Source organism: Parajatrophihabitans canadensis (assembly GCF_053764775.1).
This window is the reverse complement of record NZ_CM132445.1, coordinates 3,429,260-3,486,742: the sequence shown is the minus strand read 5'-3', so window position 1 is coordinate 3,486,742 and position 57,483 is coordinate 3,429,260. Positions and strand designations below refer to the sequence as shown.

The 57,483-nt window shown below is 63.1% G+C and carries 54 protein-coding genes, 1 tRNA gene and 1 other RNA gene (2 of these 56 only partly in view); 23 read left to right on the top strand and 33 right to left on the bottom strand.

What is annotated here, in order from left to right; translation table 11 throughout:
- From ACSMXN_RS16865 to ACSMXN_RS16850, 4 genes are all read right to left on the bottom strand, one after another.
- On the bottom strand, positions 1-377 hold the 5' end (the start) of the coding sequence (locus ACSMXN_RS16865) for an ABC transporter ATP-binding protein (protein WP_022914743.1). 829 nt of this gene lie to the left of the window's left edge; 377 of the gene's 1,206 nt are visible here — the first part of the coding sequence; the start codon lies at positions 375-377; its stop codon lies off the left edge, out of view.
- A complete protein-coding gene (modB, locus tag ACSMXN_RS16860; protein WP_022914744.1) occupies positions 374-1,270 on the bottom strand; it encodes a molybdate ABC transporter permease subunit in 897 nt (298 codons plus the stop codon). The genes ACSMXN_RS16865 and modB overlap by 4 nt, the downstream gene beginning before the upstream one ends.
- A gap of 9 nt (positions 1,271-1,279) precedes the next feature.
- Positions 1,280-2,098 (bottom strand): molybdate ABC transporter substrate-binding protein, encoded by an 819-nt coding sequence (modA, locus tag ACSMXN_RS16855; protein WP_455407606.1) that lies wholly within the window; start codon positions 2,096-2,098, stop codon positions 1,280-1,282.
- Positions 2,099-2,284: 186 nt separating this feature from the next.
- A complete protein-coding gene (locus ACSMXN_RS16850) occupies positions 2,285-3,016 on the bottom strand; it encodes a GAF and ANTAR domain-containing protein (RefSeq protein ID WP_022914746.1) in 732 nt (243 codons plus the stop codon).
- 197 nt (positions 3,017-3,213) lie between these two features.
- On the opposite strand from ACSMXN_RS16850, the gene ACSMXN_RS16845 reads away from it, so the two are divergent.
- Positions 3,214-4,443 carry an alanine racemase gene (locus ACSMXN_RS16845; RefSeq protein ID WP_022914747.1) on the top strand — a complete coding sequence of 410 codons (1,230 nt, stop codon included), beginning with the start codon at positions 3,214-3,216 and terminating at the stop codon, positions 4,441-4,443.
- Positions 4,444-4,475: 32 nt separating this feature from the next.
- Here ACSMXN_RS16845 and ACSMXN_RS16840 read toward each other — a convergent pair whose 3' ends face one another.
- The 7 genes from ACSMXN_RS16840 to ACSMXN_RS16810 all read right to left on the bottom strand — a co-directional run bounded on the left by ACSMXN_RS16840 (position 4,476) and on the right by ACSMXN_RS16810 (position 10,531).
- Complete coding sequence (locus tag ACSMXN_RS16840; protein ID WP_022914748.1) at positions 4,476-5,678, bottom strand: thiolase family protein; 1,203 nt, start codon at positions 5,676-5,678, stop codon at positions 4,476-4,478.
- Between the two features lie 105 nt (positions 5,679-5,783).
- Complete coding sequence (locus ACSMXN_RS16835) at positions 5,784-6,185, bottom strand: OB-fold domain-containing protein (RefSeq protein WP_022914749.1); 402 nt, start codon at positions 6,183-6,185, stop codon at positions 5,784-5,786.
- Positions 6,186-6,253: 68 nt separating this feature from the next.
- Entirely contained in the window at positions 6,254-7,447 is a 1,194-nt protein-coding gene (locus ACSMXN_RS16830; RefSeq protein ID WP_022914750.1) for a thiolase family protein, read from the bottom strand.
- Positions 7,448-7,487: 40 nt separating this feature from the next.
- Entirely contained in the window at positions 7,488-8,000 is a 513-nt protein-coding gene (locus ACSMXN_RS16825) for a DoxX family protein (RefSeq protein ID WP_022914751.1), read from the bottom strand.
- 186 nt (positions 8,001-8,186) lie between these two features.
- Positions 8,187-9,422: a CoA transferase gene (locus tag ACSMXN_RS16820; protein WP_155958493.1), complete on the bottom strand. Its 1,236-nt coding sequence runs from the start codon at positions 9,420-9,422 to the stop codon at positions 8,187-8,189.
- Between the two features lie 43 nt (positions 9,423-9,465).
- Positions 9,466-9,921, bottom strand: coding sequence for an SRPBCC family protein (locus ACSMXN_RS16815; protein WP_022914753.1), 456 nt, complete (start codon positions 9,919-9,921; stop codon positions 9,466-9,468).
- Between the two features lie 139 nt (positions 9,922-10,060).
- Positions 10,061-10,531, bottom strand: a complete 471-nt coding sequence (locus ACSMXN_RS16810) for an NUDIX domain-containing protein (protein WP_022914754.1) — start codon at positions 10,529-10,531, stop codon at positions 10,061-10,063.
- A 136-nt stretch (positions 10,532-10,667) separates the two neighbouring features.
- On the opposite strand from ACSMXN_RS16810, the gene ACSMXN_RS16805 reads away from it, so the two are divergent.
- Entirely contained in the window at positions 10,668-11,504 is an 837-nt protein-coding gene (locus ACSMXN_RS16805) for an aldo/keto reductase (RefSeq protein ID WP_022914755.1), read from the top strand.
- Positions 11,505-11,596: 92 nt separating this feature from the next.
- Here ACSMXN_RS16805 and ACSMXN_RS16800 read toward each other — a convergent pair whose 3' ends face one another.
- Positions 11,597-12,490 (bottom strand): UbiA family prenyltransferase, encoded by an 894-nt coding sequence (locus ACSMXN_RS16800; RefSeq protein ID WP_022914756.1) that lies wholly within the window; start codon positions 12,488-12,490, stop codon positions 11,597-11,599.
- Positions 12,491-12,529: 39 nt separating this feature from the next.
- On the opposite strand from ACSMXN_RS16800, the gene ACSMXN_RS16795 reads away from it, so the two are divergent.
- Genes ACSMXN_RS16795 through ACSMXN_RS16785 form a run of 3 tightly spaced genes read left to right on the top strand, consistent with a single transcriptional unit; the run spans position 12,530 to position 15,162 of the window.
- On the top strand, positions 12,530-13,621 hold the full coding sequence (locus ACSMXN_RS16795; RefSeq protein WP_022914757.1) for a 3-oxoacyl-[acyl-carrier-protein] synthase III C-terminal domain-containing protein: 1,092 nt from the start codon (positions 12,530-12,532) through the stop codon (positions 13,619-13,621).
- Positions 13,622-13,627: 6 nt separating this feature from the next.
- Positions 13,628-14,143 (top strand): isoprenylcysteine carboxyl methyltransferase family protein, encoded by a 516-nt coding sequence (locus ACSMXN_RS16790; protein WP_022914758.1) that lies wholly within the window; start codon positions 13,628-13,630, stop codon positions 14,141-14,143.
- Positions 14,140-15,162, top strand: coding sequence for an NAD(P)/FAD-dependent oxidoreductase (locus ACSMXN_RS16785; protein ID WP_022914759.1), 1,023 nt, complete (start codon positions 14,140-14,142; stop codon positions 15,160-15,162). The genes ACSMXN_RS16790 and ACSMXN_RS16785 overlap by 4 nt, the downstream gene beginning before the upstream one ends.
- On the opposite strand, the gene ACSMXN_RS16780 is transcribed toward ACSMXN_RS16785, so the two are convergent.
- The 3 genes from ACSMXN_RS16780 to ACSMXN_RS16770 form a co-directional block, all read right to left on the bottom strand.
- Complete coding sequence (locus tag ACSMXN_RS16780; protein WP_051148992.1) at positions 15,159-16,556, bottom strand: CoA transferase; 1,398 nt, start codon at positions 16,554-16,556, stop codon at positions 15,159-15,161. The genes ACSMXN_RS16785 and ACSMXN_RS16780 overlap by 4 nt on opposite strands.
- A 60-nt stretch (positions 16,557-16,616) precedes the next feature.
- Complete coding sequence (locus tag ACSMXN_RS16775; protein ID WP_022914761.1) at positions 16,617-16,901, bottom strand: DUF427 domain-containing protein; 285 nt, start codon at positions 16,899-16,901, stop codon at positions 16,617-16,619.
- Between the two features lie 122 nt (positions 16,902-17,023).
- Positions 17,024-18,499, bottom strand: a complete 1,476-nt coding sequence (locus ACSMXN_RS16770; RefSeq protein WP_022914762.1) for a glutamate-cysteine ligase family protein — start codon at positions 18,497-18,499, stop codon at positions 17,024-17,026.
- A 174-nt stretch (positions 18,500-18,673) separates the two neighbouring features.
- Here ACSMXN_RS16770 and ACSMXN_RS16765 point away from each other — a divergent pair, with 174 nt between their 5' ends.
- Together ACSMXN_RS16765 and ACSMXN_RS16760 are read left to right on the top strand one after the other, a co-directional pair.
- The gene (locus ACSMXN_RS16765; RefSeq protein WP_022914763.1) at positions 18,674-19,762 is read left to right on the top strand and encodes a cation diffusion facilitator family transporter; all 1,089 of its coding nucleotides are present in this window, start codon (positions 18,674-18,676) and stop codon (positions 19,760-19,762) included.
- A gap of 93 nt (positions 19,763-19,855) precedes the next feature.
- Positions 19,856-21,469: a phytoene desaturase family protein gene (locus tag ACSMXN_RS16760; protein WP_022914764.1), complete on the top strand. Its 1,614-nt coding sequence runs from the start codon at positions 19,856-19,858 to the stop codon at positions 21,467-21,469.
- On the opposite strand, the gene ACSMXN_RS16755 is transcribed toward ACSMXN_RS16760, so the two are convergent.
- Positions 21,445-22,323, bottom strand: a complete 879-nt coding sequence (locus ACSMXN_RS16755; protein ID WP_022914765.1) for an NAD(P)-dependent oxidoreductase — start codon at positions 22,321-22,323, stop codon at positions 21,445-21,447. The two genes, ACSMXN_RS16760 and ACSMXN_RS16755, sit on opposite strands and share 25 nt — an antisense overlap.
- A gap of 216 nt (positions 22,324-22,539) precedes the next feature.
- Here ACSMXN_RS16755 and ACSMXN_RS16750 point away from each other — a divergent pair, with 216 nt between their 5' ends.
- Positions 22,540-23,319, top strand: coding sequence for an HAD-IIA family hydrolase (locus ACSMXN_RS16750; protein ID WP_027139793.1), 780 nt, complete (start codon positions 22,540-22,542; stop codon positions 23,317-23,319).
- Positions 23,320-23,388: 69 nt separating this feature from the next.
- Here ACSMXN_RS16750 and ACSMXN_RS16745 read toward each other — a convergent pair whose 3' ends face one another.
- The 4 genes from ACSMXN_RS16745 to purU form a co-directional block, all read right to left on the bottom strand.
- A complete protein-coding gene (locus ACSMXN_RS16745; protein ID WP_022914767.1) occupies positions 23,389-23,562 on the bottom strand; it encodes a CsbD family protein in 174 nt (57 codons plus the stop codon).
- Positions 23,563-23,866: 304 nt separating this feature from the next.
- Positions 23,867-26,140, bottom strand: a complete 2,274-nt coding sequence (locus ACSMXN_RS16740) for a GGDEF domain-containing phosphodiesterase (RefSeq protein ID WP_155958494.1) — start codon at positions 26,138-26,140, stop codon at positions 23,867-23,869.
- 49 nt (positions 26,141-26,189) lie between these two features.
- Complete coding sequence (locus ACSMXN_RS16735) at positions 26,190-28,718, bottom strand: GcvT family protein (protein ID WP_022914769.1); 2,529 nt, start codon at positions 28,716-28,718, stop codon at positions 26,190-26,192.
- Between the two features lie 134 nt (positions 28,719-28,852).
- On the bottom strand, positions 28,853-29,701 hold the full coding sequence (gene purU / locus ACSMXN_RS16730) for a formyltetrahydrofolate deformylase (RefSeq protein WP_022914770.1): 849 nt from the start codon (positions 29,699-29,701) through the stop codon (positions 28,853-28,855).
- Between the two features lie 169 nt (positions 29,702-29,870).
- Here purU and ACSMXN_RS16725 point away from each other — a divergent pair, with 169 nt between their 5' ends.
- Together ACSMXN_RS16725 and ACSMXN_RS16720 are read left to right on the top strand one after the other, a co-directional pair.
- Entirely contained in the window at positions 29,871-30,095 is a 225-nt protein-coding gene (locus ACSMXN_RS16725) for a DUF5302 domain-containing protein (RefSeq protein WP_022914771.1), read from the top strand.
- A gap of 126 nt (positions 30,096-30,221) precedes the next feature.
- A complete protein-coding gene (locus ACSMXN_RS16720) occupies positions 30,222-30,734 on the top strand; it encodes a DUF3145 domain-containing protein (RefSeq protein WP_022914772.1) in 513 nt (170 codons plus the stop codon).
- Positions 30,735-30,812: 78 nt separating this feature from the next.
- On the opposite strand, the gene ACSMXN_RS16715 is transcribed toward ACSMXN_RS16720, so the two are convergent.
- The 6 genes from ACSMXN_RS16715 to ACSMXN_RS16690 form a co-directional block, all read right to left on the bottom strand.
- Complete coding sequence (locus ACSMXN_RS16715; RefSeq protein WP_022914773.1) at positions 30,813-32,270, bottom strand: carboxyl transferase domain-containing protein; 1,458 nt, start codon at positions 32,268-32,270, stop codon at positions 30,813-30,815.
- 79 nt (positions 32,271-32,349) lie between these two features.
- Positions 32,350-33,603 (bottom strand): beta-ketoacyl-[acyl-carrier-protein] synthase II, encoded by a 1,254-nt coding sequence (locus ACSMXN_RS16710; RefSeq protein ID WP_022914774.1) that lies wholly within the window; start codon positions 33,601-33,603, stop codon positions 32,350-32,352.
- 95 nt (positions 33,604-33,698) lie between these two features.
- The gene (locus ACSMXN_RS16705; RefSeq protein ID WP_022914775.1) at positions 33,699-33,944 is read right to left on the bottom strand and encodes an acyl carrier protein; all 246 of its coding nucleotides are present in this window, start codon (positions 33,942-33,944) and stop codon (positions 33,699-33,701) included.
- A gap of 195 nt (positions 33,945-34,139) precedes the next feature.
- Positions 34,140-35,096 carry a beta-ketoacyl-ACP synthase III gene (locus ACSMXN_RS16700; RefSeq protein ID WP_035944411.1) on the bottom strand — a complete coding sequence of 319 codons (957 nt, stop codon included), beginning with the start codon at positions 35,094-35,096 and terminating at the stop codon, positions 34,140-34,142.
- 10 nt (positions 35,097-35,106) lie between these two features.
- A complete protein-coding gene (locus ACSMXN_RS16695) occupies positions 35,107-36,270 on the bottom strand; it encodes an acyltransferase domain-containing protein (protein ID WP_022914777.1) in 1,164 nt (387 codons plus the stop codon).
- Positions 36,271-36,451: 181 nt separating this feature from the next.
- Entirely contained in the window at positions 36,452-37,645 is a 1,194-nt protein-coding gene (locus ACSMXN_RS16690; RefSeq protein ID WP_022914778.1) for a helix-turn-helix domain-containing protein, read from the bottom strand.
- A 107-nt stretch (positions 37,646-37,752) separates the two neighbouring features.
- Between ACSMXN_RS16690 and ACSMXN_RS16685 the strand changes: the two genes are divergently transcribed.
- From ACSMXN_RS16685 to ACSMXN_RS16675, 3 genes are all read left to right on the top strand, one after another.
- Complete coding sequence (locus ACSMXN_RS16685) at positions 37,753-38,511, top strand: pirin family protein (protein ID WP_035944412.1); 759 nt, start codon at positions 37,753-37,755, stop codon at positions 38,509-38,511.
- 39 nt (positions 38,512-38,550) lie between these two features.
- Positions 38,551-39,432, top strand: coding sequence for an NAD-dependent protein deacetylase (locus ACSMXN_RS16680; protein WP_022914780.1), 882 nt, complete (start codon positions 38,551-38,553; stop codon positions 39,430-39,432).
- A gap of 122 nt (positions 39,433-39,554) precedes the next feature.
- Positions 39,555-40,505, top strand: a complete 951-nt coding sequence (locus ACSMXN_RS16675) for an aldo/keto reductase (protein ID WP_022914781.1) — start codon at positions 39,555-39,557, stop codon at positions 40,503-40,505.
- A 108-nt stretch (positions 40,506-40,613) separates the two neighbouring features.
- Here ACSMXN_RS16675 and aceE read toward each other — a convergent pair whose 3' ends face one another.
- The gene (aceE, locus tag ACSMXN_RS16670) at positions 40,614-43,364 is read right to left on the bottom strand and encodes a pyruvate dehydrogenase (acetyl-transferring), homodimeric type (RefSeq protein ID WP_022914782.1); all 2,751 of its coding nucleotides are present in this window, start codon (positions 43,362-43,364) and stop codon (positions 40,614-40,616) included.
- 275 nt (positions 43,365-43,639) lie between these two features.
- Between aceE and ACSMXN_RS16665 the strand changes: the two genes are divergently transcribed.
- Both ACSMXN_RS16665 and ACSMXN_RS16660 read left to right on the top strand, forming a co-directional pair.
- Positions 43,640-44,098 carry a DUF3052 domain-containing protein gene (locus ACSMXN_RS16665; protein ID WP_027139799.1) on the top strand — a complete coding sequence of 153 codons (459 nt, stop codon included), beginning with the start codon at positions 43,640-43,642 and terminating at the stop codon, positions 44,096-44,098.
- Positions 44,095-44,601, top strand: a complete 507-nt coding sequence (locus tag ACSMXN_RS16660) for a redoxin domain-containing protein (protein WP_022914784.1) — start codon at positions 44,095-44,097, stop codon at positions 44,599-44,601. Before ACSMXN_RS16665 ends, ACSMXN_RS16660 begins: the two co-directional genes overlap by 4 nt.
- A 61-nt stretch (positions 44,602-44,662) precedes the next feature.
- Here ACSMXN_RS16660 and ACSMXN_RS16655 read toward each other — a convergent pair whose 3' ends face one another.
- The gene (locus tag ACSMXN_RS16655; RefSeq protein ID WP_155958495.1) at positions 44,663-45,556 is read right to left on the bottom strand and encodes an SURF1 family protein; all 894 of its coding nucleotides are present in this window, start codon (positions 45,554-45,556) and stop codon (positions 44,663-44,665) included.
- Between the two features lie 110 nt (positions 45,557-45,666).
- Between ACSMXN_RS16655 and resB the strand changes: the two genes are divergently transcribed.
- Positions 45,667-47,226 (top strand): cytochrome c biogenesis protein ResB, encoded by a 1,560-nt coding sequence (gene resB / locus ACSMXN_RS16650; protein WP_081649281.1) that lies wholly within the window; start codon positions 45,667-45,669, stop codon positions 47,224-47,226.
- On the opposite strand, the gene ACSMXN_RS16645 is transcribed toward resB, so the two are convergent.
- Both ACSMXN_RS16645 and ACSMXN_RS16640 read right to left on the bottom strand, forming a co-directional pair.
- A tRNA-Val gene (locus ACSMXN_RS16645) sits at positions 47,186-47,258 on the bottom strand. The two genes, resB and ACSMXN_RS16645, sit on opposite strands and share 41 nt — an antisense overlap.
- Before the next feature lie 83 nt (positions 47,259-47,341).
- Complete coding sequence (locus tag ACSMXN_RS16640; RefSeq protein ID WP_022914786.1) at positions 47,342-48,037, bottom strand: alpha-ketoglutarate-dependent dioxygenase AlkB; 696 nt, start codon at positions 48,035-48,037, stop codon at positions 47,342-47,344.
- 83 nt (positions 48,038-48,120) lie between these two features.
- Here ACSMXN_RS16640 and ACSMXN_RS16635 point away from each other — a divergent pair, with 83 nt between their 5' ends.
- The 3 genes from ACSMXN_RS16635 (at position 48,121) to ACSMXN_RS16625 (ending at position 51,317) form a co-directional block, all read left to right on the top strand.
- A complete protein-coding gene (locus tag ACSMXN_RS16635; RefSeq protein ID WP_027139802.1) occupies positions 48,121-49,260 on the top strand; it encodes a Nif3-like dinuclear metal center hexameric protein in 1,140 nt (379 codons plus the stop codon).
- Between the two features lie 127 nt (positions 49,261-49,387).
- Positions 49,388-50,128 carry a CT398-like coiled coil hairpin domain-containing protein gene (locus tag ACSMXN_RS16630; RefSeq protein WP_022914788.1) on the top strand — a complete coding sequence of 247 codons (741 nt, stop codon included), beginning with the start codon at positions 49,388-49,390 and terminating at the stop codon, positions 50,126-50,128.
- A 4-nt stretch (positions 50,129-50,132) separates the two neighbouring features.
- Positions 50,133-51,317, top strand: a complete 1,185-nt coding sequence (locus tag ACSMXN_RS16625) for a bifunctional RNase H/acid phosphatase (RefSeq protein ID WP_022914789.1) — start codon at positions 50,133-50,135, stop codon at positions 51,315-51,317.
- 26 nt (positions 51,318-51,343) lie between these two features.
- Here the strand turns inward: ACSMXN_RS16625 and ACSMXN_RS16620 are convergent, their stop codons facing one another.
- Entirely contained in the window at positions 51,344-52,591 is a 1,248-nt protein-coding gene (locus tag ACSMXN_RS16620; protein WP_022914790.1) for an SLC13 family permease, read from the bottom strand.
- Positions 52,592-52,710: 119 nt separating this feature from the next.
- Here ACSMXN_RS16620 and rnpB point away from each other — a divergent pair.
- From rnpB to ACSMXN_RS16600, 4 genes are all read left to right on the top strand, one after another.
- An RNA gene (gene rnpB, locus ACSMXN_RS16615) (RNase P RNA component class A) lies at positions 52,711-53,109 on the top strand.
- A gap of 206 nt (positions 53,110-53,315) precedes the next feature.
- Complete coding sequence (locus ACSMXN_RS16610) at positions 53,316-53,513, top strand: hypothetical protein (RefSeq protein ID WP_022914791.1); 198 nt, start codon at positions 53,316-53,318, stop codon at positions 53,511-53,513.
- Positions 53,514-53,642: 129 nt separating this feature from the next.
- Entirely contained in the window at positions 53,643-54,056 is a 414-nt protein-coding gene (locus tag ACSMXN_RS16605; RefSeq protein WP_455407605.1) for a hypothetical protein, read from the top strand.
- A gap of 6 nt (positions 54,057-54,062) precedes the next feature.
- Positions 54,063-55,475, top strand: coding sequence for an RNB domain-containing ribonuclease (locus tag ACSMXN_RS16600; protein ID WP_022912668.1), 1,413 nt, complete (start codon positions 54,063-54,065; stop codon positions 55,473-55,475).
- Positions 55,476-55,540: 65 nt separating this feature from the next.
- Here the strand turns inward: ACSMXN_RS16600 and panB are convergent, their stop codons facing one another.
- Both panB and ACSMXN_RS16590 read right to left on the bottom strand, forming a co-directional pair.
- Positions 55,541-56,374 (bottom strand): 3-methyl-2-oxobutanoate hydroxymethyltransferase, encoded by an 834-nt coding sequence (panB, locus tag ACSMXN_RS16595; RefSeq protein WP_022912669.1) that lies wholly within the window; start codon positions 56,372-56,374, stop codon positions 55,541-55,543.
- A gap of 225 nt (positions 56,375-56,599) precedes the next feature.
- A protein-coding gene (locus ACSMXN_RS16590) for an NAD+ synthase (RefSeq protein WP_022912670.1) crosses the window boundary here: on the bottom strand, positions 56,600-57,483 show its 3' portion. Its footprint extends 874 nt past the window's final position; 884 of the gene's 1,758 nt are visible here — the last part of the coding sequence; its start codon lies beyond the right edge, outside the window; the stop codon is at positions 56,600-56,602.

Below are 57,483 nucleotides of genomic sequence, written 5' to 3'. Positions count from 1 at the left end.
TCCGACCGTGGCGCAAACGCAACGTTTCCCCGCACGGACAAGTGCGGAAAGAGTCGGTAGTTCTGAAACAGCAAGCCCACCGGTCGCTGCTCGGCCGGCAGAAATCGATCGGTGGCCGCGTCATCGAGTATCTGACCGTCAAGGCGGATGCTTCCCCACGACAACGAGGCGAGGCCTGCCAATGCGCGTAGCAGGGTCGTCTTCCCGGCACCGTTTGGTCCGAGAACACCTAGTATTTCTCCCGGTGCGACCGTGAACTCCACATCGAGGCGAAAGTCGTCGCGATCGATTACGGCGTGCACAGCCAGCCCGGTAGGGGCCTCAGCCGAGTGTCCTAGATCGGAAAGGTCCTCGGGGCCGCCTTCATCACCGATCATGGCGTCGAACCCGCCCGCAACCAGCGATCGCGTAGCGCCACGAGCACGACCACCGCCACCAACAGCAGCACGAGGCTCAGCGCGATCGCAGCTTCGGGGTCGGTCTCGAGCGCGTTATAGACAGCCAACGGCATCGTCTGCGTGGTGCCTGGATAGTTGCCTGCGAACGTGATGGTTGCGCCGAATTCGCCGAGCGCCCTCGCCCAACAGAGCACGGATCCGGCCGCCAGCGACGGCCCGATCAGCGGCAAGGTCACTCGGCGAAAGACGGTGAGCCTGGACGCGCCGAGCGTGGCCGCGGCTTCTTCCAGACCCCGATCACTAGAACGCAAGGCACCCTCGACGGTCACGATGAGAAATGGCATCGCTACGAAGGTCTCGGCAACGATGACGCCGGCGGTAGTGAAGGGCAGCGTGAAACCGAACCAATCGTCCAGATACCTGCCCAGCAGGCCGTTGCGCCCGAAGGCGAGCAGCAGGGCGAGCCCCCCGACCACGGGCGGCAAAATGAGCGGCAGCGTGACCATGGCTCTGAGCAGTCCGATGCCCGGAAACCGAAGACGAGCCAGCACCCACGCGAGCGGAACGCCCAACACCAGCGATGCAACAGTCGCAGCGGTCGCGCACTCTAGCGACAGCCGTAGCGCGGTCAGGACCTGGGTCTCGGACAGCAGCCTTCCCATGCCTCGCCAGGGCGCGCGCACGAGCAGTGAGACCAGCGGCAGGATCAAAAAGGCAAGCCCCAGCAGCGCCGGTAGCACGATCAGTACGGGTGCGCGATTGTCTGCTCGGATGGCGCGTTGCGCGCCGTCACCGCGCCGCCTGCGCGGGCCGAGCGATCCAGTGGCTGGACTGTTCGCCGCGGCCTGTCTGTCGGCCGGCGTGCCTTTCACCTCGATGGGTCAGGGCTTTTCGAAACCAGCGGCCGTCATCACACTCTGCCCGTCCGGAGACAGCACATAGGCCGTGAAGGCTTGTGCTCCGTTTGGGTTGCTGGCCTTGGTAAGCGCTGCGATGGGGTACTCGGTGGAGGCATTCACGTCGTCGGGGATTTCAACGCCCTTGACCTTGGTGCCTGCCGCTAGGACGTCCGTCACGTACACGACGCCCGCGTCCACCTCCTTGAGCTCTACCTTGGCCAGGGTGGATTTGACGTCAGGTTCGAGAGTTACTGGTTTTACGGTGATGTTGGCGTTCTTGAATACCATTGCAGCAGTTGAGCCGCACGGGACCTGTGGCTGGCACAGGGCAACCTTGACGCTGGACTTCGCCAAGTCCGCGACGGCCGCTATGTTGGCTGGATTGCTCGGCGGAACGGCGATCTCCATGACGTTCTTGACGAAGTTGGTCGATGTGGTGGCGCCGCCGGCCGCGCTCACCTGTGTCATGTTCTTGACCGCCGCTGACGCGAAGACGTCCGCCGGCGCGCCCTGAATGATCTGCTGAGCGAGGGTAGAACTGGCGCCGAAGTTCAACTTCACCGTGACGCCGGGGTGGGCAGCCTCGAACTGCTTTGCCAAGGTCGTGAAGGTCCCCTGTAGCGAGGCCGCGGCGAACACGACGACAGTGCCCGTTACCGCCGACGCTGACGAACTCGCACTCGAGGCGGCTGTCGAACTACCGGCTGCGGGCGCTGACGACTTGCTCGACGAACTGCAACCTGCGACGAGCAGGGCGGCGGTCGCGATGGTCGTGGCCATGACCAGGGATCTACGGGGCACGCGTTTCTCCAGGTGTTCGGCGGCGGTGTCAGAGGTCAGATCGTCACTACTGGTTACGCGACCTGACGGCTCCGCGAATGATCTCGACAGTCTATCCGCAGGCGCGGAATTTTAGACAGATCGGTTCCGCATCAGCGTCTCATCAATGCCTATCCGACCAGAAATGCGAGCTGGCGGGGCGCGCTCTCACGCCGGGCGTCGCTGTGGCCATTCGGGCAGGGCGCCCGTCAGGATCACATCTTCGGCGACATCGCGGATCTTGTGGTGCTGATGTTGGGAGAAGACCCGCAGCATGTCGAATGCCTCCTGCTCCTGAATGCGATACTCCGTCATCAGAATGCCGATCGCGATTCCGATCCTGCGGTTGGAGGTAACCGCGACTTCGAGATTCTGCGCCCGCTCCAGCGACGTCGCGGCTTCGATGCCGATCGTTGCGTGTTCGGCGAACATCGCGCCGATGTCGACCCGGTCGTCGGTGAAGAAATGTGGCTGCCGTGACGCCATGATGAGCGCGCCCATACTGCGGCCCCCGATGTCGAGTGAGTATCCGACGGCAGACAGAAATGGATCGTCTTCCTCCAGTACCTTCGCTCGATAGGCGGGCCACCGGAAGTCCGTGCGGATGTCCTCGACCCGGATCGTGGCGTGGCTTTGCAGGCACGACCAAGCGACGCCCTCGCGAACCTCGGACAGAATCTCGTTGAAACGTTCTGCCAGCACGAGCGTGGTCGAGGCATGCAACTTTGCCTGGCCCTGCGAGGTCATCGACCAGATCGCGGTCGAATCACAGGCGAGGACGGTCTGAGCAAGTTCGACTACCCGTCCGGTAGTCGACTTGAGATCGCCTTGCGTAGCCAATTCGCGAGCTATCCGCGCGAACACGTGGGCAGCATCGCGCGCAGCAGGCATGTCATCCATGGCTGTTGAGCCCTTTCAATGAATTCCTGCATCGGCCTGCTGCTAGACCAAAAAGGAACCTTAGGGAATCAGACGCCCGGAATCTAAGCTAGCGGTCCGCGGTGACGTGAGAATCACACCTCCGCCACCGAAATAAGCGTCCTAACCGGCTTAAGTCGAAGGCCACGCGCGTCGTGTTGATGTGATCTGCTGAGGGTATGTCGACCTTCACGACCGCAACCGCGACGACAACTACACCTGGCGACTGGCTTGTCGAGGCGGCGAGGCTGGCCCCAGACACGCCTTGCCTGATGATCTCGGAGGAGCGGACGAGGGCGAACGTCACGCGCGTCGCGGAGGAAAGCGCAGCGCACGGCAAGCGGCTGCGTCCACACACGAAGACGCACAAGATGATCGAGATCGCGAACATGCAGCTCGAAGCCGGGGCCGCTGGGCTTCAGGTTGCCAAACTCGGCGAGGCCGAGGTGATGGCCCGGACGGGGGTGGCTGACCTACTCGTGGCCTTCCCTGTCGTGGGGCAGCCGAAACTCGATCGGCTGATGGCGCTCGCCGCGCGCACATCGGTCAGCGTGTCACTTGATCGACTCGAAGTCGCTCAAGGCATCTCGGACGCGGTATCAAGGGTCGTAGGGGCGAGCGACGAAGTCGCCCAGGCGCGCGAGATCGATATCTTGCTCGAGATCGAGACCGGTCTACAGCGGGTTGGCGCGGAGCTCAGCGCTGTTCCGGGCCTCGCAAGCGACATCCGGCGGCTACCCGGTCTCAGGCTTGTCGGTGTCTTGACACACGAAGGGCATGTCCTGAAGCGGGCGACCAGCGACGATGAAAGGGCTGCGATGACTGATCAGGCGGCTGGGATCATGGTCCGAGCCGCCGAACAGCTCGAGGCGGCTGGCGTGCCTGATCCGCTTATCTCGATGGGATCAACGCCTACGTGGCGGTACCTGTTGGAGATACCGGAGGTGGCTGAGGTGCGACCAGGCGGTTACGTCTTCTATGACATGAACTCGGTAGCGGTGGGTGCGGCCTCGTCCAAGGATCTCGCAGCGGTCGTCGTCGCGACAGTTGTGTCGGTGTCAGCGAAGCGGGGCGAGTGTGTCCTGGACGCTGGTTCGAAGAGTCTTAGCATCGAAGGGCGGACGCTTGAGTTTCACGAGCGTGAGGGCACTGATCGCTCAGGCCGTGACGAGAGTTCGCAGCTTGTGAGCTTCGGTTACCTGCCCGAGCTGCAATCGCATGTCGTGCGGGTGAGCGAGGAGCACAGTGTCGTCGCCTGTTCGCAGAGCGTCCCCGCTATCGGCGAGCGGTTTGCCGTTGTTCCGAACCACATCTGTCCGGTCGTCAATCTCTTTGATGATGCGACCGTTTTGAGCACAGTCGGCGGACTGGTTTCGTGGCAGGTCGCGGCACGCGGCAAGGTGCGATAGCGGCTCGACCCTTTTGTCCGTACTCGACGTCGTTATCCCAGCGCTGACTTCTCCAGGATATGGACGCCGCAGGACGATCCGATACCGATCACGTGCGCCAATCCGACCTTTGCGCCCTCGATCTGTCGTTCACCGGCCTCGCCGCGCAAGTGATGGCAAATCTCCCACACGTTGGCGATCCCAGTGGCTGAGACGGGATGGCCTTTTGACTGCAGGCCTCCCGAAACGTTGACGGGAGTAGAGCCGTCGCGCCAAGTCGCGCCCGAGTTGAAGAAGTCGACTGCGCCGCCCTCTTCGCAAAGCCCCAGGTTGTCGTAGTGCACGAGCTCGGCGGTCGCGAAGCAGTCGTGTAGTTCGACCAGATCGAGCTCTCGCGGCCCGACCCCGGCCAGCTCGTAGGCGCGTTTGGATGCCGCCCGAGTCAGGCTGTTGACGTTGGGCAGCACCTGGCAGCCCTCTTCGTACGGGTCGCTGGTCAGAACCGAAGCCGAGATCTTGACTGCTCGCCGTTGTTGTTCCAGTGAAAGGGTCTTGAGCTTTGCATCGCTTACCACAACCGCCGCGGCCGCACCGTCACAGTTTGCCGAGCACATCGGGCGCGTGTTCGGGTAGGCGATCATCATGTCACCCATGATCTCTTCGAGGGTGAAGCGTTTCTGGTACGTAGCAAGCGGATTCAATGTCGAGTGTGCGTGATTCTTCTCGCTGATCTTGGCGAAGAGTTCGAAGGAGGTGCCCCCGTACTTGTGGCCGTACTCCATTCCGATCTCGGCGAACACGCCCGGCATCCCGGAGGTCCCGATGCGACCTTCAAGCGGAGCCACCGCGCCGACGCGGCCGGCGGGCTGCCACACCTTCGCATCTTCGGATGGCCTGGCACCGAGCAGGCCGGCTCCAGAGAGTTTCTCGACACCCACGGCCAGGCCCATATCGGTCTCGCCAGCCTTGATCGACATGATGGCAACACGCAATGCGGTTGCGCCGGTCGCGCAGGCATTGGCAACGTTGAACACGGGAATACCGGTCTGGCCGATCTGTTTCTGCAAGGCCTGACAAATACCGCCAGCGTTTCCGGTGATGTTGCCGGCCGCGAGAACCCCGATGTCCTTCATCGTGACTCCGGCATCACCCATGGCATTCATTGCGGCTTCGGCCGCCAGGTCGACGACATCACGATCTGCGTACTTGCCGAACTTGATCATGTGGATGCCGAGGATCCATACGTCTTCACTCATGATGCAATCCTTACTGGAACAATCAGTGATGTCGGGCAATCAATCGATCTCAATCAATCGATCTCAATCAATCGATCTCAAGCAATCGATCTCAAGCAATGGATGTCAACTGATCGGCGAAGGCTCGAAGCCGAAGCTGATCGCGTCGGTGCCAGCCTCGTCGAGGCCGATGGAGAACGTCGTCAGCCGCACCTTCATTCCGAGCGAGAGGTGTTCGGGATCGGGCGGACAGTTCACGATGTTCGCCTGCACGCTGGTGCCATCGCAGTCGATCAAGCCTGCCACGTAAGGGACGGGGACACCTCTGGGACCCATCTGCACGATCGTGAAAGCCTTGACTTCACCCTCAGTCGTCAGCTCCGCCTTGTCGAAACTGGTTCCGAAGCAGGACGCGCAGGCATTGCGGCGGTCGAAGAATCTCGCTTTGCAGGAGGTGCATTCGTTCGCCAGCAGATGCGGCGTTGGCTCCAGGACGAGATAGTCCACCAACGGAATTTGGGATGCCATACCTCTGTGTGTACATGGCCGTCAACGGCGAGTCAATGCAACCATCTGTTGAGTAAGCCACTCGGGTATCAGCCGACGTCGATGACGGCGGCGGTGGCCAAACCGGAGCTTCCTGGCGCTGAAACCAACCCATATCGACCCTGAGTCTGCTCGAGGTGATTGATCAGAGTCGTGAGTGATCTGGTTCCGGTTGACGCGCTGGGAGTTCCTAATCCGATCGCGCCGCCGCGGGGGTTCAGCTGCACGGAGTCGACGTCGAACGCGCGCTGCCAGGCGAGCGGTACCGCAGCGTAGGTCTCGTTTATCTCGACGGCAGCTAGATCAGCGACTTTCAGATCTGCCATCTGTAGAGCTTTTTGGGTCGCCGGTATGACGCCACTCAACATCAACAGGGCATCACTGCCCACCGAGACGACAGATCGGACGGTGGCACGCGCTTTCAACCCCAGCGACTGAGCGCGATCTGCGCTCATGATGAGTACGGCCGAGGCGCCGTCCGAACGCGGTGCGGTGTTTCCCTTGGTTATGTGCCACGAAATTTCCGGGAAACGGCTCGCCGCGGCGTCTGAGTAGAAGGTCGGTCGAAACCGCGACAGCGCCTCAACCGTTGCATCGGGTCGAATTGTCTCATCGATACTGTGTTTCATCACGCCGCCCGAGGGCGCGTCTACATCGACGGGTATGACCTCGTTGTCGAAAACGCCTGCTCGCCAGGCCAACGCGGCCGCTTCGTGCGATCGCGCTGCATACTCGTCCAATTCCGCTCGGCCGATGCCCCACCGCGCGCACATGAGTTCGGCCGCCACGCCGCTGTTCACCAGGGGCTCGGGGTAGCGAAAGCGCAGCGGCCAGTTGAGCCGCTCTTCCACTCGTACCGGAAAGCTCCGCGAAACTCGGCTCATCGATTCGACACCGGCAGCGATGACCACCTCGCGAGCGCCTGACGCGACCGCCTGCGCGCCGAATTGCAGCGCCTGCAGACTTGAAGCACCGTGCTGGTCGACAGTGGTCGCCGACGTCGCTTCCGCGAAACCCGCGGCGAGGCAGGCAATCCGGGCGATGTTGCCCGCTTGTTCGGCGGCCTGCGGATCACAGCCGGCGATGATCTCTTCTATACCCGTCGGATCGATGCCGCTCCGATCGACGAGGGCGAGCAGAACCGTTGCAAGCAGGTGGGCAGGATGGACTCCAACCAGCGCTCCCCGCGCTTCGCCCCGGCCCGAGCCGGTACGTACCGCATCGACTATGACCGCCTGTCTCAACTGGCAGTTCTCCCTTTTAGATCTGCGATGCCGACCCGGGTTAGTCAGCCGTGGTGACTGGCCGACTTGGCCGCCAGCAGACTGCGAGCATACCCAGTGCCGCCAGGATCCCGGCTAGCGAAATGGCCGCACCGACCGAACCGTCGAGATCGTGGTCGATGCCGATGGCGTGATCGAGGGACGCCCGGCCCGGGCCGGTGATGGCGATCGCGACGCAGACCACCGCGATCAGCAGCACATACTCATAGCCGTCCTTGAAGACGTAGAAGCCGTTCTTGCGGTGGGCGGCGATGCCGGCAACCGACATCACCGCAACCGTCGCCATCGCTGCGACCGAGGTCAACAGACCGACGATCAGACCGATTCCAGCTGCCAACTCGACGAGAACGCTCATCCATGCGTGGGCCAACGGCGGACGTAGCCCTAGCCCGCCGAACCACCGTGCGGTGCCTGCGATCTTTCCGCCGCCCAGCAGATGGTTGTAACCGTGGGCAATCATGATGACGCCAACCACCACCCGCAGCAGCAACCCTGCGACATCAGCCGAATTCACTATCGTTCTCTTCTCTTTTATGTCATTGGCAATACGTGATCGATCAAATGGGCAAGGCTGCGAGCCGTCGACGCTGTGGAGTACCTAACTTCACCAGGTGCGCATCAGTCAACCGCGGTAACGGGAAATGACTGCACAAGCTGGCGATATTTCTCACATCGTGACCAACCGCGTCTGAGGCGGCTGTCAGTCGCTCATTGCGGCGTACGTGGCCACGTCTCGCATCGCGATGTCGATCAACCAACTGAGCTTGCTCCTGACACAGGCGGTCACGGCCAAGGCCGCGAGGATGCCGGTGAGCGGATCGGCAATCGCGTCCCCTGCGAAGACAGGTCCGTCCGCGTCGCTCGCGATCAGGCCACCGCCGACCGCGGCGTCGTCGCCGAAGGCCACCCGATTGCTGTGCTGGCCGTAGCCGGTGATTCGCACCCACACCTGCTTGCGACGTTCAGACATTATCGCCTCTGCGGACACCCCCAGATTTCGGAGCGCTCGTGGCCTGCTGGCTTCGACCACCACATCGGCGGTACGCAACAGGTCGCGAAGCTCATCCCGACCGCCGGCAGAATTGAGGTCTAGCTGCAACCGCTGATGTCCCTGATGCAAGAGGCGGTAGAAATCTGGCGGGCTTGCGTCCGGGCGTGCGGTGGCCTCGACATCGACGACCTCCATTCCAGTGTCGTGCAGCAGGTGGGCGCACAGGGGCGCTGCCCATAGCGAGCCGAGATTGACAACCCGCAGTTTCGCCGGCAGTGGCGTCGAACTTCCGACCCCCTCACCGCAGGGTCTGATCATCCACGGGGCACACGGAGGATGCTCGCCGTTACTGGGGTCGGGAAGGGTTAACGCTGCCGCAGCCAGCCCGAGAATGCTCGCACGCTCGACTACCTCAGCAGCTGTACGTCCGGCGGACCACCGAGTGATATCGCTCCACGGATCGCTTGAAACGGCAGATTCGACGAGGGCGGGAACGAGCTCGATGTCACTCGGACGCGGGAGGTTCATCGCGAACCAGCCATCGGCGGCCGGTAGCAACCTAGCGGCTCCGCCGGCCGAGATCGCGCCCTGTCGTTGTAGGCCCAGGAGTGGAGCGCGCTGCCCGAGGCGTTCAACGGTGTCGACTCGATGCCCGCTGAGGAGTTCAAGGGCCAACCCTGCCGCTCTGGCAACGGTTGCTGGCAGGCCCACCGGAAGAAGCGGCGGACCCGTGGGCCGTCCGGTCAACTCTGCGGCCCCCGATGCTTGCCAATCCTGCTCTGCCGTCGAGGGCGCCGCATCGACCAGCGAGGTACCGGACGCTAGTGCGACGCCGGGCCGTACCGAGACCTCCGCCCCCAACGCCGCGAGCAGCCGACCAGCTACCCTTGCCGCCGGCCAGTTCGAAACAGCCAGCGGCACACCCTCCAACGGGAGCTGAGTCACGCTCCAGAGCATGTCATGTCGGTGTGCTTACCGACGCCGGTACTCAGGCGCGGCCCTCTGCCAGCAACGCTAGGCGGCGTAGGGATTCCCGGTTTCGCGGTACCAGGAGTCGCTGGCGTACGGCTGACGGGACTGCCCGGCCGGCGCCGCTGATGAGATCCTCGTGCATTCTGATCTCGAGTGTGTCCGCGGGTGCGCCTACCTCTACGTCGACATCCTCGAGGACGATCCGCACGCTCGCTTCGCCGAACGGTCGCGTTCGCGCCTGCAGAACCAGCAGGCGTGAGGGTTCGGCCGTGATCACCTGAGTTTCGTCGTCGAGCAGGAGCGGCCACGCACCGACCGAATGATGGATCTTGCTACCCGCGGCTGGCCATCCGCTCTCGACATCACGGATCCGTGACGCACCAACCACCCAGCTCGCGTACAACCAGCCGTCGCTCAGGACCTGCCACACTTGCTCACGGCTCGCGGAGGTACGCCAGGTTGTCGCTGTCATCGATCAACGATATGCGCGAATCCGCAGATTCCACACCAGCCCCCGCTGCGCCGGTCACACTGGCGGGATCACTGGTGGGATCACTGGCGGAAGGTCGGTGGCAACGGTGCCGCCCTGACCGCGACTCTGACCGCGGCCATCACCGCGCTGCAAGGTGTTGCTCCAGGCGATTGAGAAACTCACGTTGTCCGGCGACAATCTTGCTCTGCGCTGACGCGAGATCGAACCATTCGACGCGGTCGAGCTCCGGGAATTCCTCGATACGGCCAGAGCCCTTGGGCCATTCCATAGTGAACGTTCCTGGCTTTATCGACCGTGGGTCGAGGTCGGAGGCGAGGGCCCACACCGTGACGGTCTTGCCTCCTGTTTGTTTGACCTCGCCGAGTGGCAAGAATTCGCCGGCAGGTACCTCGACGCCAAGTTCTTCGACGAACTCCCGTCGGGCAGCCGCTTCGGCAACCTCGTCTGGCAAATATTCGCCCTTGGGAATCGACCACGCGCCACTCTCGCGTCCCTTCCAGAAGGGTCCACCCATGTGTCCTAGGAGCACGTCCAACTGACTGTCCGCTCTGCGAAAGAGCAGGATCCCCGCACTGCGCTTGGCCACCATCGTCCGATTGTGTCGCACCGGCCCTCGCTGCGTCTCAGCTGCACTCCTGGCGAGGTTCACCTACGGTGGTAGTGCTACGCAGCCCCGGACGACGTCAAACCAACCGACCGGCGGACGAGTTTTCAGGAGATGACACGTGACTGCTGTTCCCAAAGTGACCTTGAACAACGGGCTCGAGATACCTCAGCTGGGTTTCGGCGTTTTCCAGATACCTCCACCAGACACGGCAGACGCCGTGTCGATGGCACTTGACGCCGGCTATCGGCACATCGATACCGCCCAGATGTACGGCAACGAGAAACAGGTCGGCGAGGCGGTCGCCCGTTCGGGCCTCGATCCTTCAGAGATCTTTGTGACGAGCAAGCTCAACAACAACAATCATGGTTTTGACGACGCCCTGGCTTCCTTCGATCAGACATTGGCTGACCTCGCGCTAGCGCGGATCGACCTCTTCCTCATCCACTGGCCATTGCCGACTGTCGGCGATTTTGTCGAGACCTGGAGGGCGATGGAGCGCATCTACTCCGACGGGCGCGCGAGATCCATCGGTGTGTCCAACTTTCAGGCCCACCACTTACGACGGCTGCACGCAGAGTCCGTTGTTCCGCCTGCGGTAAACCAGATTGAATTGCACCCTTATCTCACACAGGATGAGCTCCGTGCCTTTGACGCCGAGCACGGTATAGCCACGGAGGCCTGGTCGCCCATAGCTCAAGGTCTCGTGCTGGACGATCCGACGATCACCGAGCTCGCTCGTGGCTTCGGAAAGACCCCGGCCCAGGTTGTCCTGCGATGGCACCTCCAGATTGGCAATATTGTTTTTCCGAAGTCGGTGACCCCGGATCGCATCAAGGAGAACTTCGATATCTTCGACTTCGAGCTATCTGACGCCGACCTCTCGCTGATCACCGCCTTGAACAAAGACCATCGAACCGGCCCGGATCCGGACACCTTCGCCTACGTTCCCAACTGATTCGGCACCGAGCTGATTCGGCACCGAGCTGATTCGGCACCGAGCTGATTCGGCACCGAGCTGATTTTGGTGGGCCATCGGCCGCTCTCTTCTCACGAGACGGTCAGACCGTGACTCAATGCGATGAGGACGATGTCAAGCGCAGCCGCGGCCATCACGGCGTAGAACGCCACCTCGGATCGCGGGTTACGGGCATTGCTGGCAACGCCCGAAACGGCCAACAGGACCACCAGGCAAAAACACGCCCAGTCCAGAGCTGACGGAGTGCGACTAGGCCCGATGAGGATGACGATGGTGGCGGCGACGACGGCTAAGGCCGCGGTCAGCGCTGACGCCCTGCGCCCGATCCGCTGCGGCAGCCCGCGTACGCCCTCAGCCAGATCTTCAGTGATATCGGGTAGTACATTTCCGAAATGCGCGGCGACGCCGATCAGCGATCCGGCTAAGATCGCCCATCCCGGCGGCCAGCTGCGATCGGGCGTCGCGAGGGTGGCTATCGCGGGCAGGGCGCCGAAAGCGACGGCGTAAGGCAGCGGTGACGCCACCGTGGCCTTGACGCCCAGGTTGTAAAGCCAGCCCGCCCCAACGCCCGTGAGATGGGCCAGGCCAGCTCGCCAGCCGAGGCCGAACGACAGCGGGACAGTGCAAACCAAGGCCATGACCGTCGCGATCATCAGCGTGGATCGCGCGATTGTGCCCGCTGCGGCAGGTTTGTCGCTTCGCCCGGCGGCCGCGTCGCGGTCGGCGTCGATCAGGTCGTTGGACCACCCGATCGACAGTTGGCCGCTCAACAGGGCTAGCGTTGCGACGACGCAGGTGGGCCAGCGATTACCGGCCACAGCCACGAGGACGGTGGTCAAGACGGTAACTGCGACGGTTGGCGCTGGGTGGCAGGCGAGTGCCAGCTCGAGTCCCACCTCGCGGGCGCGTGCAACGCGACCGTCGCTGTGCCGGGCGGGCGCGCCTGGGTCCCGTTCGATGGCCACGGGCCGAGCATAAGCGGCGCTTGGCGGCGAGATCTGCCCATGTCGACCTACGCTGAGACGATGACGACCATTGCCGCGGTGCGCGGAGTCCTGCCCGAGCACCGTAATGCCCAGTCGGTCATCACCGAGGCCTTCGCGGATTTGTGCGTAGACGCGGAGCGAGATCGGGCCCTCTTACGACGTTTCCATCAGAATTCGAAGGTCGACAGCCGATATACGGTTCTTCCGCTGGACGCCTACCCTGACCTGGTTGACTTCGGCCAGACCAACGACGCCTTCATCGAGCACGGCACGCGTCTGGGTGCGACTGCGGTTCTCGGTGCTCTAGAGGAGGCCGGACTCGAGCCCGTCGATGTCGATCTCATCATCTTCACGACCGTCACTGGCGTGTCGGCGCCCTCCCTTGATGCCCGGATAGCCGGACAGATCGGACTGCGGCCGGATGTAAAGCGGCTACCCCTATTCGGATTGGGGTGCGTTGCCGGCGCTGCCGGAATCGCCAGGCTGCACGACTACCTGCTTGGTCACCCGGACGAGGTTGCGGTGTTGCTTTCGGTCGAGCTCTGTTCACTGACACTTCAGCGCAATGACCGCAGCGTGGCGAACATGGTCGCCAGCGGCCTGTTCGGCGACGGCGCTGCCGCCGTGGTAGCTGTGGGGGAGGGTCGGGCCCGCAGGTCTCCGGATCGATGGTCGGGGCCAGAGGTCCTGGACTCGCGAGCACATCTGTATCCCAACACACAGCGAACGATGGGCTGGGACGTGGGCCCATCGGGTCTGAAGATTGTCTTGGACGCAGAAGTGCCAGTAATCGTTGAGCAATACCTCGGCACCGATGTTCGGTTGTTCCTGAAACACCACGGGTACGCAGTACCGGATGTCGCCGGCTGGGTGTGTCACCCCGGTGGCCCCAAGGTCATCGAAGCCATCGAGTCAGAGTTGGGTCTGCCACGCGAGGCGCTGGAAATAACCTGGCGTTCCCTTGCCGAAGTCGGCAATTTGTCGTCGTCCTCGGTGCTCCATGTCCTGCAGGATACGATTCAGAAGCGCAGTTTCCCCAGTGGTAGCCCCGGTGTTCTGATGGCTATGGGGCCGGGGTTTTGCTCCGAACTCGTATTGTTGCGCTGGTAGTCGACCGTGCTCTGGTACACGTTGTTGATCGCTGCCGTGGCGATCGAACGCCTCGTCGAACTGGTCGTATCTAAACGCAACCTGGCTTGGAGCCTGGCTCGAGGTGGAAGGGAATCAGGTTTCGGGCACTATCCCGCAATGGTCATCCTGCATTCGGCCTTGTTGGTTGGCTGCCTCGTCGAGGCGTTCACGTTGCACCGCTCGTTCATTCCGGCACTTGGCTGGCCGATGTTAGCGCTCGTCGTGCTATCACAGAGCCTGCGGTGGTGGTGCATAACCACCTTGGGACACCAATGGAATACCAGAATCGTCGTCGTGCCAGGTGCTCAGCGGGTCGGCGCTGGGCCCTATCGCTTCCTCTCACACCCTAACTATGTGGCTGTCGTTGTTGAGGGAATCGCCCTGCCGCTCGTGCATTCCGCCTGGATCACGGCCCTCGTCTTCAGCGTGCTCAATGCCGTATTGCTGACGATCAGGGTTCGAGCAGAGGCTGCTGCGCTTGGTGATTTGGTTGTCGGATGAAGGATGTTCTCATCGCGGGCGGCGGCCCGGTCGGTCTAGCTACTGCGCTCTACGCCGCTCGGGCAGGGCTGGACGTGGCCGTCGTCGAACCTAGGAGTGCGCCCATCGACAAGGCCTGCGGCGAGGGCCTGATGCCTGGTGCCGTCGCCGCGCTGCAGGATCTCGACGTCACCGTGTCCGGGATGGATTTTCGAGGCATCCGCTACACAAACGGCACGCATGAGGCCCGGGCGCTGTTCAGCGTCGGAATGGGGCGCGGTGTCGAGCGCACCGAGCTGCATGCTGCTCTGCATTCTCGGGTACTCGAGCAGGGCATACCGATCATCGACGACATGGTGACTGCCGTCGAGCAGCATGAGGACCGCGTGCAGGCGGCGGGATTCAGCGCAAAATACCTGATCGGAGCGGACGGTTTGCATTCGCCAGTCCGTCGGCTCAGCGGAATGGAGGCCGCCTCGGCCCGGCCCAATCTCGCGCGCTGGGGTCAGCGATGTCATTTTGACATGCCGCCGTGGAGTGACCTGGTTGAGGTCCACTGGTCAGAACACGCCGAGGCCTACGTCACCCCATTGGGCAGGAATCGGGTTGGCGTTGCTGTCCTTAGCCAACAGCGCGGCTCGTTTACCCAGCATCTTGCGGGGTTTCCAGATTTGGTGAACCGTATCGCCGGCATCGAGGCATCACCGGTCCGCGGTGCCGGGCCCCTCCGGCAAGCATCAACGCAACGCGTCCGAGGCCGCGTGTTACTCGTCGGCGATGCGGCAGGCTACGTTGACGCGCTGACCGGAGAGGGGCTCGCGGTCGGCTTCGCCTCCGCGCGGCAGCTAATAGGTTGCATTCGCGGTGGGCAGCCCGCCCGCTATGAGAAGCAGTGGCTGCAGACCTCGCGACGCTACCGGATGATCACCGGTTCGCTGCTCTGGGCCGCGCGTAAACCCGTGCTGCGCAAGAAGATTGTGCCGCTGGCTGCGGCGGTTCCGCCATTGTTCGGATACCTCGTCAGGCAGATAGCACGTTAGGCCTGCCAACGCGGCGGGGAGGACCCTAGCCCACGGGCGGGGATGTCCCAGCGAGCATTGAGGGCTCCGATCGTCACCGGGCCGGGCAATCTACGGCCCGTTCCCCAAGCACTCTCCTCCATCACCGCGTCCTTATGGTCTCCGTCCGGCATCTGAGTCTCAGCGTCGTAATGAGTACCGCGTGCGTGATATTTCTCCAGAAAGGCGGCCGTGCGAGCCAAGGACAGCTGACTCCGGTTTCCAAGTCCTGTTTGCCGGCGCTGGGACAGTCCCCGCGCAACTGCCGCTGCCATGAGGTAGCCCGTGCCATAGTCCAAGGCTTGAGCAGGCAGCGGCGTCGGGGCCGACTCGACAACACCCACATCCGACTCGGCCAACGGCCAGGCGATTCCTGAACTCATTTGGACCAGACTGTCGAATCCGCGGCGTCTGGTCCAAGGACCTTGCCAGCCGTAGGCATTGAGCGTCACCTCGACCAGGCCAGGCCGTGCTTCGTTCAAGATGGATTGGCCAAGGCCAAGCGCGTCGAGGGCACCGCGCCGGTAACCATGTACGACCACGTCGGCGTCGGCGACCAACTCCAGCAGCGCGTCCGGATGCTTGCGGAGGTCAAGGCGCGCACAACGTTTACCGAGCGTGGTCTCTGCTTCGATGCCGGGTTCGTCATATCCGGGCGGATCTATCCGTAGCACTTCAGCGCCGAACCCCGCCAACATGCGGGTCGCCACCGGACCGGCCAGCACTCTGGTCAGGTCAAGAACTCGCAGGCTGGCCAGGGGGCGCTCAGAGCCGGACTGGTGTTCGAGGTCGTGCCCTTCGTTCGAGCCTGGCGACGCCGTTGTCGATCGGCCGATCAGAGGCTCCGCGGCTACCGCCAGACCTTGGGGGTGCCGACGCCACTGGGCTGGGCTTCGCAGTTGCGCTGCACACCCACCGGCGCCGACGACAGCTGTCTCCAGGTCCGCAACCGACCATCGGCGGACCTCGGTCGCAACCATGTCTCGATCGGTGGGAACATCCTTGCTCGCGTCGAGCCCGAGAACCTCGAGCGCCGCGGCACGGTGGTGCGGCGCATTTGTATGGAGCCGAATCCAACCATCGGTGCTGCGGTAATCGCCGGCAATGGGATCCCATAGGCTCGGCAATGCCCAGCCTGACGGCCACAGGGTCCGAGAAAACCAGGCACCCGCAAGCGCACGATCGACAACGACCTGCGGAATCGACGGGCGGCTGGCAGCGGCATATTCCGCGATGGCCAAGCCGGCTACACCGATACTCGCTGAGGCCAAGGCATTGACTGGATATGAGGAATCGAATGGGCCGGCACCTGTGAAGCTCAACTGGTCAAGCAGCGGCATGCCGCCGTCAAGCGCGTGCCACATCTCGGTGAGCATCGCTACTTCTACGTCGTTCACGAGGCAATTTTGCCACCGACGAATACCAACCCGCGACTGTTAGTCCTCGACCTTGACACCGTGCCAGAACGCAACTCGCCCAGTGATCTGCTTGGCAGCGTCCTTGGGCGTGGGGTAATACCAGGCCGCATCGGCGTTCGTTTCGCCGTCGACGGTCACTGAGTAGTAGGACGCCGTGCCCTTCCAGGGACAGATGCTATGCGTATCGCTCTCCGACAAGACGCCGTCGGTCACTGAATCCAGCGGAAAGTAATGGTTTCCTTCGACTATCACGGTGTCGTCACTGGCGGCGATGACGGCCCCGTTCCAAAGCGCGCGTGGCATGAATTACCCCTCGGTAGTCCGACAGTTCTGCTTGCACAACGCTGGCCGGCCGCCGCCTCATTCCCGAACGTCAGAGGATTCCCGCATATCAGAGGCTCACCCGACAGGCTCACCCGACAGGCTCACTCGACGGGCCAGGTGTGAACAGGCTCGTTCGTGTGCATGTGTTCGACGTAAGTACGCAGCATCTGCCGGAGCGCACCGCGCCGGTCCGAGGGCTGGGTGTCGAGGTGGCGAACCATCCTCGCTTGCCATTCGGCACCGTTGACCTGGGTGATGCAGCGCTGTTCGATGATGCCGAGCAACCGTTCGCGCACCTCGTCCTCGACGTCCCACAATCGGAGACCGTCGTGTGCGAGCGGCAGCAGCCTGCGCAGGACGAGTTCAGTGGCCGGCACCTCCCCCAGACCGGGCCAGTACATCTGGGCATTGATGCCGTTCTTGGCGGCGGCGTTGAAGTTCTCCTCTGCGGCTGAGAATGACATTCGCGACCAGACCGGCCGATCTTCCTCGGACAGAACGCGCAGCAAACCGTAGTAGAACGCCGCGTTGGCCAAGACATCGACGACCGTCGGTCCCGCTGGGAGGACCCGGTTTTCGACCCGCAGGTGTGGTCGGTCGCGGTAGACGTCATACACCGGCCGGTTCCAGCGGTAGATCGTTCCGTTGTGCATTCGCAGCTCCTGCAGTCGCGGAACGCCCCCACGTTCGAGTACCTCGACTGGGTCTTCGTCATCGCAGATCGGCAGCAATGCCGGGAAGTATCGAACGTTCTCTTCGAACTGGTCGAAGATGGAGGTGATCCAGCGCTCACCGAACCATACGCGGGGGCGCACGCCCTGAGCCTTGAGCTCGTCCGGGCGGGTGTCGGTCGTCTGTTCGAAGAGCGCAATCCTGGTCTCGCGCCAGAGCTCCTTGCCGAACAGGAACGGCGAGTTCGCGCCCATGGCGAGCTGTACGCCTGCAATGCACTGAGCGGCGTTCCAGTTTGCGGCGTAATTGGCTGGGCTGACTTGCAGATGGAGTTGGACGGACGTGCATGCGGACTCGGGCGCGATCGTGTCTGCGTACAGCGAGAGGCGTTCGGGACCGTCAATCGCGATATGCAGATCTTCGCCGCGGGCAGCGAAAATCTGCTCGTTCAGCAGCGCGTAGCGGGGATTCGCGCTGAGCGCTGCGACCGTGAGGTCTTCGGGGTACAAGGTCGGCAGGATGCCGATCTGGACAATGTGCGCGCCCACCGTGACCGATCGTTGTTCGGCATCGTTGAGGCTGGCCCGGAGGTCGTGCTCGAGTTCGGCCAGGGAGGTCTCGGCCAGACCACGAGGTTTCACGTTGATCTCGATGTTGAACTGGCCGAGCTCGGTCTGAAAATCTTCGTTGGCGATGGCGGCGAGAACTTGTGCGTTCTTCATGGCGGGGTCCGAATGTGCATCGATCAGGTTGAACTCGATCTCAAGGCCGGTGAGTGGGCGCTCGAAGTCGAATTTGGACTCGGCCAACATCCGCGCCAGCACGTCCAAACATCGGCGAACCTTGGCGCGGTAGCGCTGCCTGTCCTTCCGCGTGAACTCCGTGCTGGCTACTTCTTCTCCCATGACGCCCTTTCCGGGTCTTCGGTGTGCTGTGGCCAGGATGCCGTGTTCGCGAGCCCATCGCCAGCACTCTTGTTGTACGGAGCACGCCAATTTTCGGGCCGGCCCTTCGGGCCGGAATACATGCAGCGCCGCCTGCGGGATGCAGTGTGGTCTGAACGCGGGAAAGATGTAGTCATGCAGGACACGCACGGGAATGCCAGCAGCCCCGCCGAGGCCGGCCCGGGTGTCACCGATACCAGCCCGGTCAAGCCTGCCGAGCCTGCGCAACCCCATGAGGAAAGTACGGTCACGGTGCTGCTGGCGCTCGCAGCCAACCTCGGCGTGGCGGTGCTGAAACTCATCGCAGGACTCGTCAGCGGCTCTGGAGCGCTGCTGTCTGAGGCCGCTCACTCGGTGGGCGATAGCTCAACTGAGCTTCTGCTGCTGACCGCGCTTCATCGGTCAGCTCGGCCCGCGGATCGTGTTCATCCGTTCGGATACGGCAAAGAGCGATACTTCTGGTCGCTGCTCGCCGCTGTCATGATTCTGGCGTCAGGCGCCGCATTCTCGATCTTCCAAGGGTTTCATACGATCTTCGGCCCGAACGAGTCAACTCATCTGCTGTGGATCAATTACCCAGTTCTCGCGATTGCCTTCGTGCTGGAGGGATTGTCGTTTCGCCAGGCAATCAAACAGGCCAAGGGCGCGGCTGGTCGCGGACGGCGCACGGTCCGCGCTTACATCCGAGACCCGGAGGATCCGACCGTCAAGAGCGTCGTGCTCGAGGATTCGGCCGCCTTGATCGGTCTGCTGATCGCGGCGGCGGGCGTAAGCCTGCATCAGATGACCGGAAACTCGGATTGGGACGGCGCCGCCTCGCTCGCGATCGGCGTGTTGCTGGTGGTTGCCGCGTTATTGCTTGCCCAGACGTGTAAGACTCTGCTGATCGGCAAGCAGGCCGATCTGCGACTCGTACGTGCGATCTCCGACCGGATCGAGGAACAGCCGGAGGTCGTCGATGTCGTGGACGTGCTCACCATGATGATCGGTACGGGCCAGGTTCTGCTGTGCGCGCGGGTGGATTTCGTCGACTCGGTGTCAGCTGGTGAGCTGGAGCGGGCCTGCGTTCGCATAGACGCCGACCTATCAGCGGAATTCAACGAGCTGGATGAGATTTTCATTCAACCTGTACCCCGATCGGATCCAAACCTGCGGGCTCGGGTGTTGCAGCGATACGGCAGGGTCTTGGCTGACGAACAAGATCGGACGGGCAACGACCGTTAGTCCGCCGGACTCTCGATGCCACCCACCTCACTGCCTTGCGTGCGCTGTGTCCACTGGCTGCGCTGTGACCGCACACGCGGCTAGAGTCGAATGATGGTTTCGTTGCCGCGCGCCGTTGATGTGGTGGTGATCGGCGGAGGTCCCAACGGTCTCGTCTCTGCAGCGCTACTCGCGGATGCGGGATGGTCGGTGCTCCTGCTCGAGGCGCAGGCTGAGCTCGGCGGTTCGGTCAAGTCGCAATCCTCCGACGGCTGGACGATGGATCGCTTCAGTGCCTGCTATCCATTGGCCAAAGCATCGCCGGTTCTGCGTGCGCTCGAGCTTCACGAGCACGGTCTGATCTGGGCAGACGCCAAGGCGGCACTGGCTCACGCACTTGGTCCTGACGATCATGAAGGCGCTGCGATCTACGCCGATCGCCTGCAGACAGCGGGTAATCTCGGTGCCGAATTCCAGTCCGACGCCGACACCTGGCTGGAATTGTGTGCGCAGTTCGACATCGTCGGCGGTGACTTTCTGGATGCTTTGCTCACCTCGTGGCCGCCGGTGAACTCCGCGCGCAGGTTGGTAAAGCGCCTTGGCGGCACAGCTGAATTCCTGCGGTTCGCCAGGTTTCTCGCACTACCTGCATACCGAATGGGCGAGGAGCTTTTCAAGGGCCAGCGTGGTCGGGCCCTGTTGTCCGGCAATGCCATGCATGCCGATTCGCCACTCGACGCCCCCGTGAGTGGCACCATGGGTTGGCTCATGTCGATGCTGGCGCAGAGCGTTGGCTTTCCGTCGCCGGTCGGTGGCGCGGCACAACTGACCGCAGCGCTTGCCAGCCGCGCCCGGGCCGCCGGGGCCGAATTGGTGACGGCGGAACCGGTGGTCGGCGTCGATGTCCGCGGTGGCAAGGCAGTCGGCGTCCGGACAGCTAGCGGTCAGCGCATCTTCGCCGCCAAGGCGGTGATCGCCGATACCTCAGCGACCGCGTTGTATCGAGACCTGCTACACGAGGCTGACCTGCCAGCCAGTCTGCTCGCCGATCTCGAGAAGTTCCAGTGGGACCTGCCGACGGTCAAGGTGAACTATCGGTTGAGCCACACGCCTGCGTGGACAGCGGTCAATGCCCGTACCGCGGGGGTCGTTCACGCAGGTGGGGACGCGGCGAAGCTGGTGCGCTGGTCGGCCGACCTCACGACCGGAGCGATACCCGAAGTACCGTTCGCGCTGGTCGGACAGATGACGCAGATTGATCCGACAAGGTCTCCGACCGGCACCGAGGCCATGTGGGCCTATACACACTTGCCCCGCGGGATACACGATGACGAGTCGGCGGAGCTGGTGGCGGCTCGACTGGATCGCATGATCGAACAGCATGCGCCTGGTTTCACCGAGGAAATCATCGATAGGCAGATACAGACGCCGCGCGATCTCGAGGCGGAAAATGCAAACCTCGTTGGCGGGGCCGTTGGTGGCGGCACGAGCCAACTTTTTCAGCAATTGGTGTTCCGTCCGGTACCAGGCGTCGGGGGTGCGCGGACGGTTGTCGACAACCTCTATCTCGGCAGCGCGGCAATCCATCCCGGCGGTGGCGTGCATGGGGCATGCGGCGCCTTGGCAGCACGCGCTGCCATCGCCGACAACGCTCGTCTGGGCGGTCTGCGCAAGCGAGCGGCGTCTGGTGTGATCGACAGAATCTATCGCGCCGAGAAGGCCGTATAGACCGCAGCCATATCTTCGTCGCCGTGCCCGGCCTGGCTGGCCTTGCGGTACGTCGAAAGGAGCGCCTCGAGCACTGTGCTGTCAACGCCTACCTCCTCAGCCGCGGCCGTGATCAAGCCGAGGTCCTTCAAGACGCCGTCCAAGGCGAAAGATGGGCTGAATTCCCCGGCCAGCATCTGCTCTGCCTTGAGCTGGGCGTACTGCGAATCGCTGGGGCCGCCGCTGATAGCAGTCAGGAACAGCTTGGGATCGATACCTAGACCGGCGGCGAGGGCAAGTGACTGGGCAGTGGCCGCGTTGATGGCGGCGACCCAGGCGTTGCAGGCCAACTTCAGCGCGCTGCTCTGCCCCACGCGGTCGCCCGCCCATACCGTTTTGCTGCCGATCGCGTCGAGGACAGTCTGAACCGCGGGAACCAGTTGGGGATCACCGGATAGCAACAACACGAGTTTGCCCTGTTCTGCTGGGCCTTTCGTCCCTAACACCGGTGCATCCAAAAGCTTCAGTCCAAGGTCTGCGGCCAAGGCTGCGACTCGTTCGATCCCGGCCAGCCCGATGGTCGCGCACTGCAACCAGACGGCGCGATCGTCGATCGCATCCGCCGCTTCGGTCACCACGTCAATCACGGCGTCTGCGTCGTAGAGCATCGTGATGATGGCGTCTGCACCGCTGACAGCCTCGCGAGGGGTATGGCAAAAGACCGCACCTGCCGACACGAGCCGCTCGGCTTTCGCAGGCGTTCGATTCCATGCCCTGACCGCGAGATCCGCTCTGAGCAGTGATGTCACGATGCCCGCACCCATGATGCCGGTTCCGAGTACCGCGACCGTCCGTACTTCACCAAGGTTTTCCACCGGGAACCTCCAGCAGAATCATAAGCTCGCGGGACCAACTCGCGACCATATTGGCGGCGCAGAGCAGGACTTTTCCGACCCGGACTGACCTACTGGCACACTTCAAGGACACCCGCTCGCGTGAGGGCAATAGAAAGGGTTCTGACATGCCTGCCGATGAGACTGATCTTGTCGCTCGCCAGTCCACGACGAAACGACCGGAGCGTGCGGAACCTCATGAGTGAGCGTGGCCAGGCCGAGTGCTGGCTCACCGACATGGACGGTGTCCTCGTCCATGAAGGGTTCGCCCTTCCAGGGGCGGTTGAATTCCTGCAGCGGCTCATCGACCGTGAGCGGCGGTTTCTGGTCCTGACGAACAACTCGATCTTCACCCCGCGCGATCTGGCAGCTCGGCTTGCTCGGTCGGGGCTGAACGTGCCTGAGAAGTCCATCTGGACTTCGGCTCTGGCGACCGCCGACTTTCTGAAAGACCAGTTACCACATGGCTCTGCCTACGTGATCGGCGAAGCGGGACTGACCACGGCCTTGTATGAAGCCGGCTACACCTTGACGGACATCGAACCGGACTTCGTGGTGCTCGGTGAGACACGCACGTATTCGTTCGAGGCAATCACGACGGCGATTCGCCTTATCGACAAAGGCGCAAGGTTCATCGCAACGAACCCGGACGCCACTGGGCCATCTGCGGATGGGCCGCTACCTGCCACCGGCTCGGTCGCAGCGCTGATAACCCGTGCCACCGGTGCTGAGCCCTACTTCGTGGGCAAGCCGAACCCGATGATGTTTCGCAGCGCAATGAATCGCATAGAGGCGCATTCGGAAAACACCGTCATGGTCGGCGACCGGATGGACACCGATGTCGTGGCTGGCATCGAAGCTGGCTTGGAGACAATCTTGGTGCTGACTGGGTCAACCAAGGAGGCCGACGTGCGTCGCTACCCTTACCGCCCGGCACGAATCCTGAACTCGATCGCCGAGGCGGTAGACCTGATCTGACGGAATCGAAATAGTGTGCGACGGTGGGCGGTTCGCTACGACGGACCGCCCACCGGCACGTGAGCGCGGCTAGCTGCGGAAAACGTCCTTGACCTTTTCGCCCGCCTGCTTCAGGTTCGACTTCGCCTGATCGCCGTGTCCCTCAGCTTCGAGCTGTTCATCGTCGGTGGCCTTGCCCACACCTTCTTTGACCTTGCCCTTGGCTTCTTCGGCTTTGTTCTTGATCTTGTCGTCCAGTCCCATGGTGCGTCCTTGGAGTATTCGCGTGCACGCGCTCGCGACCTTCCCGTCGTCAGGAGCCACAGCGTCAGGGGCCACAACCGTACGAGCGACAAAAGTTCTTCGGTGCGCCCTTGATCGGGAGCCCAACGCCTCGATGGCTAGCAGACGGGAAGCAGATACGGCTTCTTGTTGAGCCACTTTCGACCGTACACCCCGTTCGGTCGCCGAGCGTCGGTAGCGCTGGTCGGCGACCGCCGATGGCTACCGCGAATCGCTGTGGCCCCGCTAGAACTGGGCCGAGGACCCCCTCGACCGTTCCGGCGTCTCATGCCGACGAGCGACCGTGTTTCAGTGGCCGGATCCCGAATGCCGCCAAGGGCTCGGGCGGGCCGATCAGATACCCCTGGGCCTGTGTGCAACCCAGGGAACGTAGCGCGGTGAGCTGGGACTGCGTTTCAACGCCCTCCGCGACCGTGACCACGCCGAGTTCCTGACAGAGGGCGATGACACGTCGGACGATAGCGGTGGCGCTGCGATCGAGGCCGATCGGTGAGATGAAGCTGCGATCGATCTTGACGATGCTCACCGGCAGATCTCGTAAAAGGGTGAGGGACGAATACCCGGTGCCGAAATCGTCGAGCGCCACCTCGACGCCGAGATCGGCGACGCCTCGTACTTCTTTGATGGACGCGGTCGATGCTTCGATCAAGGCGGTTTCGGTTATCTCCACATGCAATTGTTCTGGGGGCAGTCCGGATTCGGCAAGAACTCGTTCGATGTTCGGCACGAGCAGGCCACGCCCGAGCTGACTGCCGGAAACGTTGACCGCGACCCATCGCGTTCCGCCGTCGGAGAAGTCACGGCGCATCATCGCGCGGTTGCTTGCCTCGAGCATCCACCATCCGATCGGCACGATCAGGCCGGTTTTTTCAGCGAGCGGGAGAAATTGATCTGGCTCGAGCAATCCCCGGCTGGGATGCAGCCACCTGACCAACGCCTCATAGCCGGCAATGCTGCTGTCCGACAGATTGATGATCGGCTGGAAGTACGGGATCAAACCGGTATTGGTATTGAGTGACACCCGCAACGCTTCCTCGAGCTCCAGGTCTTCGAGGGTTGCCGGCTTGTCCTGGGTCGGGTCAAACACCTCAACCCGCGCGCGTCCGTGTCGCTTCGCGCGCAACATCGCCTGGTCTGCCTCGCGCAGCACCTCGTCCGCGTGACGGTGTTGCGGTCTGATCGCCGTGACACCGACCGACATGCTCACCGTGTGCGAATAGCCGCGAACGAGGAGCGGGGTGACGAACGCCGACATCAGCAGTTCGCCAGCACGCTCGAGCGCCTGCGGGTCCGATTCATTCGGCACGATAACCGCGAATTCGTCGCCACCAACGCGACCAAGTAGCCAGCTCTCGGGCACCGCCGCGCTCAGTCGGGCGGTGACCGCGATCAATAGCTCATCGCCGGCCTCGTGCCCCAGGCTGTCGTTGACTGTTTTGAAGCGGTCCAGATCGACGAACAGCACGCCCGCGCTCATACCGCGGCCGAGATAATTGTTGAGGCGGCCTTCTAGCTGGGAACGATTCGGCAGTGCTGTTAGTGGATCATGGCTTGCCCGACGGGCGAGTTCGGCCTCCGCCAATTTGCGATCGGTGATATCGGTCAATTGGCTGATGATGCTGCGAATTCCGCCCGACTCGTCGCGGATCACCCCGACGTGCAGGACGGCCCACACCAGATGGCCATCGGCGTGGAGATATCGCTTCTCCATGACGTAGGAATCGCGCTGTCCGTCCAGCACTTCGTAGAACAGCCGCAGGTCCGAATCAATGTCATCAGGATGGGTGATGGCGACGAATTCCACGCCCTCGAGCTCGTCTCGGGGGTAGCCCAGCATCGCCAGAAACGTGTCGTTCGCTCGTACGATTCGCCCGTCGACATCGACGATCGCGGCGCCCGTCGGCCCCCGGTCGAAGGTGAGCTGCCAGCGTTGTTCGGCATCCTCGCGGCGGTCCTCGGATTCTTGCCTGGCGCGTGAGTCAGCGATCGCGATCGCGGCTTGGGCCGCGAACAGTTCGAGAATTGTCCGCTGCTCGAGGTCGGGTAGTTTGCCGCCGCGGGGCTGGTCGACGCTGAGTACCCCGAGCAAGCGACCCGTCGGATCCCACATAGGCGCCAGTAGCGAATCGTTCGGGTGCCAAGCCTGTTCATCGGTCTGCGGTTCGGCTGCGGGTCGCCGTTCGGGCGTCCATGAAGAGATGCCGCTCCAGGCCGTTTGGTCGGCGGTGTGACTGAGAAAGCGCAGGTTTCCCCAGGGCTCGGCCGATTCCAACAGGTCGAGCCAGAACTTCAAGGCTCCAGTTTCACCCAGTAGTTGTTTCACTTCGGCCGGTCCGGCGACAGCCGCAACTCGCAACTGATCGCCCGGTCCCGTCACATTGATCGCGACTGCGCCGAATCCGACGACGTCGACGATGGCGCGAGTGATCATGTCCAACGTGGGTTGCAGCTCACGTGCCGCGCCCAACTCTCGGACGACGTCGAGAACGCGTTCCAGCACAGAGCGTCGCACGCTACCGACGGACGGAGTGGACTCCACATCGTGAATAATCACACAGCTTGACCGCAGCAACCAGTTAGAACCGCCGTTACGGTTTAATTCGCAGAGATTTTGGATCGTACGGTGGCCTTTGCGTCAGCCTGACACTGCGCATTTCGCCACCGACGTTGACCGTATAGTCCGATCCGTTCAGGTCGGCGGCGGTGACGGGCTGACCATCAGGACGCCACCGGTAGGCCAGCCCGATGCAACTGCCCACGGTCGCGCCCCAGGCCGCGGACGAGACCTGGCCAACCGGTATCCCTTGGTGTAGCAGCAATTCGCTGCCCCACATCGTCGCGTCCGGGTCATCGACCACGAATGAGGTGAGGCGGCGTGAGGATCCGATCGTTTGGCGCTGCTCGAGCGCCTGCCGGCCGAGAAAGTCGATCTCTCCGCTCAACTTGGTAGCAAACTTCAGACCGGCTTCGATCGGGTTGTAATCCGGGGTGAGATCGCTGCCGAAGGCACGATATCCCTTCTCCAGACGTAGGGCGTTTATCGCGTAGTAGCCAGCATTGGCGAGGCCGAATTCGACTCCCGCCGCGGTGAGCGCCTCATGGACCCCGACCGCGAATTCGGCTGGAACGTAGAGCTCCCAGCCGAGCTCGCCCACGTAGGTGATGCGGGTGGCCCGCACAGTGCAGTAACCGAGGTCTATCTCGCGGCTTGTTCCGAATCCGAAGGCGTCCTCGCTCAAATCTGATCGACTGAGCTGCTGGAGTAAGAGCCGTGAGCTCGGTCCCATAAGCCCCAGGACCGCGTAACTGGTCGTCACGTCAACGACGGCAGCATTGGTGCCCGGCGGGAAATTGCGACGCAGATGATCGCGGTCTGCCACGACTGAGCCAGCGCCGGTGATCAGCAGAAACTCTTCTCGAGAGATGCGGGTGATCGTTACATCGGCCTCATAGCCGCCGCGAGCATTGAGTAGGCCGGTGTACACAGTTCGGCCGATCGGCACAGCCACATCTGCGGCACACACCCATTGCAAAGCACGTTCGGCATCGGGACCGATGACGAGGAGCTTTCCGAAGGAGGTCTGATCAAACAGCGCGACGGCATTCCTGCTAGCCAGTTGTTCTTGAACGCACCACTCGTGCCAGTTCTGCCGACCCCAACCGTAGTGGATCTCTGGGTCCTCCCCAGCTGGGACGAAGAAGTTCGGACGTTCCCAGCCCATCTTGGAGCCGAAGCTTGCTCCAGCCGCCTCGAGCAGGTGGTGTACTGGCGAGCGCCGAAATGGTCGGCCAGATTCGAGCTCACGGTTGGGCCACGGCACCGCGTAGTGCAATCCCAGCACTTCACCGACCCGATCGCGCAACCATTGGACGTTGCCGTGAAAACCGGCGAACCGCCGGATGTCAACGACCGTCAGATCGCTGGTCGGCGATCCGTTCACGACCCATTCGGCCAAGGCCCGCCCGGCGCCCCCCGCCGAGGCAATGCCGACCGAGTTGAAGCCGGCCGCTACGTAGAAATTCTCGACCTCGGGCGCCGCGCCGAGAATGAATTGATTGTCTGGGGTGAAGCTTTCCGGACCGTTGTAGAACTTCTTGATCCCGGTATGCCGGAGCGCGGGAATGCGGTGCAAGGCACTTTCCATCAAGGTCGAAAAGTGATCCCAGTCTTCGGCGAGCAGCTGGAACTCGAAGGGATAGGGCAGCTCATCCGGTGATACCCAGGGTTTCGCGTGGGGCTCGAAGCCTCCGACGACGAGCCCGCCAACCTCCTCCTTGATGTAGGTATAACCGTCCGGATCGCGCAAGATCGGCTGGTTTCGGGTTACTCCCTCGACTTGGTCTGTGACGACGTAGAAGTGCTCAGCCGAATGCAAAGGCACCGTCACGCCGCACATCGCGCCGATCGCTTTAGCCCATTGGCCAGCGCAGTTGATGACAATCTCAGCCTCGATGTGCCGCCTTTCACCGCGATGCTCGACCGTCACGGCTCGCACGACCGGTCGCCAGTTTGACGGTCCGGTCTCGACCGCGGTCACTCGGGCGCTTTCCACAATTGTGGCGCCAGCCTGGCGAGCCCCCCGAGCAAGTGCGGCGGTCAGGTCGGTCGGGTTTGCTGTGCCGTCGCCCGGCAACCAGATCGCTCCGAGCAGGTCGTCTGCGTGAAGCAGGGGATAGAGCTCTTTTGCAAGGTGCGGACTGATGATCTCGCATTCCAGCCCGTAGGCCTCCGCCGTAGCCGCCGTTCTCCGGAGCTGGATCATCCGCTCTTCGGTCCGGGCGACCGTGACACCGCCGCAGCGTTTGTAGCCGGTGCTCAATCCCACCTCCTCCTCGAGGCGGCTGTAAAGCTCGGCTGAGTACTGGACGAGCCTGGTGCCGCTCTCTGACGCCCGCAACTGGCCGACGAGGCCAGCGGCGTGCCAGGTGGTGCCGCAGGACAGTTGCCCCTGCTCGAGCAGAAGTACGTCCGTCCAGCCAAGCCTGGTCAGGTGATATGCCACCGATGTTCCGATCACGCCGCCGCCGATGATGACAACGCGGGCGCGTTCGGGGAGCTCACGCTTGTCCGGGCTTTGATCAGCTGCCGAGTTGGTCGCTTGGTCGCTTGGGTGCATCACGCGGTGCCGGACCTTTCACCGTGGCTCGTCGGGCGAGGCTCGGCACCATTGCATCATGGGAGCTCTAAAAGGTCTAGACAGACTCTCGACTACGTCTGAGGCCAGGGCGCCGGCCGCGCGCATCGCTTCGGTTAGCGAAAAACCACGGTCTTCGATCCGTTCAGCAATACGCGGTGCTCCGCATGCGCCTGCACAGCTCGGGCCAGCGCAACCGATTCCACATCGCGTCCGACCGCCATCAGCCGAGCGGGGGAGTGGGCGTGATCGACCCGGGCGATCTCCTGCTCGATGATCGGTCCCTCATCGAGGCTGGCGGTCACGTAGTGAGCGGTTGCGCCGATGAGCTTCACGCCGCGTTCGTAAGCCTGTTGATAGGGCCTCGCGCCTTTGAAGCTGGGGAGGAAGGAGTGATGGATGTTGATGATCCTTCCGCTGAGTTCACGGCAGACCCGGTCGGAAAGAACCTGCATGTAGCGGGCCAACACCACCAGGTCGACCTCGTATCGCTTGGTCAGCTGGAGCAGCGCACGTTCTTGCTCGTCGCGATTTGCTGCAGTGACTGGCAAATGGTGAAAAGGCACGCCATGCGCGCGCGCCATCGGCTCGAAGTCGGTGTGGTTTGAAACCACTGCCTTTATTGTCGTGGGCAAGGCACCAAGCTGCGAGCGGTAGAGCAGGTCGTTGAGGCAATGGCCGAACTTCGAGACCATGACCAGGGTCTGACATCGCTGCTCCGCGTCATAGAGCTGCCAGTCCATCCCGTACCCGTCCGCGACCGGGCCAAAGGACTCTCGAAGTAGCTGGGTCGTGATGCCTTCCCGGGCGGCGAAGTGCACTCGCATGAAGAAGCGACCGGTGTCCGGGTCGCCGAATTGTTGACTGTCGATGATGTTGCATTCGGCAGCTGCGAGATAGCCGGTCACTGAGTGCACGATGCCCACCCTGTCCTGACAGGACAGGGTCAGTACATGATCGTTCACGGGGTGGTCCTCACTCGGGCGATTCGACCTCACGAGCCTAGGTGGGTGGCGGCGGCGGCCATCGAACGCCCTCCCGACGATCCGCCCAACGCCTCCCCGACGACCGAGCTTGACCGGCCTCGGGGGGATCTCTTTGGTGCTCGCAGCCCGTTCATGCAAGGCTGTTGCTATGTCAGCCGACGAAAAGAAGACCGCAGCATCCGACACCGAGCAGGACTCGACGACGTCGGGCGCAGTCGATGATGTGAAGGCGCGCTTCCGTGAGGCACTGGCCAAGAAGCAGGGCCAACAAGCCGACGGCGTCGGATCCACCGGGCCAGCGGGGTCCAAGATCCACGAGGCGCATAACCGTGCCGGTGCAAAGCGCCAGTTTCGCCGCAAGAGCGGTGGCTGACCGGATTCCGGCCGCGACTAGCGTTTAGGTGGCCTCATAGGTCACAATATTCACGTACGTATCACCGCACTCGTTCGATGCGCAGCGCTTGGGGAAGACGTTGCCGTCGAGATGCGGAGGTGCGCGATGTCTGCTGCTCATGTGGCGTCATCCACGAAGGGCGTGGTGTTCATACACTGCTGCCCTTCTGCGATCGGTCCCCACGTCGAGTGGGCGTTGGCCGGCGTACTAGGCCGTCCGTGCCGTCTCGAGTGGACGGCGCAGGCCGCATCTCCAGGTCAGTTGCGCGCCGAGGCGACCTGGATAGGTCCGGTCGGTATGGGCAGCAAACTCGCGGCGGCTCTGCGCGCCTGGCCGATGCTGAGGTTCGAGATCACCGAACAGGGCACCGCCGCCTCCGACGGTGAGCGACTCGCTTATGTTCCGGGCCGAGGGTTTCACCGCAGCGCCGTCTCGGCAAACGGCGATATCGTCGTCGGAGAGGAGCGGCTTCGTTCGCTGCTCGCTCGCGCTCGGTCGACCGAGGAGTTTGCTCACGGGTTGCACGAGCTCCTCGGGTCATCGTGGGACGCCGAGCTCGAGCCGTATCGACTTGCCGGCGACAACTCGCCGGTCACGCTGTTCCACAAGGTCGTCTAGGTTCCACAAGGTCGTCTAGGTTCCACAAGGTCGTCTAGCGAAGTCCTCGCCGATGTTGGTCGAAGTCGACCACCGCGGTCACAGCGGAATGTTGCCGTGAGCTCCGCGCGCCGCTGGGATGGCCGCGAGGGCGCTGGCAATCCGAGACCGTGTCGTTGCAGGGTCGATCACTTCGTCGACCACGCCGATCTCCATCGCCCGTCCTACGCCACCTGCGATCCGCTCGTGTTCGGCCGCGAGCTGGGCATGTAGGGCTTCGCGCTCACCGAGCGGTGCGGCCGCCAGCTTCTTGCGGTGCAGAATGCCTACCGCAGCCGTGGCGCCCATGACGGCGACTTCGGCACCAGGCCACGCCCACACCACGTTCGACCCTAGCGAGCGGGCGTTCATCGCGATGTAAGCACCGCCGAAGGCCTTCCTGGTCACGAGGGTCAGTCGGGGGACCACCGACTCGCCGAAGGCGTGCAGAAGCTTTGCGCCGCGTCGAACCACGCCGTCCCATTCCTGGCCCACCCCGGGAAGGTAGCCAGGCACATCCACCAGGACGACCAGCGGCACGCCGAGCGCGTCGCACATTCGGACGAAGCGGGCGGCCTTCTCGGCGCTCGGCGAATCCAGGCAGCCACCGAGCCGCAGTGGATTATTGGCAATAACACCGATGGTCCGACCGGCGAGCCTGCCCAGACCGGTCACGATGTTCGGAGCCCATCTGCTGTGCAGCTCGAAGAAGCTGCCTTCGTCGAGTAGGCCATCGATGAGCGGATGAACGTCGTAGGCGCGCTTGCGACTCTCGGGCAGCAGCGAGCCGAGGTCAGGATCTTCGCCAAGGCCTTCGAGGTCGAAGGAACCTTGCGCTGCTAGCAGATCGGTCAACCGGCGCGCTTCGCTCAGCGCGCTCGAATCGTCTTCGGTGACAACGTGAACGACACCACTGCGCCGACCGTGGGTGTCGGGGCCACCGAGCGACTCCATATCGACGCTCTCGCCGGTGACGCTACGGACTACATCGGGTCCGGTGACGAACACCCGGCCAGCGTTGGACATGATGACCAGGTCGGTGAGCGCTGGTCCGTAGGCGGCACCACCTGCGGCCGGACCGAGTACGACGGAAATTTGCGGCACTTTTCCAGATGCAGTGATCATGGCTTGAAACACCAGCCCGACGGCATCGAGCGCCTCGACGCCCTCTGCCAGTCGCGCACCACCGGAGTGCCAGACGCCGATCACCGGCAACTGTTCGGCCAAGGCAAGGGCATAGGCCGCCACAATGTGCTTGCAGCCTGCTGAGCCCATGGCTCCGCCCATCTTGAGGGCATCTGTGCAGAAAGCCACCACGGCCGTGCCATGAATGGTTCCGCGGACTGCATAGAGACCGGAGTCATCACGTTCATGCAGCGGGGTGAGGCTGCCGGCGTCGAGCAACAGGTTGAGCCTGACCTCGACGTCGCGGGGATCGATTTCCCCTGATGCGATAGCGGCATTCTTCGGGTCGAGCGCGCTGACGGGATTGTTGGGATTGGCGGTTGCGGCGGTCATTTCACTCCTCGTCGAGTCGCTGCTCATCGGCTCACTGGTCGGCAGCCCACTAGGTGTCGGCACACTCCGTCGATGTAGGTCAGAGCTTGTGGAAGACGAGCGTCGCGTTGTGGCCGCCGAACCCGAAGGAGTTGTTCAATGCGGCCGGGACGACCACCTTGCGGGCCTGTCGTGGCACATCGACCTTGAGTCCGTCCTCGGCATCGTCGAGATTGATGGTGGGCGGGACGATGTCGTTCTGGACGCTGAGAACGGTTGCAATCGCTTCGACGGCGCCGGCCGCACCGAGCAGGTGTCCGGTCATGGACTTTGTCCCGGCGACGATCGTCTGCTCGCCCAGTAGCGCTGCGACCCAGGTCGCTTCGGCCATGTCGCCGGCTGGTGTTGAAGTCGCGTGCGCGTTCACGTGCACGATGTCGGAATAGGCGATTCCCGATCGCTCGATTGCGATCTTGGCCGCTCGGGCTTGGCCGCTTCCTTCGGGATCAGGTTGCACGATGTCATGTGAATCAGCCGTCATCGCCGCGCCGCCGAGAATTGCGTATGGCTCGCGTCCCCGGGCCTTGGCGTGCGAAAGCCGCTCGAGGACGAGGATGCCGGAGCCTTCACCGAGGACGAAGCCATCCCGGTTCTTGTCGTAGGGACGAGACGCCCGTTCGGGATCATCGTTGCGCGTGGACATCGCTCGCATCTGGGCAAAGCCGGTGATGGTCAAGGGATGGATGCAAGCCTCGGTGCCGCCCACAACCACGATGTCCGCCCGGCCGAGCTGAATCAGATCCAGCCCGTAGGCGATGGCTTCCGCGCCGGAGGCACAAGCACTCACTGGTGTGTGTACCCCGGCTCGGGCACCGATCTGCAAACCGACGTAGGCCGCCGGGCCGTTGGGCATGTTCATCGGAATCATCAACGGTGAGACCCGGCTGGGGCCCTTCTCGTGCAAGATGTCGTGCTGATTCATCAAGCTCGTGACGCCGCCGATGCCGGTGCCGATCACCACCGCCACCCTGGTTGGGTCGATACCGTTTTCTTCGGTTGTTCCCTTGAATCCAGCGTCTTCCCAGGCCTGGGCGGCCGCGACCAGCGCTGCCTGCTCCGAGCGATCGAGCCGACGTGCCTGAACTCTGGGCAGGATCTCAGTTGGGTCTACCGCCATCTGCGCGGCGATCCGAACGGCAAGAGGTTCGGCCCAGTCCTGGGTCAATTTCCCGACGCCCGACTTGCCGGCGAGCAGGTTCGCCCAGAAGGTCGGTACGTCACCCCCGAGCGGAGTGGTCGCGCCGAGTCCGGTCACCACCACCGGATCCACGGTGCTTGCCAGGGCCTCGGTCATATCTCGCTTCCTCTGCGCTCGGGGGTGTACACATGCTGCCGATCTATCGCGGCTGATCTATCCCGGCTGATCCGTCTCGGGTCAGCCGAGAGGGGTCAGCTCGGGTTGGACTCGATGTAGGAGACTGCGTCGCCGACCGTCTTGAGTTTGGGCAGTTCCTCGTCCGGGATCTTGACGCCGAACTTTTCCTCGGCTGCCATTGCCACCTCGACCATGGACAGCGAGTCGACGTCCAAGTCATCGGTGAAGGTCTTGTCGATGGTCACGTCGTCGGGCGCCACGTCGGCGACCTCGTTCAGGATCTCAGCAAGTCCGGCCAGGATCTCTTCGGTTGATGCCACTGCTGTCTACCTCTCTGCATCGGACTGATCGTCCGGAGTAATTCATCCAGAACCCGGACGGGCTCGGACGCCATACGGTATTGCCCCGCGCTGCAAAAAGCGGTCTGATTTGCGAAATCTGTCTCGGACGCTGCCGCGGTTCGGTTCCCATTGCTGCGACGGCTACCGCTCATCGGTTCTCGCTCACCGCCAGCGTCAGGGCGCCAGGATGACCTGCGCTGCGTAGGTGAGCCCGGCGCCGAACCCGATCAGCAGCACGGGTGCGCCGCTGGCTATTTCGCCACGCTCGAGCATCTTCGACAACGCAAGCGGAATCGACGCCGATGAGGTATTGCCGGAGGTGACGATGTCTCGTGCTACCGCCGCGTTGTCGGCGCCGAGTTTCTTTGCGATCAGGTCGATGATCCGCAGGTTCGCCTGGTGCGGTACGAAGCCTGCGAGATCTGAGGGCTGCAACCCGGCAGCGACGCAGGCCTGTTGCGCTATCGCACCCATCTGCGACGTTGCCCACCGAAATACCGTCTGACCTTCTTGACGAAGCGTGGCCGATTCCGGATCGGTAATGATGGCATCGGCATTCTCGCCGTCAGATCCCCATACCACCGGTCCGATACCGGTGGTATCGCTGGCCGTCACCACAGCCGCGCCGGCCCCATCGGCGAAGATGATGCCGGTGCTGCGATCGAACAAGTCGACGTAGTCGGTGAGCTTTTCCGATCCGATCACAAGCACATTGCGAGCCTGGCCGGCGATGATCGCATTCGACGCCGAGGTAACGGCGTAGACGAACCCGGCGCAGGCAGCGTTGAGATCGTAAGCGCCTGGCGCCTGAATCCCGAGGCGGGCGGCCAGCGTTGCGGCGCCACCCGGTACCTGCTGTTTACCGGTGCAGGTCGCCAGGATGATCAGGTCGATATCTGAGGCGCCGATACCGGAGTTGGCGAGCGCCTTACTTGCTGCGACTTCGGCCATGTCGAGCATGGTTTCGTCCATCGCGAATCGTCTTTCGGCGATACCGACTCGACTCTGAATCCACTCGTCGTTGGTATCGACTCCACGTGCCATGATGTCGGCATTCGTCACCACCGTCGGTGGTTGGTAGTGGCCGAATCCAGCGATACGGGTACCTGTCGGACGGTGCGAGGCGGTCAACTCCGCCACGTCACGCGTCCGTTCCGGTGGACAACCGCGCGACCGGCAAGCCGGCGCCGACGATGTCACCGTCGTACTTGAGCCATTCTGCAAGGACACCGGAAGCGGGGGCTACCACCGCGAACTCGTCGCGGTTGGTTCGGATGGTGCCGATCCGGGTACCGCCGACGATCGGGACGCCTTCGTCCATGCCGTACGTCCGCGTGAAGATGCCCTTGGTGGGCGTGATCACGACTCGCACGTCCGGGGTGTGCTGGCGTTGACCGTGCTGTGAGCGACTGTCGATTGATGCTTGGGCCTTGGCGAGGTCATCCGGGGTCTTCACCGCGAACAGTTCGACATCGGGCAGCTCACGCTTGGCAATACCGGTAAGAGCACCCGCCGGCGGGAGTTCGATGGCAGTGCCGATTTCTAGCGCGCGCAGGGTGCTCAGGCACAGGTCCCAGCGCACCGTCCGGGTAACCTGCGCCACCAAGCGGGCCAGTACTGTGCGGCCGTCAGCGACGGCAGTTCCATCTGCGTTCGACAGCAGAATCTCGCTCGGGTCCCGCGGCGTGAGCTCGGCAGCGATCGCGCGAAGGTTCTTCTCGGCGGCACTCATGTAGTTCGTGTGGAAGGCGCCTGCAACCTGCAAAGGGCGGACCCTGACACCAGCGGGCGGGTTCTCTATCAGCCTCGCGATCGCCTCAACCGGACCTGCGGCCACGATCTGCCCGGCGCCGTTTCGGTTGGCCGGCGTGCAGCCGGCCGCGTTGATGGCAGCGACCACCTCGTCCGGATCGCCGCCGAGTACCGCGGCCATCGAGGTTGGCGTCGCCGCACAGGCGGCGGCCATCTCTGCACCACGGCGGGCGGCAAAGGAGATGGCTTGGTAGCTGGTCAGGCTGCCGGCGACAGCCGCGGCCGTCACCTCACCGATGCTGTGCCCGGCGGTGACGATCTCGCCGAACTTGAGCTGCGAGACGGCGACCAGGCCGAGAGTCACGATGAGTGGCTGAGTGACTGCGGTGTCCTTGATCTCGTCCGCGCTCGCCGTCGTGCCAAGGCGGATGAGGTCGAGGCCGGCAATTTCGGAGAACTGCGCGACCTGTTCGGCTACGCCGTCGAGTTCGAGCCACGGCGACAGCATGCCTGGAGTCTGGGATCCCTGACCGGGAGCGAGGATGGCGATCACACTATGAACGGTGCCCTGTCGTGACTGTCTGCGGCGATCACGGCACGCACAGTCTTCAAAGATCTTGTTTGTAGAGATCCCACAACAGCCCCGGAACGCCTGGCGTCCGTAAGCGATTACAGTGTGAGGTTTCCGCCATAATTGGGTACGTGTGTGGAATACGGCCTCGGAGGCTGCGAACTCAATTTACGTCGGCGGAATGCTCCGCTAACCGGCCGAGCGTAATCGCCAGCTGGATGATAAACGCTCCGCGCGCCTCGGTCGGCGCGTGCCCGCAAAGATCGGCGACCCGACGCAATCGATAACGAACAGTGTTGGTGTGCACGAACAGCGAGCGCGCTGTCGTCTCCAGTGCGCGGCCGCTGTCGAGGTAGCTCACCACCGTCTCGAGCAGTACGTTTCCGGCCTCCGACAGCGGCCGGTAGACGGTGGCGATCAGCTCTGCGCGGGCCAAGGGGTCGCCGGCAATCGCCCGTTCTGCCAGCAGGTCCTCGGCCGTCACCGGGCGGGGGGCCGTCGGCCAGCCGACAACAGCTCGAAGCGCACTCAGAGCCATCAAGGTCACTGCGGGAGCACCCGACATCTGCGGAGCGGTCCCGCCGATGACGACCGGTCCGTCGGCGAATTCTTCGAGGACCGACTGCGCGGCTACGTTCGGGTCACTGACTCCGCCGAGGACGACCAGCAGCCGACCGCCGTGGACGCCGGCGAGCACGTCGTAGCCGGCCCGGCGCGCTGCGCGGTGGACAGCCTCTATCGCGTCAGTCGGTTCCCGGCCCGCAGGCGGCGAACCGGCGATCGCGGTTACCGCACCTTCGCCACGCCAACCCAACGCAGCCATTTGGCTGACTGGCGATTGTTCGGCGCCGTCGCCAACTCCTGACCCCACTCCGCGGACCAGCTCATCGATCACGAGGGCCTCTAGCCGGGCGTCCCACGAGCCGCGCGTCTCGGCGGCACTTGCATAGACGCGGGCCGCAGCGAAGGCGATTTCCCTGGAGAACCGGAGCACTGCGTCCTCTACTGCGTCCTCGTCGCCGGGGTCAGCCAAGCTTGGAACCTGTTCTTCAACAACGGCAATCGTCAGTTGAACGAGCTCTACGGTCTGTTGCAGCGAGACCCGTCGGGCCAGCTCTCTGGGTGCGGTGCCGAACACCTCGCCGGTAAGCCGCAACGCGTCGTCGGGGGATCGAAGCCATTCGACGAATGAGGCGATGCCAGCTTGGGCAACGAGGGTGACCCACGACCGCTGATCCGCCGGCAGCCGTCGGAACCAGGCCAACTCCTCGTCCATCCGCGCGACGCTGCGAGTCGCCAGCGAGCCGGAGGATTGTTCGATCCGGTGAATTGTTGCCGGACTCGGGGTGACCTTCACGTGCGCAGCCTAGCCATCCCGAATCGTGTAACGCTCGGCACCACTACGGTGCCGAGCGTTACACAATCCGGCTTTTGGCCGGGCCGTGGACGAATAGAGTTGTGAACGTGACAGCCAAGGGGTACAGCACCGACGTTCGCCTGGCCGGTGATCGACAGAGAACCCGGACCAGCTGGTTGGACTCGGCGCACTCGTTTTCATTCGGGCATGCTTACGACCCCGAGAACACCCATTTCGGATTCCTGCTGGTTAACAACGAGGACGTAGTCGCACCGTCATCGGGTTTTGACACCCATCCGCATCGGGATATGGAGATCGTGACCTGGGTCATCAGCGGGTCGCTCGTGCATCAGGATTCCGAAGGCAACAACGGTTTGATCTATCCGGGATTGGCACAACGGATGAGTGCGGGATCGGGCATTCTGCATTCGGAAAAGAATGACGGCCAGAGCAGCGCGCATTTCGTCCAGATGTGGGTCCTACCGGACGAGGCCGGGATCGAGCCGGGCTACGAGCAGCTCGATATAAGCGACCGTCTCGCCGGGTCGTCGCTGGTGCCGGTAGCCTCTGGGCTCGCCGGGCACCGGGACGAGACCGCGATCCGGATTCAGCAGCGTCAGGCCGGCCTATCGGTTGCCCGGCTGGCCGATACTGCAACGGTCACCTTGCCCTCGGCGCCGTATGTTCACGTGTTCGTCGCGCACGGTTCCGTGGCCGTAGAGGGTATATCGACTGGCCTCGACGGCGAGGCGGTAGCACTCCAAGCCGGCGATGCGGTTCGGCTCAGCAACGCCGACGGACAGCGAGTCACGGCGATCGGCCCGGCAGAGCTTCTGGTGTGGGAGATGCACGGCGCAGTTGGCTGAGTCAGACAACCTCGGAGTACGACGACATAGGCTTACCGAGTGACCGCGTCGCATCTGGAACTCGACACCGACGAATCAGCCGATGCGCTGACGGCACTGGTCGCCCGCGTCGCTGACGGCGAGGTTGTCGTTCTCAGCGGCGCCGGGATTTCGACCGAATCAGGAATTCCTGACTATCGCGGGCCAAGCGGGCGGGCGCGGCCGGCGACACCGATGACGTACCAAGACTTCGTCGGTAGCAGCCAAGCGCGGCAACGCTACTGGGCACGTAGCCACCTCGGTTGGCGCAACATTGCTCGCGCCGACCCAAACGACGGACACCGGGCCGTCGCCGCACTTCAACGGGACGGCCTGCTCTCGGGGATCATTACCCAGAATGTCGATGGTCTGCATCAAGCGGCAGGCGCCCGAGACGTGATCGAACTGCACGGTGCCCTTGATCGAGTGATCTGCCTGCACTGCGGTCAGTTGACTTCCCGGGACGACCTCGATCGTCGACTTTCCGAGGCTAACCGCGGCTGGCTTGGTCGCTTTGCCGCCACAGACCAGATCAAGCCGGACGGAGATGTCGACCTGGCGCAGGATCAGATCGATGGATTTGTTGTCGTCGAATGCTTGAACTGTGGGATCGGGCCGCTCAAACCAGATGTCGTGTTCTTCGGCGAGAACGTCCCTCCCGACCGGGTTGCGGCGTGCTACCAATTGGTCGCCGGCAGCCGTCTGCTCCTCGTCCTCGGTTCCTCGCTGACCGTGGCCTCGGGATTTCGATTCGTCCGCCGAGCTGCCACGCTGGGCGTTCCAGTGGCGATCATCAATCAAGGTCCCACTCGGGGCGACTCGCTCGCCGCGGTCCGCATCGACGCGCCGTTGGGACCGACCCTGACCGCGGTTACTGCTGTGGCTGGTTCGGCCACGGGCTGAGCAGCGACCCTGTACAGAGGTCACTGCTTGCCCGACCTCAGTCACGAGCGCTGTGACCATGTGAAGTTCGACCATTTGAAGTTCGACCATGTGAAGGTTCGACCAATCGAAGGTGGGCACTAATGAAGTCAGTACAACTTGGTGAGCTGACGGTCTCGGCGCAGGGTCTGGGCTGCATGGGGATGAGCGAGTTCTATGGCACGACGAATTGGGACGACTCGATCGCAACGATTCAGCGAGCTCTCGAACTCGGCATTACCTTCATCGATACCGCCGACGTCTACGGTTCGGGCCACAACGAGGTGCTCGTTGGCCGCGCCCTGCATGATCGTCGTGATCAGGTGCAATTGGCGACCAAATTCGGGATCGATCGATCAGGTGGTGGTCGCGCGCCCGTTATTCGAGGCGAAGCCGGCTACGTCAAGCGGGCCGCCGAGTCATCGTTGCTCAGGCTCGGAACAGATCACATCGACCTGTATTACCTGCATCGCCCGCCGCAGACGGCAGAGATCGAAGAAACAGTCGGTGCGATGGCTGAATTGGTCACCGAAGGCAAGGTTCGCTACCTCGGGCTGTCGGAAGTCGACGGCGAGTTGTTGCGCCGAGCCCACGCAGTGCACCCGATCAGTGCGGTGCAGAGCGAGTACTCGCTGTGGACCCGCGATCCGGAGAAAATAACGCCGGTTATGGCGGAGCTCGGCGTCGGCTTGGTGCCGTACTCGCCACTCGGTCGTGGATTTTTGACCGGGACGCTGGACGTCAACGCCTTCGGGGCGCAGGACATGCGAGTGCGGAGTCCACGATTCAAGGGTGAGGCTGGCGAGGCGAACCAGGCCATCGTCCGAGCCGTACAGGCGGTGGCGCAACGGCGCGGAGCCACGGCCTCGCAGGTCGCGTTGGCTTGGGTGGCAGCACAATCAGACCGACTAGGCGTGGCGATAGCACCCATCCCGGGGACCAAGCGGATCAAGTGGCTCGAGCAGAACGCGGCGGCCGTTGATCTCGAATTGAGCGGTGACGATCTGGCCGAGCTCGACCCATTGGCTGATCGGGTCGTGGGCGGGCGTTACTGACGCCCTAGGCTCAGCCACCGACGCCGGGGCCTCAGCGTGAGACCCCGGCGTGAGGCTCCCAGCGTGAGACCCCGGCGTGAGGCTCCGTTCTAAAGGTGCGCGTCGTGGTTACGAATCGCCAGCCGCCGAACCCGCATCTGCCGCCGACACGTCGAGGACCCGGTACTTCTCAAGTGCTTCACGCGGTACTTCGGGCTTGATTTCACCGCGTTTGGCGAGCTGGCTGAGCACGTTGACGACGATGGACTCTGCGTCGATGTGGAAGAACCGGCGGGCTGCGCCACGCGTATCAGCGAATCCGAAGCCGTCAGCACCCAACGAGCTCCAATCTCCTGGAACCCACTGGGCAATCTGATCCGGAACCGCTCGCATGTAGTCCGACACTCCGACGAAGGGGCCCTCAGCGTCGGCGAGCTTGCTGGTGATGTACGGAACCCGTGCTTCGTCGCCCGGGTTGAGGAAGTTGTGTTCGTCTGCGTCCAAGGCGTCGCGACGGAGCTCGTTCCACGATGTGACCGACCAGACGTCGACGTCGACACCCCAATCCGAACCTAGCAATTCCTGAGCCTTGAGCGCCCACGGCACGCCGACGCCCGAAGCGAGAACCTGGGCGCGCGGCCGACCTGCCTCGCCCAGCGCTGGTGAAATTCGATGAATGCCACGGAGGAGGCCCTCGACATCGACGTCGGCAGGCTCGGCTGGTTGCGAGATCGGCTCGTTGTAAATGGTCAAGTAGAAGAAGACGTTCTCGCCATTCGGATGCTCTTCCGTCGAGCCATACATACGAGAAAGCCCCGACTCGACGATGTGAGCGATCTCGTAGGCGTATGCCGGGTCGTAGGACACCGCAGCCGGATTGGTCGAGGCAATAAGGATCGAATGACCGTCGGCGTGCTGTAGGCCCTCTCCCGTCAAGGTTGTCCGGCCGGCGGTCGCACCGAGGACGAAGCCGCGCCCGAGCTGGTCGGCGAGCTGCCAGAACTGGTCACCGGTGCGCTGGAATCCGAACATCGAGTAGAAGATGTAGAACGGGATCATCGGCTCGCCGTGCGTCGAATACGCCGTTCCCGCGGCAATCAGAGATGCGGTCGAGCCCGCCTCGCTGATGCCTTCGTGCAGAATCTGGCCTTGCGTCGATTCCTTGTACGACAGGAGCATGTCGCGATCGACCGCATCGTATTCCTGGCCGTGCGGCGAGTAGATCTTTGCTGTCGGAAAGATTGCGTCCAGGCCGAAGGTACGGGCTTCGTCCGGAATGATCGGCACGAACCGCTTGCCGATCTCCTTGTCCCGCATCAGATCCTTGAACAACCGAACCAGCACCTGGGTGGTGGCGATCTGCTGCTTACCGGAGCCCTTCTTGAGCTCGGCGTACGCGCTTGCCTCCGCTGGCGGCAGAATGAGCGGCTTAGCGCGGGTAACCCGCTTGGGAAGCCACCCGCCGAGCAGCTCGCGCCGCTCCTTCATGTAGCTGATCTCGTCGGACTTCTCGCCAGGGTGGTAGTACGGCGGCAGATCGGCCTCAAGCGCGGAATCGGGGATATCGAGATACAACCGGTCGCGGAAGGATTTGAGGTCTGCCTTGGTGAGCTTCTTCATCTGGTGCGTCGCGTTGCGACCCTCGAAGCTCTCCAGCGTCCAGCCCTTGATGGTGTGCGCCAGGATCACCGTCGGCTGACCGACATGCGCGCGGGCCGAGGCGAAGGCGGCGTAGACCTTTCGGTAGTCGTGACCACCCCGTGACAGCTTGCGCAGGTCGTCATCGGTGAGGTCTTCGACGATCTTGCGCAACCGGGGGTCGCCGCCGAAGAAGTTTTCCCGGATATAGGCGCCCGACTCGACCGTGTACGTCTGGAATTGACCGTCCGGCGTGGTGTTCATCTTGTTGACCAGGACGCCGTCGCGATCCTGCGCCAGCAGCGGGTCCCAGTCGCGGCCCCAAATGACCTTGATGACGTTCCAGCCGGCGCCGCGGAAGTAGGTTTCCAGCTCTTGGATGATCTTGCCGTTGCCGCGTACCGGGCCGTCCAGACGCTGCAGGTTGCAGTTGATGACAAATGTCAGGTTGTCGAGCTCTTCGCGGGCGGCGACGCCGATGGCGCCCAGCGACTCGACTTCGTCCATCTCGCCATCGCCGAGGAATGCCCATACGTGTGACTGTGACGTGTCGGCGATTCCCCGAGCAGCGAGGTAACGGTTGAATCGTGCTTGGTAAATCGCGCCGATCGGCCCCAGGCCCATCGACACGGTGGGGAATTCCCAGAAGTCGGGCATCAGCCGGGGGTGCGGGTATGACGACAGGCCGAATGGCGCCTTGGACTTTTCTTGCCGGAATCCGTCAAGGTGTTGTTCGGTCAACCGGCCCTCGAGGAAGGCACGCGCATAGATACCCGGCGCGGCGTGACCCTGAAAATAAACCTGATCGCCGGTGCCGGACGCGAGGTCCTTGCCGCGGAAGAAATGGTTGAAGCCGACCTCGTAGAGCGAAGCAGCAGATGCATAGGTTGCGATATGACCGCCAACGCCCAGGTGTTTATTGGCTCGACTGACCATGATCGCCGCGTTCCAACGGATGTAGGCACGAATTCGACGCTCGATATCTTCATCGCCTGGAAACCAAGGTTCGCGCTCGGGCGGTATGGAGTTGATGTAGTCGGTGCTTCGCAGGGCCGGAACGCCGACCTGGCGTTCGCGTGCCCTCTCGAGCAGCTTCAGCATGAGGAACCGGGCGCGCTGCCGGCCGTCATGGTCCACCGCTGCGTCAAACGATTCGATCCATTCGCGGGTCTCGCCGGGATCGATGTCTGGCAGCTGGTTGGGCAGTCCATCAGTGATGATGCTGTAGCGATCACTAGTCACAAATCTATTGTCCTCCCTGTCTGGCACCGGATGTGACGCGAGATGTTTACCCGTGAGTAGCCCCGGCCACTTGCACTGTCGTCAGAGTGTGGTTATCTACGCCTGCACAACTGGCGCAGATTCGGTACGGCAGTTGTGCATGCAACCTTGCGGATACACCAGTGGGGTGCAAGCAAGTCAGCATGAGTAGGGCAGTACGAATAAGGGCAGTAGATCGGTGGACGGCAGAGTCCATTGAAGCGTTTCTTCGAATCGACATATCTCGGAGGCTGGCAGTGAGCACCACCCCCGGAACCGGGGACAGTACGACCGCTGTAATTGACCGGCTCGGTATCGAGCACGGCATGGTCGTGCAGGAACTTGGTTATGACGACGACGTCGACCATGACCTGCGCGACGCAATCGAAGACCGTCTGAACGATGAGATGGTCGATGAGAACTCGGACGAGGTCGTCGACGTCGTCCTGCTCTGGTTCAGGGAGTACGACGGCGATCTGGTGGACGCCCTCGTAGATGCGATCGCGCCGTTGGCAGACAGTGGCGTCATCTGGTTGTTGACGCCGAAGCGTGGCCGTGACGGCTACGTCGAACCGTCCGATATCTCTGAGGCAGCACCAACCGCCGGCTTGTCCCAAACTTCGCTGTTACCGGTTGCGCCGGAGTGGACTGGTGCGCGCTTGGCGACCAGACGTGCCAAGACGGGTGCTGAGAAGGTTCGGAAGGTAGAGAAGTGACCGAGCCCGTACCAGCCGATGGGCTGACGCCACTCGCGATCGGCAGCGAAGCACCTGATTTCACGCTTCGCGATCAGAACAACGAGTTGGTGACGTTGTCAGATTTTCGTGGCGACCGGGCCGTCCTGGTCGTGTTCTATCCATTCGCTTTCACCAACATCTGCACAGGCGAGCTCGGGCAGATCAGCAAGAATCTCGATCTGTTCGCCAACGACGATGTACAGGTGGTGTCGATAAGCATCGACTCGGCCTATTCCCACAAAGTATTTGCGCAGCGAGATGGGTTGGACTTTCCGTTGCTCGCTGACTTCTGGCCACACGGGGCGGTCGCAAGCGCCTTCGGCGTGTTCAACGCCGACATCGGTGTCGCGAATCGAGGAACATTCCTGATCGACAAGGCGGGCATCATCCGCTTCAGCGAAGTCAACGAGATCGGTGAGGGCCGCGATCCGCAGACTTGGCTGGACGAGATCGCCGCGCTGAGCCGGCCCGCTGCCAACTGACCCAGCACTGGCGACGCGGCATTCGCTCGGCTTGACCGTGACGCGGCCCAATCCGGAGCGGTCAGGCCTTGCCCGCGAGGCGGTCGTCCAGGCTTGCTCGTTTCGATTTACGCGCGCTGCTCTGGGGTCGGTGGCCGTTCGCAGGTCCGGCTTCGCCATCGCTAGCGGGGGTTGACCCTTCGCTATCGGCGTCCTCGCCTTCTTCTTCATCGCGCCGACGCTCAGCCGCTGCGAGGACGAACGGCAACGCCAGAGCCAACCCTGCGAACAGATACCACTGAACGACGTAGGCGGCATGCTGAGGCTCTTCGGCGCCGCCTGCAGGATTGGACATGTCCGGTTCCGGCAGCACCGTCAGGTTTGCGGTCCCCGGCTGGCCGGCAAGCAGTTCCCCGTAGGCGTTCCAAACCGGTGCGCCTAGGCGCTTGGCCTGCGAGACCGGATCGATCGACTCGACCTGATTGCGAGGGAGCGAACCTAGCCTGTCGGGCTTGGTGTTGGCGGGTTCGAGTCGGGCTGTGATCGACAGGGTCCCCGTCGGGGCGGCCGTCACGGTCGGGGTGTCGATGGCAGCACTGCTCTGATCGACGAAGCCTCGGACAACCAGAAATACCCCTGATCCGGTCTGAAACGGTGTCAGGACGAGATAGCCGACATCATTTCCTACCGTCTGACCTCGGACGAGTACCTCGTGGCCAGTCAGGAATTGTCCGGTAGCCGTCACGTGCCGGTACTTGTCGGCCGTTCCGGTCGCGGTTTGGTTCGTCGCTGGGCCTAGCACCGCCGCGACGTTTGCCGTCGCGTCGTTGTTGTTGGCATGAAGCTCGTGATTGGCGTGCCGCTTCTCGTTGAAGCGGGCGATCTGCCAAGTCCCTGCGGCGGCGCAGATGATGGCGACGACGGTGACGACGCCGAACATGCCGAGGTAACGGCGTTGGCGAAGTGTCCGGAGCACCGTATGACACTACGTCTAGCGTCTAAGAGTGGTCCAAGCCGCACGTGCGACCCTGGACGGTTTGACCGAATCGCCTGACGCGGTGGACTTGCCAGGGGAAACTTGACCGGATGACAATCCGCCCAATCCGCCCCCTTGTCGTCTGGCGGCGTCTTATTTCCATGCGTACCGCGTTGATGCTGCTGTTCTTCCTAGCCCTAGCGGCAGTTCCTGGATCACTGTTACCGCAACGGCCGCTGAATCCGGCGCGAGTCCAGAGCTACCTCCAGACTCACGGTTCCTGGGGCCGCTTCCTGGATCGGATCGGCGCCTTTGATGTATTCGGGTCCGTCTGGTTTTCGGCGATCTATCTGCTGCTCTTCGCCTCGCTCATCGGCTGTCTCATTCCGAGAATCAACGTGTACACGAAGGCGCTGGCGCGTCAGCCGCTGAAGGCTCCGCTGCATCTCAGTCGGCTGCCCGAAAGCGGCGTCCTTCATACCGCGTTGTCCGCCGGCGACGCGGCGGCCGTGATCACGCGGCAGTTGAGACCGCGGTGGCGGACCGTGACTCGCAGACCGAGTCCAGGCGCGATCACCGTAGCGGCGGAGAAAGGCTACAGCCGCGAGGGGGGCAACCTCATATTTCACGTCGCGCTGTTGCTGGCTTTGGTTCTCGTGGCATGCGGCAGGCTGCTCAGCTTCGAGAGTTCCAGCGTGGTGATCGAGGGTTCCGGGTTTTGCAATCCGGCGATGGATTCGTCGTTCCGCGGCGGTCGTTGGGTTCAACCGGCCGGTATCAAGCCATTCTGCATCGACGATCTCGACCGGTTCAATGCCGTCTATCGCGACGATGGCACGCCCGCTCGGTTCGAGGCGGACGTGACGTATCACGAGGGCGCAGATGGCGAGGCCAAGCGACAGGTGATCACGGTCAACCACCCGCTCCGTTTGCTGGGGGACAGGGTGTACCTCATTAACCACGGCTTCGCCCCAACGGTCCGGGTAACGCGGCCGGGACATGCGCCTTTCACCGATGTCGCGGTGTTCCTGCCACAGGATGGGTTTCTGACGAGCGAAGGTGTCTTCAAGTTCGGCGGGGCCGCGGGCGCTCACCGAGACATTGGTTTGCAGGCAATCTTCGCCCCGACCGCTCGAGACGATGCCGGGGTGATCACCTCTGTCTCGCCGCAGCCGAACAGGCCAGTGCTCGCGGTTATCGCTTTTGTCGGCGACGATCAGGTCAGCGACGGTCGGCCAGAATCCGTCTACGCCCTCGACACATCGAACATGACACGGGTCAGGTCGCAGAATCTTGCGGTCGGACAATCGATGGCAATACCGGACGGCACGACCGTGACGTTTACCGGCTACAAACAGTGGGCCTCGCTACAGGTCTCGCACGACCCAACGCAGACCGCGTTGCTGATCACATCCGTCGTGATGGTCGCGGGCCTGCTTTGTTCGCTTTCGGTTCGGCGGCGCCGTGTTTGGCTGCGATTGTTGCCTGCGGCCGATCCCGGAATGACGATGGTCGAACTCGGCGGCCTCGCTCGCAGCGACTCGGGCGCCTCCGGCGAGGAGTTCCTACGACTCTGCGCCGGCCTGAGGTCCGCGCTCGCCGATGCCGAGGGTGGATCTGCGGAAAAAGTGTCTCGAGAGGGATTTGAACCCCCGACATCCGCCGTGTAAAGGCGGCGCTCTGCCAGCTGAGCTATCGAGACGAGGCGGCCATGAACTTACCCGATAGTGCACCCGGACCGAAGCTGGACGCAGCGACTCCCCGCTAGAACAGCGCCCAAGGTGATCAACTCACGCCTCGTGGGCGGAATTGCACGCTGATCCGCGGCCCGACCGGACGCGCCGTTTTCGGGATGCCGTGTTCCCACGTTCGCTGGCAACTTCCGCCCATCACGATCAAGTCGCCGTGGCCGAGATTGTTGCGTAGCGATTGGTTGGCTGCGGCAGCCCGTCCGTGAATCTCGGCGGCCGGAGGCTCCATCGGGCTGACCTCGTCGGTCGGTTCGAGGGCTCTTCGTGGTCGCAACATCAGGCAGCGCGGCGTGCCCAGGGAGACGATGGCAACCATCGTGTCTTCCGAATTACCGCGACCGATCCGATCGCCATGAAACGCCACGCTGTCACGGCCGTCGCGGTATAGGCAGAGGCCTGTTGTAACGAAGGCTTCGCCGAGTTCGTCCCGATAGTGCTCGCTGAGGCTTTGCTTGGCCTGCTCCAGGGCCGGGTGAGGCAGCTCGTCACCCTCGCCGTAGAAGCTGAGCAGCCGTGGCACGGCGACGACACGTTCGTACATCTCGCGCTCCTCGGCACGCCACGGAACCGAGTCCAACAAGTCGTCGAACAGCTCGTCGGCACCTGAAAGCCAACCCGGACAGATGTCGATCCAGGCACCGTTCGACAGCGCCGCTCGCCTGATTCTGTCGAGCCGGCTTGGCGCGGGTGCGACGTCAGGATCGAGCAGCGAATACTGAAACGCGGCCATGTCGATATGATAACCACGAATTCAAACGTCTGTTCGATTCAGCAGCTTGCGTCATCGCTCGCTTGGGACGGTACGTTTTCGTGGTGCCGACTCTCGCCGATGTCATTGCCGCGCTGGACCGCTGGTACCCGCCGCACTCCGCTGAGAGCTGGGATGCGGTCGGGCTGACGTGCGGCGAACCCACCCGGCAGATCCGACGGATCGTGCTCGCCGTCGACTGTGTACCAGAGACCGTGGCCGAAACGATTTCCGCCGAGGCTCAGTTGCTGGTGACTCACCATCCGTTGCTGTTGAGCGGCGTGCATTCGGTGGCGGCCGATCTTCCCAAAGGCGCCATGGTGCATCGACTGATATCGGCCGGCGTGGCGCATTTCGTTGCGCACACGAACGCCGACGTTGCCGCGGACGGCGTGTCCGAGGCACTTGCGCGGCTCCTGGGGCTAGTCGATGTGCAACCACTAGTGGCTGACAGTGCGACGGCCCTTGACCATCTCGCGGTCTTCGTGCCGCCTGATTTCGTCCAGCCGGTGATCGCCGCCATGACGGAGGCTGGTGGGGGCGCAATCGGTGACTATGACCAATGCACCTTCTCGGTCGAGGGACTGGGAACCTATCGACCCATGGCAGGAGCCAAACCGTTCGATGGCGAGGTCGGTGTCCTTTCCCGCAAGGCCGAGACCAGAGTGTCGGTGGTACTCCCGCGAAGCCGCCGGCCGGCGATCCTGGCCGCGATGCAGAACGCCCACCCGTATGAGCAAGTGGCATTTGAACTCACTGAGCAGCCCGGCCTCCCGTCAAGCACAGGCACCGGCCGAATCGGCTCGCTGGAGGCCGAAATATCCCTGGACGACCTCGTCCGGTTCGCGGCATCGGTCCTGCCGAAAACGGTGTGGGGTGTCCGGGCAGCGGGCGATCCATCCCAACGCATCAGCAGAGTGGCGGTCTGCGGAGGATCGGGTGGGTCCTACGCCGATGCCGCCAGGGAGGCAGGCGCTGACGCCTACCTGACGGCTGATTTGAAGCACCACAGCACGGTCGAAGCGGTCTCTGAGCGAGCACAGGCTGCTGCTGCGCCCCCGATGGCGCTTGTCGATGCGGCTCACTGGGCCACTGAATGGCCCTGGTTACCCATCGTCGCGGATATGCTCGCTGCCGAATTTGAGGACTTGGATGTGCTGGTCTCGGAGGTGGTTACCGATCCCTGGACGCTGCACGAGCATTAGCTCCCGGGCATGCCCAGGCCAGGCACAGCCACGTGCCCCAGAGCCGCGCACTAGGGTGTAGTACAACCCGACACCACGGTTGCGACCGAGGTGCGAAGTCGGTTTCGACAGAGAGTCAACTCCACACGTGATCGCAGATCCCTTCGTCCAGCTACGCCTACTCGACCTGCAAGCTGTCGACACGGCTCTGGCCCAACTGGCCCATCGGCGCCGCACCCTGCCAGAGCTCGCGGCTATAGCGGATTGCGACGAGCGCGCTGCGACGGTCCGCGGTGAGCTGATCGATGCCGAAACCGCGTTGGCAGACCTCGCGGCCGCTCAGCGCCGTCTCGAGATCGACGTTGAGACGGTCCGCCAGCGAGCGGAGAAGGACCAGGCCCGGATGGCCGCCGTCGGCGTCCCTGCGAAGGAGATCGCTGGCCTGCAGCACGAGGTCACCTCCTTAGCGAGACGACAAAGCGTGCTCGAAGATGAAGTACTCGAGTTGATGGAAAGCCGCGAAACCGCGGACGCGCAGGTGAGCGAGCTGACCGGACAGCTCGATTCCGTGACGGCCGAACGAGTCTCGGCCGAGGCTGCGAGAGACACCGCATTCGCCGAAATCGACCACGACCTTGCCGCCCGTCAGGTCGAGCGGACAGCATTGGCGGATTCGATGCCTGCTGATCTGCTGGCTTTGTATGACAAAATCCGCGAATCAAGCGGCGGCATGGGCGCGGCGATGCTACGGCAGCGTCGCTGTGAGGGGTGTCGGCTTGATCTGGCCGGTAACGAGCTGTCAACGGTGCGGACGGCGAAAGCGGATGAGGTGCTGCGTTGCGAGAACTGTCGCCGCATTCTCATCCGCACACACGAATCGGGACTCTGACCGGATGCCAATAGGCGACGGGCCCGGCGTGCTGAGCGTCATCGTCGAGGCCGATGGCGGTTCAAGGGGTAACCCAGGTCCGGCGGGTTATGGTGCGGTTGTCATCGACGCGGCAACCGGCGAGGTACTTGCCGAGCGCAAGCAATCCATCGGGGTCGAGACAAACAACGTCGCCGAGTATCAAGGTTTGCTTGCAGGCTTGACCGCAGCGAAGGAGTTAGGCGCCAGATCCGTTGCCGTACGGATGGATTCGAAGCTGGTCGTTGAGCAGATGTCCGGAAGGTGGCAGGTCAAACATCCCGCTATGCGGCCTCTTGCGCGTCAAGCCGCCGATTTGAAACGCGCGTTCGACGAGGTCACATTTACCTGGATACCCCGCGAACAAAACAAGTACGCCGATCGGCTGGCCAACGAGGCGATGGATGCCGCGGCAGGTAAGCCCCTTCGCCCCAGCCTGCGGACGGCTGGCGAGTCGGACCCGATACCGGACGAATCTGCACTCGACGAATCTGTGCCGGCGGAAGCGGAACTTCCGCTGAGCGAGCCCAACCCGCAATCGGCGTGGGTGCCGCCGAACAGCAAGCCCACCCGTCTGATCTTGCTGCGACACGGCGTAACTGAGCACACGATCGCCAAACGATTCGCCGGCCGGTCCGATCTCGAACTTCTACCGGAGGGTCTTCTGCAGTCTTCACGAGCCGCCCAGCGTGTCGCGGAACTGGGCCCCGTCGACGTTGTCGTCGCGTCACCGCTGCGTCGAACCAAACAGACCGCCCAGGCTGTAGCTGACTTGCTGGGCCTCACGGTGGAAACCGAAGACGGCTTCGTCGAGACCGATTTCGGCGATTGGGACGGCTACAGCTACGCAGAGGTCGCAGACAAATGGCCTGGTCAGCTACAGGCCTGGATGAACGATCCTTCGGTCGCACCGCCCGGGGGAGAGTCCTTCGAAGCCGTGACGCGGCGCGTACGTCGCGCGCGTGACCGGGTGTTGGCCAAGCACCGCGATCAGACCGTTGTTGTGGTCAGCCATGTGTCGCCCATCAAGATCCTCGTGCGACTCGCACTCGAGGCCCCACCGATCGCGCTGCACCGGATGTACTTGGCCCCGGCGTCGATCAGCGTGGTGGATTACTACGCCGACGGTCCGGTCACCTTGCGCGGGTTCAACGACTCGGCCCACCTCTGACCTTGCTCCGTCGAGTAGCCGCCCGCTCAACGTAATCCGAGCGGGCTCGCGGTGAGCCAAAGGCAAACAGTAGCTGCCACAAGGATAAACGGCGTCGTCAACAGGCCGAGTACGTGAAACTCAATTGCCCTCGGCTTGTCCTCAAGCGGTAGGATCCGTCGCCACAGCAGGGTGGCCAGAGAGCCGGGGTACGTAGCGTTCGGCCCGAGGTTCACGCCGACGAGCACCGCGAGGACGACCAGCGGTGAGCCCGTGACGAGGGGTAACAGGGCCAGCGTCGTGGGCAGGTTGTTCGCGAGATTGGCCAGCACGGCCGATAGGAGGGCGATCGCCAGCAACGCGATCAGCGATTGACCGGACGGTATGAGGTGACGTAACGCTTGTTCTGCGCCGCGTTCGAGAACACCGGCGACGAGCACTCCCAAGCAGAGGACGAAGGCACAGAACCCTAGACTTGCGGCGGATACGAGCGAGGGCACACCGACCTCGCGGCGTCGAAGGAGTGGTACTCCCAGCGCCACGCAGCCAGCAAGCGCTGCCCACGCGGGAGCGACTCCAAGTGCGCTCGTGAGGACGAAACCGCCGACCGTCAGGGAAAGCACCAGCAAGGCGTAGGTCGGTATCTTGTCCAGTGTCGGTTGCGCCGACGCGCGCGTCGTGAGATCTCGGCGGAAAGCGGTGCGCAGGCAAAGCCAGTCCAAGACGCAGGCAACCACCCATGGCAACGCCATCGCAGCCGCGAAGCGCCCGAACGAGAGACCGCTCGCGGCGAAGGCAAGCAGATTGGTGAGGTTCGATACCGGCAACAACAGTGATCCCGAGTTTGCAATATGCGCACAAGCGTAGGTATGCGGCCGGTTGGGCAATCCGAGTCGAGCCGTTGTCGCTACCACTACAGGGGTGACCAGCACGACTGTCGCGTCAAGGGTCAGTGTCGCAGTGACGAGAGCGGCGAAGACAACGACGAGAAGCAGCAGACGTTTGGGCGCGCCCTTGCTCACCTGAGCAACGACGCTGCCGAGGTAGGAGAAAACTCCCGCTTTCGCACACAGGTGACCGAAGGTGAGGATCGCGGCCAGAAACGCTACGGTCGGGAACAATTGTCGGACGGCGTGCCAGGCTGTCGAGGTGGATGCCGCACCCGTGAGCAACGCCAGGCCGGCGCAAGGTACCGCTACTGCGGCCTCGCTGAGGCCGAGCGGACGCGCGACCGCAGCGGCGAGGCACGTGACGATGAGGATTACCCCGATCGCCAGCTGAATATGTTGTGTCATTGCAGTCGAGGCTAGCGATCCAGCAAGTCACCCGTTGCCACCACTCAACGGCTGCGTGCTCAACTCGCGGCAGTGCAACGTGTTGGGGGCGGTGGCGGTACGCTTCAGCACGCGGCGGACGAGCCGACCGGGCGACCGCGTCAATCATTGATTGCCGAGGAAAGTCCGGGCTCCACAGAGCAGGGTGGTTGTTAACGGCAACCCGGGGTAACCCGCGGGACAGTGCCACAGAAAACAAACCGCCTCGAAGACCGGTACGCCAGTCTTCGGGGTAAGGGTGAAACGGTGGTGTAAGAGACCACCAGCATCCCGGGTGACCGGGATGGCTAGGTAAACCCCACCCGGAGCAAGGTCAAGAGGATTCACGGCTTGCCGTGGATCTGCGTAGGCGCCTGAGGGCTGCTCGCCCGAGTCTGCGGGTAGACCGCTAGAGCCTGTCGGCAACGGCAGGCCGAGATGGATGGTCGCCCTCGAGGTCCACCTCGAGACAGGACCCGGCTTACAGGTCGACTCGTCCGTCGCCCGATCTACCGACGGGCGTCACCCTTTCATGCCGTCAAAGGCTTTGCCAATCAGCAGATTCGCGTTCAGAGCGCCATTGCCGCGTCGATGACGAGGCCTGCCGGAGTGCCTGGCGAGGTGTAGCGATTCGTCCGCCCGGCTTGCGTGGTTGCGATCGAAGCGCCACGATCTTCGTTACGGTCGCTAGTTGGGAGACAACGCAATGAGCACGACTGATCGCGAAGGTACGTACTGGTTCTGCGAGACACACCATACAGTCGAGCCGTTCAACGGGTGCGGTAGCAAGAACCGGATCGGCCCCTTCGACACCGCGGAGGCCGCTGCGAACGCTCTCAAGACGATCGCCGACCGAGAACGTCGTTACGACGCCGAGGATTCCGCGTGGAACGGCGACAGCTGACCTCGATGACGACTATTGACGCCGTTCAAGGCGAGCGTTATTTCGTCGAACCTGCACGGCGTGGCGCATTGAAGTGTCGTTGACAACATCGTCCACTGACATCACCAGTAGACCAACAGGAGGCACAGCATGACCTCACCGTCTCGAACTACCCGCAAGGCTCCGGCCAAGAAGGTCGCGGTGAAGAAGGCAGCTCCGGCCAAGAAGGTCGCGGTGAAGAAGGCAGCTCCGGCCAAGAAGGTCGCGGTGAAGAAGGCAGCTCCGGCCAAGAAGGTCGCGGTGAAGAAGGCAGCTCCGGCCAAGAAGGTCGCGGTGAAGAAGGCAGCTCCGGCCAAGAAGGTCGCGGTGAAGAAGGCAGCTCCGGCCAAGAAGGTCGCGGTGAAGAAAGCAGCTCCGGCCAAGAAGGTCGCGGTGAAGAAAGCAGCTCCGGCCAAGAAGGTCGCGGTGAAGAAAGCAGCTCCGGCCAAGAAGGTCGCGGCGAAGAAGGCAGCTCCGGCCAAGAGGACGGTGCGCAAGGCCGTGGTTCGCAAAGCAACCCGCTGAGTCCGGGTGGGACAACGTCGACTCGCCGGGACTCCACTCGACTTCGCCAGCCTGCGGGTCGAACTCGAGTTGCCCGGCGAGTTTTCGTCTGCGGTCCTGGCGCAAGCGCGTTCAGCTGCTTCGAAGCCGGCCGACAGAAGGCTCGACCGTACCGACATCGAACTGATTACAGTCGATCCCGCCGGCAGCAAGGATCTTGATCAGGCCCTTCATATCATCGCCGAGAGCGACGGTTACCTGGTCAGCTATGCGATCGCGGACGTCTCGTTTTTCGTCGATCCGCAGAGTCCGCTAGACCTTGAAACGCGCGTCCGAGGCGAAAGCTATTACTTCCCCGACGCGAGAGTGCCGCTGCACCCGTTCGAATTGTCCGAAGGCGCGGCAAGCCTGTTGCCGGGTCAGGTCAGACCCGCCGTACTTTGGCAGATTCACCTCGACCAGAAGGGGAATGTGACGGAGGCGGCCGTTGAGCGAGCGCTCGTCAAGAGCCGCGAGCAGTGGGACTACGCCGCTCTCCAGAGGGCCTGTGACGACGGCACGCCGCCAGCGGCGGCGAGCCTCCTGCCTGCGGTAGGTGCGCTGCGCCAAACCTTGGCGCGCGAACGGCACGCGATCGCACTGAATCTTCCGGAGCAGGAAGTCCGAAAGGACGATCTTGCCGCAGGGTCATCATGGGAGTTGGTATTGCGGGCGCCGCTACCGATCGAGGAGGCGAACGCCGAGATCTCCCTGCTGACCGGAATGTGCGCTGCACAGATCATGCTCAGCGGTGGGGTTGGCATCCTCCGTACATTGCCGCCCCCGACTGAGGCGACGATTTCCGCACTGCGGCGGATTGCTCCCGCATTGGGAATCGACTGGCCGACCTCGATGCTTCCCGGCGAGGTACTCGTGCGCTTGGATCGCACGAACCCCAAGCATGCTGCGTTCCTCGATCAGGCATCGTCGTTGTTGCGTGGTGCCGCCTACACCGGCTTCGACGGCACCCCTCCAAAACAGCAGTATCACGCTGGCATCGGCGCACCGTACGCTCACGTCACCGCGCCGCTGCGGAGGCTGGTCGATCGTTTCGGCACCGAGATATGCCTTGCGCTACAGGCACGATCAGAGATTCCCGACTGGGCGCGCTCGGCGCTCGAGGCGCTGCCGTCAGAGATGGCTTCAGCTGACCGGCGCGCCCATCTGGTCGATCGCGCGGTTGTCGACGCAACCGAGGCCTTCTTGCTCGAGGGTCGGGTCGGCGAGGAATTCGAAGCCGTGGTTATCGACGCGGGCGCTACCAGCGCGACAATCGCCATCGAGCAGCCAGCGATCCGCGCGCGGTGCGATGGACTGAATTTGCCGTTGGGGGACAGATTGAAAGTCCGGCTGGAGTCGGTGGACACCGACACCCGAACGGTGCGCTTCGCCGCACCGTGACCGCACGGTCGGCACCACTCTGGGTGCCGACCGTTACGACGCCAGGCGTCCGGTGGGTCAGGCCCTCAGTGGTAGGTGTGTTCAGCCCCTGGGTAGAGGCCAGACTGGACTTCGGTCGCGAAGTCGCGCACCGCGTGCGTGAGGACTGAAGTCAGATCGGCATATTGCTTGACGAACTTGGCCGGCTTGCCGGCGCTGCGCAGCCCAGCCATGTCCTGCCAGACGAGCACCTGCGCGTCACATTCCACCCCGGCACCGATACCGACCGTCGGAATTCGCAGATCGTGGGTGATCTCTTTCGCCAGATCCGCCGGCACAACTTCCATCACGAGGGCAAAGGCGCCGGCTTCTTGCAGTGCGCGAGCGTCCTCGATCATCTGGTTGCCTGCCGTCGCGCCGCGACCTTGGACCCGATATCCAGACATCGTGTTGACTGACTGCGGGGTGAGGCCGATATGGGCCATCACCGGGATGCCCGCTGCAGTGAGCAATTCGACCTGGGGCACCATCCGTGCGCCACCCTCGAGCTTCACGGCCTGGGCGCCGCCGTCCTTCATGAACCGGACTGCGGTGTCGAGCGCTTGCTGGGCTGAGCCCTGATAACTACCGAAGGGTAGGTCGGCAACGACGAGGGCGCGCTTCGTGCCTCGCACGACGCCACGCACCAACGGAAGGAGTTCGTCGACGGACACCGGAACCGTGGTGTCGTAGCCGTAAACGACATTGGCGGCAGAGTCTCCGACGAGAAGCACGGGCACTCCGGCCTCATCAAATACTCGCGCCGTCGAGTAGTCATAGGCGGTCAGCATCGGCCAGCGGTCGCCCGCTGCCTTGGCGTTCTGTAGATCTCGGATGGTGACGCGGCAACTAGAGGTGCTGCCGTAGAGCGATTCGCTCATGATGTTTCCCTTTGTCTCCTCGAGGCCGGCAAGCCGGTCCCCGGGCCAATGGTGGACGCCTCTATGGTGCCCTGCAGAAACACCTTTGACACCCCTCCGAAACGAACTGAAAGGGAGACGTGTCTCACCATCTGTTCGGACGACCAACGAATTCGGGTCCGTCAGCGGGTCTCGGAGGCCGATGCCGGCCAGGACATATCGAGTTTGTGGTTTACGCCACTGTGTTTACTGCTCTGGTGGTTGTATGACGCCGGTCTCTCTCCAGCGGTTCGTAATCGGCAACCGACGGTCCTTGCCGAAGGCTTTGAGGCTGATCTTCGGGCCGGGTGGGTACTGCCGGCGCTTCCACTCGGCAGCATCAGTCAGCTGCGCAATCCGCGTGACCAGGGCCGGATCGAAGCCGTCGGCAACCAGATCGTTGAATCCGGCATCCTGATCTACGTAGCGCATCAGTACGGCATCGAGCAGTTCATAGTCGGGCAGCGAATCGGAATCGAGTTGACCCGGTCGTAGCTCGGCTGATGGTGCCTTCGTTATCGAATTTTCCGGGATTGGTGGGCGTTCGCCGCGACGAATCGCTTCGTCGTTGCGCCACTCGGCCAACCGCCACACAAGCGATTTCGGGACGTCCTTGATCGGTGCGAAACCGCCAACGGCGTCGCCGTAAATGGTTGAGTAGCCGACCGAGAGCTCGCTCTTGTTGCCGGTGGCGAGTACTAGATGTCCGTGCTGGTTGGACAGGCCCATCAGCGTTGTTCCGCGAACTCGAGCTTGAACGTTCTCTTCGGCCAAACCCGTCAGCTTCAGGCTCTGCACGAACGCGGCCACCATGGGCTCGATCTCGACGACTTGATACGGCGCGCCTAAACGCTCTGCAAGGTCAGCCGCGTCGCTCCTGGAGTGTTCCGAGGAGTACCCGCTGGGCATACCGACGCCGTACACATTTTCGCCGCCGATCGCGTCTGCCGCGATAGCTGCCACCACCGCGGAGTCGATTCCGCCGCTCATACCGAGCACGACGGAGGAGAAGCCGTTTTTCCGCGCGTAATCGCGGGTGCCCGTGACGAGGGCATTCCACACTTCCTCCTCGTCGGGCATCGGCGAGTACA

What these genes read in the sequence shown, in the direction of transcription:
- ACSMXN_RS16850 (WP_022914746.1), bottom strand. Translation starts at nt 3,016, where the DNA reads ATGGATGACATGCCTGCTGCGCGCGATGCTGCCCACGTGTTCGCGCGG.
- ACSMXN_RS16845 (WP_022914747.1), top strand. Translation starts at nt 3,214, where the DNA reads ATGTCGACCTTCACGACCGCAACCGCGACGACAACTACACCTGGCGAC.
- ACSMXN_RS16840 (WP_022914748.1), bottom strand. Translation starts at nt 5,678, where the DNA reads ATGAGTGAAGACGTATGGATCCTCGGCATCCACATGATCAAGTTCGGC.
- ACSMXN_RS16835 (WP_022914749.1), bottom strand. Translation starts at nt 6,185, where the DNA reads ATGGCATCCCAAATTCCGTTGGTGGACTATCTCGTCCTGGAGCCAACG.
- ACSMXN_RS16815 (WP_022914753.1), bottom strand. Translation starts at nt 9,921, where the DNA reads ATGACAGCGACAACCTGGCGTACCTCCGCGAGCCGTGAGCAAGTGTGG.
- ACSMXN_RS16810 (WP_022914754.1), bottom strand. Translation starts at nt 10,531, where the DNA reads ATGGTGGCCAAGCGCAGTGCGGGGATCCTGCTCTTTCGCAGAGCGGAC.
- ACSMXN_RS16795 (WP_022914757.1), top strand. Translation starts at nt 12,530, where the DNA reads ATGTCGACCTACGCTGAGACGATGACGACCATTGCCGCGGTGCGCGGA.
- ACSMXN_RS16785 (WP_022914759.1), top strand. Translation starts at nt 14,140, where the DNA reads ATGAAGGATGTTCTCATCGCGGGCGGCGGCCCGGTCGGTCTAGCTACT.
- ACSMXN_RS16780 (WP_051148992.1), bottom strand. Translation starts at nt 16,556, where the DNA reads ATGCTCACCGAGATGTGGCACGCGCTTGACGGCGGCATGCCGCTGCTT.
- ACSMXN_RS16775 (WP_022914761.1), bottom strand. Translation starts at nt 16,901, where the DNA reads ATGCCACGCGCGCTTTGGAACGGGGCCGTCATCGCCGCCAGTGACGAC.
- ACSMXN_RS16770 (WP_022914762.1), bottom strand. Translation starts at nt 18,499, where the DNA reads ATGGGAGAAGAAGTAGCCAGCACGGAGTTCACGCGGAAGGACAGGCAG.
- ACSMXN_RS16765 (WP_022914763.1), top strand. Translation starts at nt 18,674, where the DNA reads ATGCAGGACACGCACGGGAATGCCAGCAGCCCCGCCGAGGCCGGCCCG.
- ACSMXN_RS16760 (WP_022914764.1), top strand. Translation starts at nt 19,856, where the DNA reads ATGGTTTCGTTGCCGCGCGCCGTTGATGTGGTGGTGATCGGCGGAGGT.
- ACSMXN_RS16750 (WP_027139793.1), top strand. Translation starts at nt 22,540, where the DNA reads ATGAGTGAGCGTGGCCAGGCCGAGTGCTGGCTCACCGACATGGACGGT.
- ACSMXN_RS16745 (WP_022914767.1), bottom strand. Translation starts at nt 23,562, where the DNA reads ATGGGACTGGACGACAAGATCAAGAACAAAGCCGAAGAAGCCAAGGGC.
- ACSMXN_RS16735 (WP_022914769.1), bottom strand. Translation starts at nt 28,718, where the DNA reads ATGCACCCAAGCGACCAAGCGACCAACTCGGCAGCTGATCAAAGCCCG.
- ACSMXN_RS16725 (WP_022914771.1), top strand. Translation starts at nt 29,871, where the DNA reads ATGTCAGCCGACGAAAAGAAGACCGCAGCATCCGACACCGAGCAGGAC.
- ACSMXN_RS16720 (WP_022914772.1), top strand. Translation starts at nt 30,222, where the DNA reads ATGTCTGCTGCTCATGTGGCGTCATCCACGAAGGGCGTGGTGTTCATA.
- ACSMXN_RS16715 (WP_022914773.1), bottom strand. Translation starts at nt 32,270, where the DNA reads ATGACCGCCGCAACCGCCAATCCCAACAATCCCGTCAGCGCGCTCGAC.
- ACSMXN_RS16710 (WP_022914774.1), bottom strand. Translation starts at nt 33,603, where the DNA reads ATGACCGAGGCCCTGGCAAGCACCGTGGATCCGGTGGTGGTGACCGGA.
- ACSMXN_RS16675 (WP_022914781.1), top strand. Translation starts at nt 39,555, where the DNA reads ATGAAGTCAGTACAACTTGGTGAGCTGACGGTCTCGGCGCAGGGTCTG.
- resB (WP_081649281.1), top strand. Translation starts at nt 45,667, where the DNA reads ATGACAATCCGCCCAATCCGCCCCCTTGTCGTCTGGCGGCGTCTTATT.
- ACSMXN_RS16640 (WP_022914786.1), bottom strand. Translation starts at nt 48,037, where the DNA reads ATGGCCGCGTTTCAGTATTCGCTGCTCGATCCTGACGTCGCACCCGCG.
- ACSMXN_RS16625 (WP_022914789.1), top strand. Translation starts at nt 50,133, where the DNA reads ATGCCAATAGGCGACGGGCCCGGCGTGCTGAGCGTCATCGTCGAGGCC.
- ACSMXN_RS16620 (WP_022914790.1), bottom strand. Translation starts at nt 52,591, where the DNA reads ATGACACAACATATTCAGCTGGCGATCGGGGTAATCCTCATCGTCACG.
- ACSMXN_RS16610 (WP_022914791.1), top strand. Translation starts at nt 53,316, where the DNA reads ATGAGCACGACTGATCGCGAAGGTACGTACTGGTTCTGCGAGACACAC.
- ACSMXN_RS16605 (WP_455407605.1), top strand. Translation starts at nt 53,643, where the DNA reads ATGACCTCACCGTCTCGAACTACCCGCAAGGCTCCGGCCAAGAAGGTC.
- panB (WP_022912669.1), bottom strand. Translation starts at nt 56,374, where the DNA reads ATGAGCGAATCGCTCTACGGCAGCACCTCTAGTTGCCGCGTCACCATC.